Here is a 57671-nt window from a genome sequence, read left to right as displayed (position 1 = left end):
GAGCAGCATGTAACCCATCAATATTGACAAGGGTTTGATACAAACCCACCACTATGGCTCCAAAACCTTCTTGATTCGCGTACTCAACCGCGTGTTTCCACTCTTGTTCGCTCTTAATAGAACGGATGTCCGCCTCTATCCCCAAATTCTCCTTAATCAGCTTGTGTTGATCTTGCATATAATCCAAGGCAATTTTTGAGGTATTCCCTGAGTCAAACAACACCAAAACACGCCGTTTTTCTTTCGGTAACAAGCGGCCAATTTCAGCCATATTTTTTACAAACAAGGGTTGCTCTAAGATGCCCGTTACCTGCGCAATCCCCGAATACTCATCCAGCAACTCTCTGGGATTTGAGTTGATGCCGAGAAAAACAATCGAGATGGGTTCGTTATACAGTTTGGGTAACAAATAATAGAGTGCGTTGTCATCGCCCAATACCACCAAATCAGGTTTCAATTGCTGATAAGCTTGAAATGCACGATCGGCAGCCGCGCTGTATTCTCGAGCGGGAATCCGTTTCGTATCCATTTCAAAAAAGTGTAATTGATGTTGGGCGTTAATCCCCTCTTTCAATCCTTTTGTGTAGGCTGCATCCCACGCGTAACCCGAGTGATAACTTTGAATCACCAACACATTGGCAGCCCATGCTTGGCCACTCAATAACCACACTATAACTATCCACCAGCGCATATGGCTTCCTCCACGCTTTAATACCCAAACCACTTAGGGTGGCAGATGCCACTGTGAGCTCATTCCCTTGAGCATAGAGAAACTATGCCACTGAGATCAAAAACGTAGCCAACATCGCCGTTACTTCAAGCAGAAAGGGTATAGGCAAGTGTAGCTGATGTTTCTGCCTATAACTTGGCCAAGTGGGAAGGAAGGTACGGCATAGACCATCTATACTGAAATGAATTACTTCTAAAACAATAGATAATAATGAAAAACCGTGACGCAGAAGAAATGGACAGTAACCCGATGTTCAGCCGTATTGGCCGACGCATCATTCTCATCATGGTGATACTCAGTGGTGCCGTGACTTTAGCCATGACGATTACCCAAACCTTCATCGACTACAACCGTGAGTTCAATAATGTCCAAGCTAGGCATGATGAAATCCAAACCATTCACGCCGAGCTTCTCGCCAGCTCACTGTGGAATTATGACTTAGTCGTGCTTACCCAAAGGCTGGAAGGCTTGGTCAACTTACCCAATGTCGATTATATGAAGATCACCTCTGGCGACTACCATTTCTCAGCCGGAGAACCCGTAACCAGCATGGCATTAAATAGCGAAATAGCCCTGGAATACACCAACCCAGATACTCAGGTGACTGAGAATATCGGTACCTTATATGTCGAATCGGATGCCCAAGGTATTTATAACTATCTGATTCGCCAGTTTCTGCTCACCTTAGCCGTCAATGCGCTGAAAACCGCTATTGTGTGCTATTTAATCTTGCTGATTTTCCACGCCAGTGTGAATCAGCGGATTTTTGCGATTGCGCAATTTCTACGTCGCTACAATCCCCGCCACCCTAAAAAACCACTACAACTGCCTTATAACCCTTGGATTATGGAGAAAAATGATGAGTTACAATGGCTGGGAGATGAAACTAATCGGATTGCTAACAACGTAACAACCCTTTACCGCACCATCAAATCGGAGCAAGAACGGTTGGAAGATTTTGCACAAGCCGCCTCCGATTGGTTATGGGAAACCAACTGCCATGGCGAGCTGATTTATAGCTCAGAAGCCATGTCTACTGCGTTAGCGATTGAGGAAGATTCCAAACCACTCATGGTAAGTATTGCTCCGCTTCAATCCTCAACCGCGCTCATGAACTGCTTACTCAAACAGCAAGATTTCTCAAATTGTGAAGTGGAATTGACACTCAGTGATGGCACTCAAGCCTATTTACTGTTTCAAGGCATTGCTCGCTATGCCGATGAGCAATTTCTCGGATTTCGTGGTACTGCAATCAACATTACCTCGCTCAAACTGGCTCAATTGAGTTTAGAAATCATGAACCAAGATCTGGAGCAGCAAGTCGCGAATCGAACGCAAGATTTAGCACTCAGTTTAACTCGTTTGCAAGAAACCCAAACCCAACTGATTGAATCTGAAAAGCTCGCCGCTCTCGGTGGCTTAGTGGCAGGCGTCGCACATGAAGTGAATACGCCGTTAGGTATTGCGGTGACAGCCACTTCTGTGATTCAGGAAACACGAGAAAGCTTGCTCAACGCCTTTAACCAGCAAACCCTCACCAGCCAACAGTTTGCAGAATTGATGGAGAGGATGACTCAAAGCACCCTGATGCTAGAAACCAATCTTAACCGTGCCGCACGACTGGTTCGAGATTTTAAGCAGACCGCCGTCGACCAAGTTTCGGAAAGCCGTAGCCAATTTCACGTAAAACAAGTCCTCGACGCGCTGATGGCCAGCTTACACAGTGAAACCCGAAAAATTCCGGTGACTCCGCAACTGCATGGGGAGGATTCTGTGATGATGAACAGCTTACCTGGTGTACTGACACAGATTATGACTAACTTGGTCATGAACAGTGTGAATCACGCTTTCGCAGAGACTGCTCAGCCAGAGATTGATATCCACTTCTATCAAAAAGATCAGCAGATCATGATTGAATATCGAGACAATGGATGCGGCGTAGCAAAAGAACTGCATCAAAAGATCTTTGAACCATTTTTTACCACTAAGCGAGGTCAAGGTGGCTCAGGATTAGGATTAAATCTGGTGTTTAATTTGGTTAAGCAAAAGCTGCATGGCCAACTGGCGTTTTCTTCCGAACCGGGGCACGGCGTGCATTACGTGATCACATTACCCCAAGCGCTATCGATGCCTCAAGTAGCCGACTGTGCGACCTAGCCACGCCTAGCGCTCCATCGGTATTCATTTCTGCCGGTATTCACTTTTGGCGCTGTCCTAGTCAGGCAGCGAAGCACGGATAGCAATAAACTCATCCCAGTGTTCGAGTAATAGCTCAACCAGTTTCGGCTCAAAATGACGCCCTTTTTGTGCGATCAGCTCTTCTCGGATCTGTTCATCTGACCATGGATCTTTATAGGAACGTTTCGCGCCTAAAGCATCAAAAACATCGGCTAAAGCAGTAATACGGCCTGAAATGGGAATATCATCGCCTTGTAAGCGGTTCGGATAACCACTGCCATCCCATTTTTCATGATGAGTGGCAGCAATTTCTTTCGCTACATGAATCAAACGCCGCTTAGAACGGCTGAGAATATCGACACCGTACTCAACATGCTTTTGCATAATCGCCCACTCTTGAGCATCCAATTTACCGGGTTTATGCAAAATACTATCTGGAATGGCGACTTTACCGACATCATGCAGCGGTGCAGCACTTTTAATCATATCCGCATCAGCTTCTGGTAAACCGTATAGCAGCGCTAATCGCTCACAAAACAACGAGACACGTTGAACATGTGCACCTGTTTCTCGGCTACGTGCTTCCACGGCATTGGCTAAGTTATAGACCAACTCTTTCGAAGTTTCGCGCAGATCGACCATTAAGTTAATGTTTTCGAACGTCAACCCAATGTTGTACATATAGATTTCCAGTAGTTTTCTATCCAATTCGGAAAGCTCTTGATCGAGATCGACATACAATACGCTGTCAACACCACGATCATCTCGTTTAAAAAACACATAGGCATCACCGTAATCGCAGGTACGCCCATTGCTCAACACCTCTTTACAACGGATTTCAACTTCTTCTGGAAGCCCTTTAAAGGGGGACTCTACATACAAATCCACACATTCTGCCGTTGTCGCAACGGTTAAGGCACTGCACTGCTCGCCACCAGGACGCGGATTTACAACGCAATAAAACGCAGAAGCACGCAACTTAAGCAGTGACGTTAATTGGCTCAGTACTGCGGTCGCGTAAGTTTGTAGGTTTCTGGTGTTCTGAACATTAGCCGAGGCTTCAATCACATGGCTTAAGCCGCGTTTTTGATCCTCAATCAAACATAAATCACGATAAGCGCGCAGCATGGAATAGAGTAAGGTACGCAGCTTTTGAGTCGTCAACTCTGTTTTTTCTTTGTAATCATCAATCTCATACTCTTTGATGACCTTATCTTCAGGTGCCTGCCCGGCTTGTCCGGTGCGCAACACCAAACGAACTTGACGGTTTTGCAGCTCCTCACGAATATAACGCACCAAATCTAAGCCGGCGTGTTCGGTTTCCATCACCACATCAATCAGCGCCAAAGCAATATCGGATCTTTCGGCCATGACCACCTTAGCTTCTTGCCCAGAAAGAACCGAAATTAACTCCAAGGTACGATTTTGGAATTGGAATCCCGTCAACGCCAAACGCGTGATTTGATGCATCTGCTCATCATCATCGACCAGTAAAACGCGCCAAGGCTCATGGCTGTGCATGACTACACGTTCTTTTTCCCCTGCGGCGTCTTGCCGCATATCTGCAAACAGATCCATGTCGTCTCCACATCTCCACTACTTTGACCTTATTTAGTTTTAGCACAATAGCGGCGGATAGGAGGGAGATAGTCCCTATTTTTCAATGATTATTTGCTGCAACAGACAGAGAGACTGAAGCTATCAGTCAGATATTTCGCAAGAACATTCGCTACGATGGGGTATCCACTGGCTGAATCCTCAGCCAGTGAAAAATTAGAAGCTTGGGCTAATGTAAAGCTGCTGCTGATGCAAAAGGCGCTCAACCCCTGAAGTGGTCATGCCTGTAATCGGCTGTCCATTTTGCAGAGCATCGCGAATCGCGGTACTGCGGATAGGCAACCTTTCAGGGCATGCCATGACTGTCCAACGCTGCAGTATTTCATCTGCTTTGTAGAATTTTCCAAAGTGAAGCAAATTGTCCGGCCCGATCACAAAGGTCAATTCATCCTGCGGATACAGAGCTTGCAAGCGCGTCAACACCGCATAAGTAGTAACGGCCTCTGGCGGAGCATATAAGGCTTGCTCGACATCAGAGCGCTGCACTTTATTTGAGCCAATATCTTGGATGAATTGATCCACCAGTTGACTGCGTAACTCGTAATCAAGCATGGTTTTACCCCAAGCATGGGCAATGCTCGGTACTAGCAAAATCAAATCAAAATGACCAAGCGAATCAATAATACTTTTGTGGCCTAAGGTCGGCGGATTAAAGGCGCTGCCAAACACCGCAATCTTTTTCATTGTGCACCTTGCCGATCAGGAAATGCCCTTTCTCGGTTTTCTAATTCAACGATTGCGGTATCATACACCGAAAAATTGACATTGCTTGCAGGAAAGGAACCTATGGAACACAAGATCCGTGAAGAAATGCGCGTACTGCCTTCGATCGATCCACAGTTTGAAATCGAACGCCGCGTAGCTTTTATTAAGCGTAAGCTCACTGAAGCGCGCTGCAAATCCCTCGTATTGGGCATCAGTGGTGGCGTCGATTCCACAACCTGTGGCCGCTTGGCTCAACTTGCGGTTGAAGAACTCAACCAGCAACACAATACGACGGAGTACCAATTTATCGCGGTGCGTTTACCTTACGGCGAGCAAAAAGATGAAGATGAAGCGCAACTCGCACTCTCCTTTATTCGCCCAACTCACTCGGTTTCCGTCAACATCAAAGCCGGAGTCGATGGTTTGCATGCCGCCTCTCACCACGCACTGGCGAATACCGGACTTATCCCAAACGATCCGGCTAAGGTTGATTTCATCAAAGGCAACGTGAAAGCGCGTGCGCGTATGGTCGCGCAGTATGAAATTGCCGGCTATGTCGGCGGTCTAGTGCTAGGTACCGATCATTCTGCAGAAAACATCACCGGTTTTTATACCAAGTTTGGGGATGGCGCGTGTGACCTCGCCCCACTATTTGGCCTCAACAAACGCCAAGTACGCTTGCTCGCCAAAACGTTAGGCGCACCTGAGCAGTTGGTTTACAAAACCCCTACCGCTGACCTTGAAGAGTTAGCACCGCAAAAAGCCGATGAAGCCGCCTTAAACCTGACCTATGAACAGATTGATGATTTCTTGGAAGGTAAAGCCGTACCTGCCGAAGTTAGCCAGCGTTTAGTGGCGATTTATCACGCAACTCAGCACAAGCGCCAGCCTATTCCGACCATTTACGACTAGACGCCTTATTGACCTACATCAAGCCAAGCCTTTCGCTTGGCTTGATAGTCAAAATAACGCTTTGTGTGGCGCAACAAGCTCGTTACACAAAAGCACTAAAAATCTTTACTTTTCAGCCCGATAGTGTGACTCCCACCTGAATAACGAAATCTCGTTTCTTCCAGCTAGAATTCTGTGAACTCTGCTTCATAATTTTTGCAAATGAAATCCGACAATACATATAACTTCATTTCAATATAGGGAACATGGGATGCTATATGTAGAATTTCTCTTTCTACTGCTGATGTTGTATATCGGCTCACGATACGGCGGTATCGGGCTTGGGGTCGTTTCGGGGATTGGTTTGGTTATCGAAGTTTTCGTCTTCAAGATGCCACCGACCTCACCACCAATCACAGTAATGTTAATTATCCTCGCGGTTGTCACTTGTGCCTCGATTCTTGAAGCTGCTGGCGGTTTAAAATACATGCTGCAAGTGGCGGAGCGCATGCTGCGCAAAAACCCCAAACGCGTCACTTTAATTGCCCCTTTTGTCACTTACACCATGACGTTTATGCTGGGTACAGGCCATGCGGTATACTCGATCATGCCAATCATTGGTGACGTTGCCCTGAAAAATGGCATTCGTCCTGAGCGCCCTATGGCAGCAGCATCCGTTGCGTCACAAATCGCCATTACCGCCTCGCCGATTTCGGCCGCCGTGGTTTACTACTTGGCGCAGCTTTCCAACATTAACCATGAAATCACCCTACTATCGATTTTGATGGTCACGGTACCAGCGACTCTATTCGGTACGCTTTTAATGTCGCTGTACAGTTTGAGACGCGGTAAAGAGCTGGAGAACGATCCTGAATATCAAGCAAGACTGCAAGACCCCGTCTGGCGCGAGAAAATTCTCAATACCACCGCAACATCACTCGATGAAACCTTGCCAGCGTCAGCACGTAACTCCGTGCTGCTGTTTATCTCCTCGATTTTAGTGATCGTGGTGATTGCAATGTGGCCGGAGATCCGCACCATTCAAGAAGGCACCAAGCCAATTGGCATGGACATGGTGATTCAAATGATCATGCTCTGTTTCGGCGGTATCATTTTGCTCGCCACCAAAACAGACCCACGCTCTGTACCTAACGGTGTGGTGTTCAAATCTGGCATGGTTGCTGCGATTGCCATCTTCGGTATCGCGTGGATGTCTGACACCTACTTCCAATACGCGATGCCACAATTTAAATCTGGCATAGTGGAGATGGTGACCAACTACCCTTGGACGTTTGCTCTGGCGCTGTTCATTGTGTCTGTGGTGGTGAACTCACAAGCCGCTGTCGCGCGGATGATGCTCCCTGTTGGTTTAGGGCTAGGTTTAGAACCGGCATTGCTGATTGGCCTGATGCCAGCGCTGTACGGTTACTTCTTTATTCCGAACTACCCATCGGATATCGCCACCGTCAACTTCGATAACACAGGGACCACCAAGATCGGTAAGTGGTATTTCAACCACTCCTTTATGTCGATCGGCCTCATTGCGGTTATCTCTGCCTGCTGTGTAGGATTTGTGCTCAGCAAAATCATCATCGGCTAAACCGAGCTTGTCACCAATAGCCAAAGAGCCACTGAATGTGGCTCTTTTTATTTACGACCAATCTTCATGCTCTCTCTACCCAAATGACTTGGCATTGTAGATAGCGGTTGCTACTAATCAATAAAGGCCTCAGAATGGCGGGCTTTGCGCGGACTTCCCGCGTTATTTGATTACTGTTGAGAATGATATATGGGTTTTACCTCGCTCGGTCTGTCTGCGCCAATCCTTAAAGCTATTGAAGAGAAAGGATACAACACGCCTTCACCGATTCAGTTACAGGCTATTCCTGCGGTTTTAGCAGGCAAAGACGTGATGGCCGCAGCTCAAACTGGCACAGGAAAAACGGCTGGCTTTACGCTACCCATTTTAGAATTGCTGGCAAAAGGGCCAAAAGTTCGCGCCAATCAAGTTCGTGCTTTAATCCTTACCCCAACGCGTGAACTGGCCGCACAAATCCAAGACAATGTCATGCTCTATGGCCGCCATCTACCGCTCAAGAGCGCGGTTGTGTTTGGTGGTGTGAAAATTAACCCACAAATGCAGCGAATGTGTAAAGGTGCGGATATCTTAGTGGCAACCCCAGGCCGACTAATGGATCTGTATAACCAAAATGCGGTCAAATTTGATCAGTTGGAAATTTTGGTACTTGACGAAGCAGATCGCATGCTCGACATGGGCTTTATTCGTGATATTCGTAAGATACTGAAATTATTGCCAGAAAAGCGCCAAAACCTATTGTTTTCAGCCACCTTTTCGACCGAAATCCGTGAGCTTGCCAAAGGCTTAGTCAATAATCCCGTCGAAATTTCAGTCAGCCCAGCCAACTCAACGGCAAGAACCGTTGAGCAGTGCATTTATCCTGCTGATGTGAAAAAGAAACCGGACATGCTGGTAAAATTAGTCAAAGAGGGGAATTGGCAACAAGTGCTGGTATTTATGCGTACCAAGCATGGTGCCAACCGTTTAGCGACCTATCTCAACGAGCAAGGTTTAACCGCGGCCGCGATTCACGGCAATAAGAGCCAAGGCGCACGCACCCGAGCACTGGCGGATTTTAAAGCGGGAGAGGTGCGTATTCTGGTCGCAACAGATATTGCAGCGCGTGGCATTGATATCCCGCAACTGCCTCAAGTGGTGAATTTTGAATTGCCGAAAATTGCTGAAGATTACGTACACCGAATTGGCCGAACAGGCCGTGCAGGTGAAGTCGGTAAAGCAATATCCTTGGTAAGTGCCATTGAAGCACCGGAATTATTTGCCATTGAACGTTTAACGCAAGCCTTACTGCCCCGTGTAAATTTAGCGGGATTTGAGCCGACCAACCTGCTCCCTGAGTCAAAATTAGACACTCGACCTTTGAAACCGAAAAAGCCCAAAAAGCCTAAAAAGGTAGAGGGAGCTGGAGAAAACAAAGGCAGCGCAGCTGAAAACAAACCTAAAGCTGGCCACCGAGGTCAACCTACAGGGCAAGCTCGCACAGCGAAAAAAGGCGGCACTCATTCAGCGCCGAAAAAACCCGCAAACCGCCCTCGTCGCAGTTCTTCAAAACCAGTGACAAAGTCATCATCGGCTAAACCGATTTAGGTGTGAAACCAATAGCAAAAGAGCCACATAATGTGGCTCTTTTTGTTGGCTTCTATCGCAACAACAGTGATTACTCACGCCCGTAGACGTTGTTCTCTTGCTCTTGAACACGGATAAACGTTGTACGCTTAGTTAGCTCACGAAGCTCCGCCGCGCCTACATAGGTACAGGTTGAGCGCACGCCGCCGAGGATGTCTTGAATGGTGCCGTGTACGCTGCCACGGTATGGCAATAGTACGGTTTTTCCTTCGGCTGCACGGTAACCTGCTACACCGCCAGAATGCTTGTCCATCGCGCTCTTCGATGACATGCCGTAAAATTTCATGAAGGTTTCGCCATCTTTTACGATGAGTTCACCGCCTGCTTCTTCATGGCCTGCCAGCATACCGCCAAGCATCACGAAATCCGCGCCGCCGCCGAAGGCTTTCGCGACATCTCCCGGACACGTACAGCCGCCGTCACCGATGATACGACCACCAAGGCCGTGCGCAGCATCCGCACATTCGATAATCGCGGACAGTTGTGGGTAGCCGACACCGGTTTTTACGCGTGTCGTACACACAGAGCCCGGGCCAATGCCTACTTTAACAATGTCGGCACCCGCGAGGATAAGCTCTTCTACCATATCGCCGGTTACGACGTTACCCGCAGAGATGACTTTATCAGGAAATGCAGCGCGCACTCTTTGCACGTACTCAACAAGGTGCTCAGAATAGCCGTTCGCGATATCGATACAGATGAAAATCAGCTCATCAGACAGTGCCATCACATCTTTGGTTTTTTGGAAATCTGCTTCCGATGTGCCGGTTGAAACCATAACATTGTTCAGCGTCGCTTTGTCGGCACTTTTCACAAACTCAGCCCAATCCGACACAGTGTAATGTTTGTGTACTGCGGTCATCACACCATGCTCAGCCAAGGCTTTAGCCATGGCAAAGCTGCCTACCGAGTCCATATTGGCGGCAATCACAGGTACGCCTGACCATTGACGACCACTATGTTTGAAAGTAAACTCGCGGGTTAAATTTACTTGAGAACGGCTTTTCAGAGTTGAACGTTTCGGGCGAAACAGGACATCTTTAAAACCTAACTTAAGTTCTTGTTCGATACGCATTGTGTAATTCCTTGATTAATTGACGATTTGTGTCTCTTAGCAGAGTGCGTAGTACCTTCGTTGGCAGACGTCAGTACATTTCGGACACAAAAAAACCGGAGCGTTGGCAGACGCTCCGGTTTTCAGCATTATAGGCCGCGTTTTTTTTCTCTCAAGACTGATATTTGACTTTTTTTTGTGTTACCCTGCCGAAGTTTTCATACCTAGACAATCCCCTCTGTAACACTCAACTCTTAAATTGCTTACCAAACAGTACGTTAGTTCTATTTTGTCAAATTACCGACATATCGCTTTTTGCTGAACAATCGATTGCCCTCGCTTTAAATTGCCATAAATTAGACTTTGATCACCTTTTTGCAGAGCAAAATTCCAGCAACTCACAAGCTCCGTTTTCGAAGTCGATCACGCTCACATCACGTATAAATAATTCACCACGCTTATCCTTTCGGCGCATTTATTGCTTAACTTTAAATCTATTCTTGCATTCGGCATCCAAACTACTTGGATTTGTAGATACGCAGTCAGTGAGTGAATCTTCATGACAATCTTCATGACATAGACAGGCTATGTGATTGGGGTAAACGAAGATAACAGACACCGCTGCAGCTTCAAGTAGGAGGAATATTAATCCTTTCAGGGAATGAAACAGGTGGGCTATGGTACGTTTTTGCGGCTGGTTAATGGTTTTTTGTTGCTTTGCACTTCCTGCTTATGCGGGAAATAGCCCTTATTCCTTTTCGTTAAGCACAGGCTTTAGCCGTATCGATAACCCTTCCAGTAGTGATGAAGCTTGGGTTACTCAGTTTGGGTATAACTACCAGTTTTCGCCATTTATCGGCTTAGATCTCGGCTATTCAGGCATGATCGGCAACGGAGCCGAAATGTTAAACACGCAAAAACAGAAGATTGATGTCAAAGTTGAAGGTTTTTATTTTGGCGCTTTTTTCGAACAGCCTATCAATAACCTGACGATTCTTTACGCTCGCGGCGGGCTATCACAATTCAAAGTGAAAGAGCGCTATGAATTGGGTGCGATTGGCGATAACCGTCAATTTTCAGGAACCAATCCGTATATCGGCATCGGTACGAAAGTGCAATCGAGCATCGACAAAAGTTTGGCGCTGACCATGGAGCTCAGTTACTACCCTTTAGAGCAAGATTATTCGAGTCTTTCCTTCACCGTGGGCGGACAATATCGTTTTTAAGCGACACTTAGACAGCATTTTTTGATAGGCTAAGGCCACGATTTGCTATTTATCACTTTCGTTTTATGAAACTCACCCTTCGCAAAAAGCTGTTAGAAAAAGTAGAAAACACGACAGAAACTCCCATGCTGATCCTTTCTGTCGTTTATGTTGTCGTCGCGTTGCTGCCTGACATTGCCGTTTTATCTCCCGATGATCTTGAGTTTCTTGATGGCTTACTCTGGATTGTGTGGGGCATTTTTGCGACAGAGCTGTTAGTCAAAATCTTCGTCAGCCCTAAACCACTGCAATATATGATGCAGAATTGGCCGGACGTACTTATCGTGGCGATGCCGTTTCTGCGTCCCCTGCGTTTCCTACGTATTTTGTTGGTACTGCCCAAAGCGTGGAGACAAACCAAATCGGTTCTGCGCCAAAAAACTTTCAGCTTTATCGGTCTGACAAGTCTTTCTACTGTGCTGCTCTCTGCGGCGTTTGTGTATCTGGTTGAGAAAGGAACCCCTAGCCCCATCAATAGCTATGCCGATGCGCTGTGGTGGGCGATGTCGACCATTACTACGGTAGGTTATGGGGATATGTACCCGGTCACAGGGTTTGGGCGTGGAGTCGCGGTATTTTTGATGCTGACAGGGATCACCCTGTTTGGTCTATTAACCGCGAGTGTGGCTTCTTTTTTTGTTGAGGATGATACGGCCAAACAAGATCATCTCTCCCTCAATCTCTTGCTTGAAAAAAACCAGCAGTTGGAAACACAGTTGAATCAATTGGTTGAAACTCAGCAACCGAGAAAGCGTTTTCATCTAGCGAGCTACCGTCGGCAGCTCGCAGAACGTGAAACAGAACGGAAAAATCAGAAACCAAAGCGTCGTCGAATAAAACTTCCGTCGCAAGACAATCGCAACGCCTAATTCAGGCGTTGCGCATGGTGTGGCGGCGAAATACCGCCACTAATGCGGCAACCGCCAAAAAGAAGCAGTAATAAGAGTAACTCACCACACTCAATGGCGACATTTGAAAAATAGAGCCAAGCAATAACGCTTGTGCACCATAAGGCAACACACCTTGCATGATGCACGAGAAGATATCCAGCAAGCTGGCAGAGCGTTTTGCTGTCACGCCATTGTGTTCAGCCAGCTCTTTAGCCACCCCGCCACTCACAATGATGGCAACCGTGTTGTTTGCCGTGCACACATTGGTCAGTGCCACCAAGCCTGCAATCCCCAATTCACTGGCTCGCATTTTTTGTACATCACTGTGTGCACGAGCAAATTTATCGATCATTCGGCTAATGTGATGAGTGAGAAACGCCAATCCGCCTTGCTGTTTCATCAGTTCACCCATACCACCAATCAGCATCGATAATAGGAAAATCTCCTGCATGTTGCCAAAACCCGCGTAAACATCTTTGGTTAATGCCGACAAGGAGTAACCGTCACTCAAACCACCGACACCCGCGGCCATTAAAATGCCCACCAGCAGTACAAGAAACACATTCAACCCCATCACGGCCAGCACGAGAATGGTGAGGTAAGGCAGCACTTTTAGCCATTCAATGTCACTGGTTTGCGGTGATTGTGCCGTTTGGCTGCTGAAGGTGAACACCACAAGCGCCAACAGCGCCGCTGGCAAAGCAATGCGGATATTCTCTTTAAATTTGTCACGCATATGGCAGCCTTGTGAACGGGTTGCCGCAATGGTGGTATCCGAAATGATCGAAAGATTATCACCAAACATGGCACCGCTCAGCACGACCCCAGCCGTTAAACCAAGATTCAAATCCGCCGCTTGGGCAATACCTAACGCCACGGGAGCAATCGCCGCAATCGTCCCCATTGAGGTACCCATTGCTGTGGCAACAAAGGCTGAAATAACAAACAGCCCCGGCAGAATGAGACTCGCTGGCAGCAGTGCTAAACCAAGATTCACTGTGGCATCCACGCCACCAGTAGCTTTGGCAACGGCGGCAAAGGCTCCGGCAAGCAGATAAATGATACACATCGCCATAATATCGCTGTGACCCACACCACGTAAAAACTGCTCGATGGCTCGATTGAGCGACTCTTTGCTCAAGGCAATCGCCAAAACGACCGCTGGCAGAACAGCAACAGGGGCCGGCAGTTGATAGAACGCAAACTCAACCCCTTGCCAAGTGAGATAGCTCCCTACGCCCATAAAAAGCAGTAAGAAAACCATAAGTGGTAATAGGGCAAAGGCATTCGGTTGTTGAGGCTTTGAAGACGAAGTGTAGTGCATGCAAATATCAAATCATGGTGACGAAATTGGGCGCAAAGCCTAAAGGTAAGCCGGATGCATGTCAACAGTCTAGACGTCCAAACATCCATTTGTTGCACATTTATACCTAGTGATTTTGTGGTTTATTTTTCCCACTAATGGGTATATCTATAGGCCAGATACTTTAAGAGACAGGAATTACTATGCTCAACGTCATTTTTTTTAGTGCAAAACACTACGATATCGCCTCTTTCAGCAAATTGGTTGACCCCACCCAGCTGTCTTTGCACTTTCATGATTTCCGATTGACCGATAAAACGGCCCAGATGGCAAAAGGCTGCGAAGTGGTCTGCGCTTTTGTCAATGATGAGCTTCACGCCAGCGTATTAGAACAGCTTTACCAAGGGGGAACTCGTCTTATTGCCATGCGTTGTGCTGGCTTTGATAAAGTCGACCTTGAAGCGGCGAAGCGACTTGGAATGCAAGTCGTCAGAGTGCCAGCCTATTCGCCAGAAGCGGTGGCCGAACATACGGTGGGGATGATGCTGTGCTTAAATCGCCGCTTCCATAAAGCGTATCAGCGTACCCGTGATGCCAACTTCTCTCTTGATGGCTTGGTCGGTTTTAACTTCCACGGCAAAACGGTCGGGGTGATCGGCTCAGGCAAAATCGGGGTGGCAACCATGCGTGTTTTGAAAGGGCTCGGTATGCAGATCCTCTGCTTTGACCCTTATCCCAATCCCGATGCGATTGCACTGGGTGCGCGCTATGTAGAGTTGTCCGAACTTTTCGCGCAAAGTGATGTGATCACCCTGCACTGCCCGATGAGCAAAGAGAACTATCATTTGCTCAATGAGTCAGCGTTCGATCAGATGAAAGATGGAGTGATGATCATTAATACCAGCCGTGGGGAATTGCTTGATTCTGTGGCAGCAATTGAAGCATTGAAACGAGGCAGAATCGGCGCGCTCGGCTTGGATGTGTATGACAATGAGAAAGATCTGTTCTTCCAAGACAAGTCCAACGATGTGATCGTTGATGACGTATTCCGCCGCCTTTCTGCTTGTCATAACGTGCTGTTCACTGGTCACCAAGCCTTTTTGACCGAAGATGCACTGAACAATATTGCGCAAACTACGCTCAATAACATCCAGCTCTTTTTTGACAATCAAGCATCGGGTAATGAATTAATTCAATAGCTCACGCAGGTGAGGCAATAAATCGCTGGCCAGAAGTCCTCTCTGGCCATGCGATTTGGTATTGAGATCCGCAGCGCTACTGTGTAGCCAAACCCCGAGTTTTGCCGCATCCGCTAAGGGAATTTTTTGCGCTAATAGCGCCACAATAATGCCGGTAAGTACATCGCCCATCCCCCCACTGGCCATTCCAGGATTCCCCTGTAAGCAGACCGCGATCTCTTTCCCATCATCCACTAAAGTCCCAGCACCTTTGAGCACGACAACACCTCCATAGCGTTGCTGAAGCTGGCGAATCGCCGCAAAACGATCTTGCTCCACCTCTTCCACTTCACAGCCCAATAAACGCGCCGCTTCGACGGGATGCGGTGTAATGATCCGCTGCGCATCATAGCTGGGGTTATGTGCTAGAAAATAGAGTGCATCCGCATCCCACACTTTCGGAACCTTCAAGCTACTTAAGCGCTGCATAATCTGCTGCGCTTGCGCATCTCGTCCTAATCCGGGCCCCAAAGCAAGGGCATCACACCATTCAATACGCTCTTCAAATAAATGCTGTTTGTTCCAGCTCGTGCTCATCACTTCCGGTGTAATCGTCAGCATAGCGGTAACGTTATCGGGATGGGTCATTGCCGCGCTCAGCCCAGCTCCCGAACGAGCACAAGCGGAAGCACACAAAATCAAGGCTCCGCCCATACCTTCATTGCCCCCAACGATCAAAGCTTTGCCATTTTGGCCTTTGTGAGTACAAGCTTGACGTGGCGGCAATAAACTGTGCCTTAGCTTGCCATCGATGGAGACTAAGGATGGCGTATTGTGCTGGGCAAACACTTCTTCAACCCCAAGCCCGGCATAGTGTAACGTTCCAACATAACAGCGGGCTTGGCCAGTCACTAAGCCTTGTTTTAACCCAATCAAACTCACCGTATGCTGCGCTTTAATGCATGTCCCCATCACTTGACCGGTATCGGCACACAGCCCTGAAGGCACATCGACCGCCACAATCGGCTTGCCACTTTGGTTGAGTAACTCGACGAGCGGTACCACCTGCGGGCGTAACGCCTCTTTTAAACCAATGCCAAACAGCGCATCAATAATCACATCCGTCGATTCGGGCACTTCAGACTGTGGAGCGTAGACCGCACCTCCCAACTCTTTCCATTGCTGATAAGCACGATGGGCATCGGCTGGCAGTTTTTCAGGATCGCCTAACTGCCATACGGTAACATCAATCCCCATATGTCTGGCTAATACCGCGACAATATAACCGTCCCCACCATTATTTCCGCCACCGCAACAAATTAACCAGTGATGGCTAGTGGGATACTGAGCAAAAGCGATGGTGAATACCGCTTGTCCTGCGCGCTCCATTAAATGAAAGAGCTCAAGACCTCGCTCACTCGCGGCATCTTGTTCGCCTTGTTTGAGCTGCTGCGTAGTATAAAAATGAGTGGGTAACGGCATAATGGTGTCCAACAGCTGACAAAACGGCCATCAGATGGCCGTTTCATATTTATTGAGAAGAAGCTTGTTGAGAAACAAGGGCTTCACTTGTTGCATCTTGAATGGATAAGAAGAGTGAATTTATCGCGCCTGTCGGCGTACGCATTGGGTTAAGCGTGACGTTTTGATACATAAATTTGGCTTGCTGAGTCACTGGACGCACATTACGGCAATGGAACAAATAAGGGCGTTGCTGCCAAGTAATAAAACTGCGGCAACCCAGATCGTACACCGGTTTGGTTTTTAACTTAAACCACTCCACAGGGATCTCTGGAAAAATCTCGAACAGAGATTTACCAATAACATCATGAGCTTGCTTACCGCTATGATGGGTCATAAACCCATTCCATACTTGCACGTTGTAGTCTCGGTTAATCACAATCAATCCCATATCGACATTCTGAACCATATCGACCATCCAATGGAATTGCTCAAACTCCGCAGGTAACGCTAGCATCAGAAGTCCTCCATTAAATAGGAAAGTTTGTTGTCCAGCAGCGGTAACGATTCATCGACAAACATAAACAGTAAATCACAACGAATCGAGGTGCCTTCAATGTTATAACTCACCTCAAAGGTCATGGTTTTCTTAAATGCCCCTTCGGTCGACTGAATCACAGAATCAATAGAGATATGCTGCCCCAATAAAACGGGCGAACTTTGGAAAAAACGCACTTCCGCTTGGTGGCCTAAACCATTTAGAAATGAGCCCACCAGAATATTAGAGACATCCATCAGCAGCTCTAACTCTTGCAAGTCTTCACTATCGACCGGCACCTTCATTAATTTTTTGAGATCCGCCACGCTAGAGTCACTCAATAACACCAGTGCTTCACCGGCAATTCCTTCGCCGCTAAAACCCTGACACACCCCCGAGACTTGACTGTTTTCAGCCAAATCACGCAGTGCCATGTGTAACTCACTCACCTCAAAGATGTTCACATTAGGCAAAGGCAACTCAACAAACACATCAAAATGGCGCGCCAAGGCATCAGCGGCTCGACCAATCGACACGTTCGCGACTTCCATGTAAATATCGCGCCGTTTTAAAATCGGCAACTCAACCGAAACCGGCGTGACAATGCGTGGCTGAGTGGGTGGCTCCACCAACATTTTCAGCACATCATTGAGCACATTCTTATCGATGGGCTTTTGAATGAAGGCTTTGGCTCCGAGCGCTAACACCCGCTCTTTGGCTTTCGGTTGAATATCCCCCGATACCACCACTACAGGCGTCGTGTAGCCTTTTTTCCCCATTGCTTCTAATGTCTCGAAGCCGTCTAACTCCGGCATCGTGAGATCCAAAAACATGAGCTTAAAACTTTGCTTCTCTAAAATGCCCATCGCATCCAAACCATGTACCGCAAAGGTAATGTCTGCGTTAAGCGATGCGGGAAGCGAACGCGCCATCTGTTTGCGCGCGAGTGGAGAGTCATCACAGATGAGAACAGGGAAAGACATGCCACCACCTTATTTGTTTTATCAGTCACTAAAGTGTATACCCAAAATTCACACTACAGCTAGGTAAAAGGTGGTGGGATCGTAAATCAAATGGCGGGCCAGAAAGTCAACAGGGCAATTCGTAAGATAATCGCAAACACAATACAACTCACTCCGAGCCGATACCACTTATACTCTTCAATCGTCATTGGGATGCGTTTATAAAACATAGTCACCACCCCTTTCCAATCTTGACTGCGACGGCCGTAACGCATCACACCAGTCAAAACGAGCAAAATTCCACTAACCAGAATCAGTTTCTCAACCCAAAACAGCACAATCTCCATGATCATTCCCTCTGATTCACTTTTCCTCAGTGTAATCATTGTGCTGAGATTTGGCTGTTGTACAAAAGTCTAAGGCTCACGCTACCTTGACCTGATGGTGAGATGAACAAAGTGAGGTGATTAAGATGAGCCAAGCCAGTAAGCGTGGCGACAGTTTCAAGTCAGCGTCGAAAGAGAATAGACAATCCATCGAATCGCTACGTAAAGCAAAAAGCAGAGCTCAGTGGCTCTGCTTAATTGTTTGGTAAGTGCTGTTAATTAAAAAGCTAACGTGATTAATGAGAGTGCGATTGGTGCTGTGTTGCGATAATTTTGTCTTTGAGTTTTGTTGCCAACTCACGATAGCGAAACCAGAAATAAGTCGCGACAATCGAGAAGAAGAGATAAGACAACGCAAAGACAAACGGCGAGGTCATCAGTTCATTTGAAATTCCCCACATCACGCCCACGACGGTCACAGCAACCTTAGCAAAGAAACCGCACAGGAGCAGAAAAACGGCGAGTTGTGGAAAACGCGTACTACGAAACGCAAGCCAGTAACAGCTGCCAACGGCTAAGGAAGCCACACCGAAACCGAGAATAAATGATTGGATGTGATCCGCTGATGCGATGCCACCCGATACAGAAAGCATGAGAATTAAAAACAGTTTCATGATGCACCTACCTTAAATTACCACTAAAAGCATCCATTCATTTTTGAAAACTCATTTTTAGTTAATTTTGAACCTTCAAAAAATTATTTCAAGCTCAAAAAACATGCAGAATTTGTATCCAAATTTTAATGAAACCTATTGTTACACAATGGTTAAATGCACATGGCCTGAAAATACTAGGCAAAAGAGAACGCAAAGCGTCAAAAGCAACAAAAGGAAACATTTGAAACAAAAAAGTTACATTTCAAGATTGCCAGATTTTCTCTATTCTGAGATGTAAAACCTGTTTCACAGCATCTTTACTGGTGTGCTTTATCAGCGAAAACTGACTAAAAAGGGATGGGGAAGCGGTAGACGAATACAGGGCGGGATATAGGCTCAAAAGCCTTACGCAAACGCAACGAAATCCGTAAGGTTTGCGTAAGGCTCTTTGCCTTTGTACTTCATTTTACGTGAATAGCTACCTTTACCTTTTTTCGCTTTTTCCACTCGGCAGCGAAATAAGGTACTGGTGACAACGGCTTTCAAAGCATTGTCTTTCACTACACCACGTCCACACTCCGTATTCCCTACGGATGAAGTCGATACTGGTATTCCTTCTGGTTTGTTTTTCATTGATAGAGCTCCATATAATTTACTGCCGTATTTGGTCAGTCGCGACATTTTGTACGCAATTTAAGCAGTGTCAACTCATAAATAAGCGGAACAAAGAGAAAACTTAGTTACATAGAAATGGCATTCAGTGCAAAATTTTGGACTATTTTTGTTAACGGGTTTCGACTCTGTTCAAGATTCGATTGACAAGCCAATGGTTTACTCTAGACTCGATCGCGGCTAGAAAGAGTTCTTTGTATACACATCGCTTGGTTGGATTATTCGTAACCGTCCGTGTCGTACGCAATAGCAAGCTACTTTTCCACGCTATCCGCGCCGTAATCGGCCTACGTTAAAAAATGTTTTTAGGATATTTATTATGTCTACTCCAGTTACTGGTACCGTGAAATGGTTCAACGAAACTAAAGGCTTTGGTTTCATCAAGCAAGAAAACGGTCCTGACGTTTTTGCTCACTTCAGCGCAATCCAAGGTGACGGTTTCCGCACTCTGGCTGAAGGTCAAAAAGTGGAATTCGTGATCACTCAAGGCCAGAAAGGTCCACAAGCTGAAAGCATCAAAGTTCTGTAATAGACTTGCCAAAGATTTTAATAGCCAGCCTCACTAGGCTGGCTATTTTTATGCTTCTTTTATATCGATTTTACAAAAGCTCCGATAAGAAAAGTAATATCGGCCGTTACTTATGGCTTAGATGCCCCAAAAGACAGAGACTCTTACGCCGCAAGCTGTGCATGTGGACCAAACACTTCATAATGAATTCGCGCCTTATCCACACCAAGCGCCAGTAACTGCTTGACCACATACTGCATAAAACCGATCGGACCACACAAATAGAAATCTCCATCCTCAATCGGCAGAATAAGCTCGGCTAACTGCATTTCACCTTGTAAGACATCATCTGCACTTTCATCACGGTACCACACTTGCTGCATCCATCCCTGTTGCGCAATGAGCTGCGCGGTTTCCTGAGCAAAAGTATGTTCCTTAGCAGAATTACACGCATAAAGATAAGTCACTCCAGACTTATTTTGCTTGGCTAAGGTGTGCAGGATAGCCTGCATGGGCGTCGCGCCAACACCAGCCGAAATCAGAACCACAGGCCGCTCACGCTCAACATAGAAAAAATCTCCGGCGGGAGCATAGAGTTTAACGCTATCCCCAACTTTGACGTTGTTGTGCAGATAGTGAGAAACCAGCCCTGGATTATCACTGCCCACCCCTTCGCGCTTAACCGAAATGCGATAATCACGACCATTCGATGCATGCGACAAGGAGTATTGACGAATTTCTCGATAATCACTTCCCTCTGGCGTCACTTCAATCCCAATGTATTGTCCCGGTTGATAATCCAGTACCGCACCACCATCAGCGGGTACAAGCACAAAACTGGTCACGTAAGCAGACTCTACCTGTTTCTCGCGTACAACAAAGGTTCGGCCATCACGCCATCCACCTAAAGCTTGTTTGCGCTCTAAATAGAGTGCGCCTTCGAGGTCGATAAAAACTTGAGCCAAAAAGAAATACGCGGCGGTCCAAGCCTCTTCAACCGGTTGGGTAAAAGCATCTGGGGCTAATTCACGCAAAGTCTCCAGCAGATGATGCCCGACAATCTGATAATGCTCTGGCTGAATATTAAAACTGGTGTGTTTATGGGCGATACGCTCAACGGCACTGGTTAATGCGGCTAAATTATCGATATGCTTGGCATAAGCCGCAATCGCTTCAAACAGCGCAACACTTTGACGTCCTGTTTTCTGGTGGGTCATATTAAAAATATGCTTCAGCTCTGGATTATGGCTGAACATACGTTGGTAAAAATGTTGCGTCAGCGCAGGACCTGCAGACTCTAGCAAAGGAATGGTGCTTTTAATGATATTGATGTGTTCTTGGGTGAGCATAACTTCTCCTCGATAGGCAAAAACGGTGGCTTGAGCCACTCTACACAAGCCTTCTTAATGAGCAGATTGCATGCCAAAACCTAATTTATTGAAAAATAACAATAAGTCATTTTCTAACAGGTCAATTTAACTCTTCTCACCGTGTCGATTTGACACTAAACTATCAAAAAATCCGAACCTAAGAAGCCAATATGCAAGAATTCTCCTTGAGTACTTTGTTAGAAATGACCGTCGGGCTCGCCAGCGGAGCCAACAACGAAGAGCGTTTTCATCGCCTATTGGATGCAGTACGCAAAGCGGTAATCTGTGACTGCGTCGTTCTGATGTCTCTGCACAACGACACCTTAACTCCTTTGGCGATGCAGGGATTAACTCGCGACACCCTAGGCCGCCGTTTCGTAGTCAGTGAACATCCTAGATTAGCTCAAATTTGCAGCGCGGATTTACCCGTCCGTTTTGCGGCGGATTGCCCACTCCCCGACCCTTTTGATGGGCTGCTACTCGACAGCGAAGACGATCTGCCTATGCACTCATGTATGGGCTTACCCCTCCATTTTGGCGAGCAGTTACTGGGTATATTGACGCTCGATAGCTTAAAGCCCGATGCGTTTGATCATCTCTCACCTCGCAGTTTAGAAATACTTGCGGCCATTGCGGCAGCAACGTTGAAAATGGCGCTCACCTTTTCTGAGCTGGAAAACCAAGCCAAACAGACACAATTACGCCTGGAAGAGCTAAACCAAGAAGCATGGAGCCGTGACAGTGTCGAAATTATTGGTAATAGCGGCCCCATGCTCGCTATGAAAGCGGATATTGATGTGGTTGCGCCCTCGCAATTCAATATTCTGATCCACGGTGAAACCGGTGTAGGTAAGGAGCTGGTTGCTCGTACCATACACCAGCGCTCAAATCGCAAACGGCAGCCTCTGGTCTATGTCAACTGCGCCGCTATCCCTGAAAACCTGCTGGAAAGCGAACTGTTTGGCCATGTTAAAGGGGCGTTTACCGGAGCTGACCGCGCGCGAATGGGTAAGTTTGCTCTGGCGGATGGCGGCACACTGTTTCTCGATGAGATAGGTGAATTACCCCTTAGTGCGCAAAGCAAAATTCTGCGCGCACTGCAAAACCATGAAATTCAACCTGTTGGCCAAGATCGAGTACAAACCGTCGATGTGCGGATTCTAGCAGCCACCAACCGTGATTTGAAAAAAGAGGTCGAAGCTGGCCGTTTTCGAGCCGATCTCTATCACAGATTGAGCGTGTATCCGATCTACGTGCCGCCACTGCGTGAACGCAAAGGCGATCTCTCCCTACTCGCGGGATACTTCGTAGAACAAGCGCGACGTAAACTCGGTATCACTCAACTAAAGCTGCATGGCGATGTGTTAAGTCAGCTTATCCAATACCCTTGGCCGGGGAATGTGCGAGAGCTAGAGCATGTAATTAACCGCGCGGCACTCAAAGCCAAAGCACGCCAGCGGGGGCGCCCAGTCACGACATTAAAAGTTGAAGACTTAGGGGAATTACAAGGGCCAAGAGCGGCGATGGTTGAACCGACAGCGCAAGATGAACCTATGCTGGGCGAATGGATTGCTGAGTTGGGTTTACGTGACGCGACGGATGAATTTCAACGCCATTTGATCAGCGAAACCCTCACCCAAGCTGACTTTAATTGGGCAGAGGCGGCACGCCGCCTCCAGACCGATAGAGCCAACCTGACACGGCTGGCCAAACGGCTCGGCATTACTGTATCCCGCAGCCACTCAATAGAAAGGTCTCGTTAACTGGCGCTAGGCACAGGAACTATCGGCGTGGGAGTTGAGCGTGGAAACGCCCGCTCATACTCCTGCATAAAATCACGCCGGATCAGTTGTTCAAGTTGGTTCGCGCGTTCGGTAGGGCAGAAGATCATCACGTGCACCACTTGCTCTCCCGTTGATGAACTGCTGATTTCAATGTGCGGCTCAGCACTGGGCAAATCCACCCCAGCATGGCGCTCAATCACCGTATTGTAGCGGCGTGCCACTTCCATAAAGTGGGCAAAATGCCCTTCAATCCTTTCGTGCAGTATCGGCACCAGTGGGAAAAGATTCACAAATTCGGGCACCACAATTTTGAAGTTATGGAACACATAGCGCTTCATAAAATTGAGGTTTTTCACCGGATAAGAGAAAAACATACTGTTCGGTAACGTCGCGGTTTTTCCAGTGTAGTTATACTGGCCGTGGTGTAAATCGATCTCTTGGATCACAGTCGCCATGAGGTTGTGCTCAATCACCTCGCCACACACACTCCCTACTTCAATCCAGTCCCCGATCCTGAATGAACGAGAACTCGCGCGCTGAATCGATCCGGTGAAACACAAAATGATCTCTTTTGAGGCCACCACAATCGCTACTGCAATCGCCATCACCGATAGTGCAAATTCGCTAATTTCCGATTGCCAAAGCATGAACAGAGCAAGCAAAGTGACGGTAAATACGCCGTTTTTGGTACGTGACATCCATTTGCGTTGCTTTTCGGTGATGAGCGCCGCATCACCACGAATATGTTCTAAAACAAGGCGGCGCACTGAAATCACGCCCAATAAAATCAACGCTGTCAGCAGCAACTTATGGGTGAGCAAAAAATCGACCGCTATGCTCAGATGTTCCATCTCTTTCTCCTACTACGGCTTAACCCGCCGCTTTATCTCGTGGTGTTGCGTGTCGCGCAATTTCAACATTGAATCCCCTTGCCTGACAAGCGCTATCCCCAAACTCTTGGCTGCTCGGCAAATTTCATCATAAAAAAAGCCGCTTAATGCGGCTTTTCAAAGGAAAAACGTTTATTACCGATAATGCAGTGCCGTTTTCTCTGCAAGTTTCACAATCACTTGTACCGCGGCTTCCATCCCTTCAATGGTGATGAACTCATGAATGCCGTGGAAATTATAGCTACCAGTGAAAATGTTTGGACAAGGCAATCCCATAAATGACAGCCGCGCCCCATCCGTCCCACCACGGATAGGTTTAATTTTCGGCTCAACATCGCAAGCCACCATCGCCTGTTTGGCCAGCTCAATAATATGTGGATGCGGCTCAACCTTCTCCTTCATATTGGAGTAGCTCTGCTCGAAACTCACCTCGACACGACCTTTTTTAAGCTGCTGATTGAGCTCGGCTACTTTAGCTTGCATTAATGCTTGGCGAGCTTGTAAACCACTCGCCTCAAAGTCACGCAAAATGTATTTGAGCTCTGATTTCGCAACACTCATGGTCGCGCCAGAAAGATGGTAGAAACCTTGGTAGCCTTCGGTATGCTGAGGCGTTTCGTTTTCTGGCATCATCAGAATAAACTGCGCTGCAATGTGCATAGCGTTGACCATTTTGTCTTTGGCTGTCCCCGGATGCACATTCACTCCATGGCAAACAACCGTCGCTGTGGCGGCGTTGAAGTTCTCATACTCCAGCTCTCCAATCGGGCCGCCATCGATGGTGTATGCCCACTGCGCCGCAAATTTCGCCACATCAAAATGATTGGCACCGCGGCCAATCTCTTCATCTGGCGTGAATGCAATAGAGATATCGCCATGAGGAATCGAAGGATCAGCAAGCAAGATTTCCATCGCGGTGATGATTTCAGCAATCCCCGCTTTGTTATCTGCACCCAATAAGGTTGTGCCATCGGTCGTGATGAGGTTATAGCCATGCAGCAGATGCAAGTCAGGGTATTGAATGGGCGACAACACTTCGTCCCCTTTACCAAGGGCAATATCACCACCTTGATAATCTTCAACGATTTGCGGTTTAACATGCTTACCGCAAGCATCTGGAGATGTGTCCATGTGGGCAATAAAGCCAATCGCGGGCACTGGGTAGTTCACATTCGATGGGAGTTTGGCCATCACATAGCCATGATCATCCAGCGAAACATCACTTAAGCCTAATTCAAGTAGCTCTTCATACAGCGCTTGGGCGAAGACTTTCTGACCCGTAGAGCTTGGACAGTGATGGTTTTTCGGTTTCGATTGAGTATCAAAAGTGACATAGCGCATAAAGCGCCCAACAAGATTTTTCATAAACAAGCACTCATCATTCAAATACGCAGCGTTGATTTAACCTCGCTGAAAGGGAGCATAAGCAGTGAATTGCACCCCATACTACGTATTCTCAGCGCCGATGAGTTGTTACAAATCAGTTTTTCACCGATTAATCAAAATCAGCGATACCCAAACGGCTTAACAACCAAACGACTCAGCAACCAGACGGCTTAGCAAATAAAAAAGCCTATCCGATGGGATAGGCTCAATAGGTTGCTTGTTGAAGCGATTATAGCGAGATGAAAATCCCCGCTAAGCAAGCGCTCATTAGGTTGGCTAAAGTGCCAGCAATGACCGCTTTTATGCCTAGGTTCGCCACTTCCGAGCGGCGCTCAGGGGCTATCACGCCAATGGAGCCTAATTGGATCGCGATAGAGCCAATGTTGGCAAAGCCACACAATGCAAACGTGATGATGACTTGGCTATGTTCAGAAAGCAGCGCTTTATGCTCAACAAAGTCAATGAAAGCCACAAATTCGTTCATCACCACTTTCTGACCGATGTAGGAACCTGCCGCCAGCACTTCGTGACTTGGAATACCAATCACCCATGCTAGAGGAGCAAACAGATAACCGAACATGGCTTGTAAGGTAATGCCGCTAAACCCAACCAGATCGCCCAGATTTTCAAGGCCAGTGTTGACCATAGCGATCACGCTGACGAACGCAATCAACATAGTCCCCACTGCAACGGCGACTTTCATACCATTCATCGCACCGCTAGCGAGAGCATCAATCAAGTTGCTGTCTTGCGCTTTATCCAACTCGACTTGGCTTTGATCGATTGGCACACCACGCTCAGGAACAATGATTTTCGCCATCATTAAACTGCCCGGCGCCGCCATGAAACTCGCTGCAATCAGGTATTTCAGCTCAACCCCTAAACCTGCGTAACCACCCAGCACAGAGCCTGCTACCGATGCCATACCGCCCGCCATGACCGCAAACAGTTCAGAGCGAGTCATATTGGCAAGGAAGGGGCGCACCAAAAGTGGCGATTCGCCTTGTGATAGGAAAATATTGCCTGTCGCGACCAGTGATTCCGCCTTACTGGTGCCTAAGAAGCGTTGAATGCCACCGCCGATCAGGGCGATCACTTTTTGCATCACACCAAGGTAATAAAGGGCAGAAATCAGCGCACTGAAGAAGATGATGATAGGTAATACACGAACAGCAAAAATAAAGCCCGTATCGGCAAGATCACCAAACAGAAAGCGAATGCCGACATCGGCAAAACCAAGCAAACCAGAAACCCCATTACTCAAGCTGCTTAGCGCGGTTTGCCCCAATGGGAAATAAAGCACGAGAGCCGCAAAACCAATTTGCAACAACAAGGCTCGGGAAATGGTTTTCCAATTAATCGCACTGCGGCTTTCAGAGAGCAGATACGCGCATAAGATCAGTACCGTAACACCGATGATTCCAAACAAAATCGCCATAATTTACCTAGAAAAATGTGAGTAAAAACAGGGAAACCCATGGCTTGATCAGTGTGTAGGCAGAGGCAACCTCAAAAGGAGGGAATAAAGTTTTATTGCTCACAGGCCATCAACATCAACAGACACAAGCTTGGGAAATAGCTGGTCCTGTCCTTGGGGTCATTCACATTTCCTTGTGACGGCTTGTACTGGCAGAGCAACCGGCTCTTAGCCGGGCGCAAAGTATAACGATAAAAAAATGAGTTTCATCACATTTTTTCGCGCAAACGTTTATTTCGGGTATTTTTTATCTCATCGCTCACTAGGCATGCAGCGCTTTACAAAAATGGCTCTTTATCATGACAGTTCAAGAACTTGTTACTTATTGAATGGAACACATATCACAAAGTTGCATTCTTTTATCGATTGGTCGAAAAACAAGCTGGCATAAAAGTGCGAAGCAGCCTAGCTTTAATGCAATTTGATTATTCTGAATAACCATTACTAACAACGTCAGTGTCAACGCCTCACGTGTTTCAAAGAAGCCGTGAGGCGTTTTTTCAGCGCTATCCCCATGACTCGGAGTTGCAAGTCACTCACACCGTCACTCGCTGTACATTTAATCAGAAAGCCTATACTTTTCATCAGCACTGATTAAGGAGGAAACGATGCACAAGCTAACGATAGATCTTGTCTCAGACATCGTCTGCCCTTGGTGCGTGATTGGCTATTTTAGATTGCGCCATGCCCTCGCCCGGCTGCCAGAGGTCGATGTCACACTCAGGTGGCATCCTTATGAACTGAACCCACGGTTAGCCATGGGCGGAGAGAACCTGCGCGAGCACCTGAATAAAAAATATGGCACCAGCCTTGAGGCGAGCCAGCAAGCACGTAAAACGCTGACTGAGCTTGGAAACGACGTGGGATTTGCGTTTCACTTTTTTGATGAAATGCGCATCTACAACACGCGCAAAGCCCACCAGTTACTGCTATGGGCTCATCAGCAAGACAAGCAGTTGCCTCTCACCTTAGCCCTCTGGTCAGCCTACTTTCAGCAAGGCAAAGCGATAGATGAGGATGAGGTACTGCTGGAAATCGCGCAGACGGTGGGTTTAGACCGTACCGCCTGCCAGCAGATCCTCGCCGATGAATCATGGGCGAACGCAGTAGCCAATACTGAGCAACAGTGGCTACAAGCAGGCATTCATGCCGTGCCGACCTTGATCATTGAGCAGAAATATTTAATCTCAGGTGCACAAACCAGCGATATTTTGCTGGATGTATTGCAGCGCCTGACCACAAAAACGGATCGCGAGCGCTAAGCGCCTCTCACTTTCACTTCAACGGCTTGAGCGGAACCCTCAGGTTGAGAAGCATGGCGCAGAACACAAATATTATGAATATACCCCTCCTACTTGAAGCTGCAGCGGTGTTGGCTACGCTCGTTCATCCCAATACATAGTCTATCTATGCTCATGGGGACTTACTCACTTGCCGCCTACCTGCAACTCCAAGTGGTTTGAGTATAGGACAAGCCGATAAACATCGAGCCGCAAAGCGGCTCGATGATGACATCTGGACTAACTCAGCATCCACGTTAGTGAATAGGCGTTTCCGTTTTCGCGTAATACTGACCAAAATAGGCTTCAAGCACTTCTGGGGTCAATTTGCCTTCGGCTTCCAACTGTTTGAGTTTTTCTGCAATCGCTTTTTGCTCATCCAGACTGGGCAGTTGCGTTTCTGGCTCTTCTGCAACTTGCTGAGACATCAACTCCAGCTCTTTTTCGAAATCGTTCATCACTCTTTACCTACTTGGTTTTTACTGGCCGGAAGTGTAACGAACTCCCGGCAAGGTTTCTAGAGTTTAAAGTTGCCCACCAACTTATCTAAACGGCCAGAGAGTTCACGCAATGATTTGCTCGCATCAGCCAGCTCTTCTGCCGTTGAGGTGGTCACTTCATTAATCGCGTTGATCTCTTCGATATTTTGGTTAATGGTGTGTACAACGGTCGATTGCTCTTCGGTTGCTGTAGCGACTTGTGTGTTGCGATCTGAAATATCGTGGATTCGATCCGAAATACTCATCAGCACCTGTACTGCCTCATCAGAAGCGGCAACCCCTTGATGAGTCACCGTTTTACCCGCATCCATTGCCGATACAGCATTCTTAGCATCATTTTGCAGTTGGTTAATCATCTTCTGAATTTCTTCCGTCGAGGATGCCGTACGACTCGCTAAGTTACGCACTTCATCGGCCACCACCGCAAAACCGCGGCCTTGATCGCCAGCACGAGCGGCTTCAATCGCCGCGTTCAGTGCCAGCAAGTTGGTTTGCTCTGAAATACCGCGGATCGCATCCAAAATCGACCCAATCTCTTGAGTGGTCGACGCCAATTGTTCCACCACTTTGCCCGTGTTTTCAATATCGTGAGCTAAGCGGCTGATCGCCTCTTTGGCTTTATTGACGACATTGCGCCCTTGATCCGCATTACCAGACGCTTGATTCGCCGTTTCGGCCGCAGTCGCCGCATTAGAGGCGATTTCACTGATCGTCGCCCCCATTTGGTTGATGGCGGTAACCACTTGGATCGTTTGGTCGCGCTGCTGCTGGCTATTATCGTGGGTGACTAACGCTTTGCGTGATACCCCTTCGGCGGCCACTTGCAACTCACGGCTGGTTTGGGCAACGTCTTTTATCGATTGATGGATCTTCTCAATAAAACCATTAAAGCCTTTGGAAAGCTGAGCGATTTCATCATTCCCTTTCACTTCAATACGCTGCGAGAGATCACCATCCCCTCTGCCCAAATCGGTAAAGCGTTTGGCAATCTGATTGATCGGCATAGCGATACTGTTAGCCAGGAAAATCCCCATAAAAATAAAGATGGCAGCTACCGCCAGCGTCGTGAGCATCATACGCTGTGCTACAGCATCCAATTCCGCAAACACCTCATGCACAGGCACGGTGCCGACCAAGAACCAATCCATGCTCTCGATGTAAATGCTCGCTACCATGACTTCTTCACCTTGATAGTCCGTCGAAATCAAGTTGAAGCCGGATTTGTTCAGCAGCGCACTCGCCCCTGAACCATAAATTTGCTGTAAGCTCGATTTCACTTGCTCTTTCTGCCGATGGATTTGTACCTCACCCTGTGCATTGGTCAAAAATACAAAACCGGTGTCTTCGATTTTAAAACTGTTGAGCAGACGCACCATGTCATCCATCGACTTAGACATACCAGACATGGTATTGCCATTCACCAACTGGTAGTTGGCAAACATTTTGACTTCGCCATTCGCCTCTTGGAACATGCTGACCATGGTCGGCTTTCCTGAGCCGATAAAGCCAAAAAACCATCCGTCTTGCTGCTGATTCAGCTCGCGCAGAAAGCCGTTTTGGTTCCAGTAATACGCTGTTTTTCGGTTGGCTACCGACGCATCATTCAGGCGGTATTGATCGCGTAAGTTGTTCAACTGCTTCACTAATAACGCTTCTGTTGCCGGATCTCTTTCTGTGGTAGCAATCGCTTGCTGCACAAACTCATTGCGTGCAATTTGCTGAGCAGAAGCAAGCAGTTGTAGCACTTCATGGTCAATATCGCTTTTAATCAACTTCAAAATATTGGGCAGCTCTAAATCGACTAGGCGATGCTCTAGCACCTCTCGCGCTTGGCGCTGTGCCATCACACCCACAATCAGGGTGGATGCCAGTACGGCGAGAGTGACCCCTAACACAACCTTTTGCTTAATACTCATCTGATGCAGTTTGAACATATTCTCCGCCTAATCATGGCTATCTACGAAACCTCTACATTATCGACTTAAGATCACGCCACTTAAGAAAATTCTCACAAAACCCAGCTTCAAAGTTGCCATACATCACACTTTCAACTGAAAATACCCAAGTGCCGTTTATAAATCGCCGCTTAGCATTCATTAAAATAGTCACTTTTTATGTTCAACTACATACAAATGCGCATTTTTTCAACACCCATGCTGGCTGTGGGATTTTTTGTGGAACTTTCTGGATGTTACGCAACACTAACCGCTGAGAAATCTAGGAGTAGAAGTTTTCATGTCGTTTCAATCCTTTCAAACTTTGCAGCACTACCTAAACCAACAAGTCATAGGTCAAACGGATTTAATCAACCAACTGCTGATTGCTCTGCTGGCTGATGGACATATTCTGGTGGAAGGCCCGCCGGGGCTGGCGAAAACACGTGCCGTCAAATCGCTGGCTGATTGTATTGAAGGTGATTTTCACCGCATTCAATTTACCCCTGACTTACTCCCAGCCGATCTAACCGGCAGCGATGTGTATCGTCCAGAAACGGGCGAATTTGTCTTTCAATCTGGCCCCATTTTTAACGCCTTGGTGCTGGCCGATGAGATAAACCGTGCCCCCGCCAAAGTGCAGGCGGCAATGCTCGAAGCGATGGCGGAGAAACAGATTTCTGCAGGCCGTAAAACCTATCGTTTACCTGAACTTTTTTTGGTGATGGCAACCCAAAACCCGATTGAGCAAGAGGGGACTTACCCGCTTCCAGAAGCTCAGCTCGACCGCTTTTTACTGCATTTAGAGGTGAACTACCCCAATGCGGAAGATGAGTTGGCGATTTTGCGCCTCAACCGAGGTGAGGCAAAAGGGCAACAAGCCATCAATAAACCTTTGCTAACCCAGCAGCAGGTGTTTAGTGCTCGCCAAGAGGTGCTCAATGTGCATATGGCTGAAGCGATTGAAAACTACCTCGTACGACTAGTGATGGCGACGCGCCATCCTGCCAACTACGATGCCAAACTGGCACAATGGCTGACGATGGGAGTCAGCCCACGCGCGACGATTGCGCTGGATCGCTGCGCCCGTGCTCACGCTTGGTTACAAGGACGCGATTTTGTCACGCCGGATGATGTACAAGTAATGGCATTCTCTGTGCTGCGCCATCGACTGTTGCTCAGCTATCAGGCGCAAGCGGAAGGAATTCACCCAAATCAAATCATCTCGCATCTGTTGTCACTGGTCGGTAGCGCATAAATCATGACGATGCCACACGCCCTCCCCTTACATGCCAATGGGGTGTCTTTGTGTTTGGAGGAGTTGCTCGCTTATGAGCAGCAGACCGTGCATTTTTTACCCCCAGCACGTCAAATTTGGTCACAGCGCGTCGGCCAGCATCAGAGTCGGCGTTTAGGACGTGGGATGGATTTCTCGGAAGTGCGCCAATATCAAGCGGGTGATGACATTCGTTCGATTGATTGGCGAGTCACCGCACGAACAGGTAAACCCCATACTAAGCTGTTCAGTGAAGAACGCGAAAGAACGGTGGTGCTCTATATCGATCTCAGTCCCTCGATGCAGTTTGGCTCCTGTTTGCTGCTGAAATCGGTGCAAGCGGCACATTTGGCAAGCTTGCTAAGCTGGCTTGCCGTGAAACAACAAGACCGAGTTGGCGCAGTGATTGATTTGGGGCATCGGCTGATCGAAATCAAACCCGGTAGCCGCCAGCGCGGCGTGCTTGCCATCTTAGCGGCATGCGTTGAAGCGCAGCATATTCCACCCACACAACCCACGACGCGCACACTGGCGCTGCATGAGGTGCTCAGTACCCTTAACCGTTTGTGCCCAAAAAGCAGCGAAGTGGTGCTGATCAGCGATTTTGTCGATTTGGATACCGAGCAACACGCACTATCGCTGCGTCAACTCTGTCGCCATAATCGCGTGCGGCTGGTACAGATTCATGATCCTTTAGAGCAAGGAGACACCTCATTTCGTGGTATTGAGCAAGTACAAAATAACCAAGAGACGCGCTGGCTCAACTTTTCGATAAATAGTACGCGGGCAGGTATCAAAAAAGCCTTTGAAACTCAAAAAGAAAAACTAAAATCACTCTGTCTATTATTGGAAATGGACTACCGCTCAGTTTCAAGCGGGATACCTTTGCTGCAACAATTATCGGACCATAAGAAATGAAGGAATCGTCAACCACATCACTGGATCTCAACGGCCTACATCTGCCTGAACTCCCTAGCTGGTTTCCATTGGCTTGGGGATGGTGGGCAAGTTTAGCCGGCATTCTTATCGTGATGCTTATTATCGGATTGGCAGTGCGTTGGCATCGCCGTCGGCTGGCCCCTAAAAAAACCGCATTACGCCTTTTGAGTTTGACAGTGACTCCGCAAACGCCCTCTTCTGCTATTGAATTGGTTCGTCAGGCGGCACTGTGCTACTACCCTCGCGAGGAGATTGCGCATTTAACCGGTAAAGATTGGTACGCCTTTTTAGATGCCCAAGTGGGCCATCCACTCTTCGTACCCAACGAAACCTTGTGGCAGCAAGCCTTATACCAGAAACAAAAAGTGAACAATGCTGATGAGCTGGTTCACCACTGTTATCACTGGGTAGAAAGCGCCTTGCCGCCGAAAAAGCGGAGAAAATCAGGCATTGGCAAGTTTTGAGTTTATTTGGTGGTGGATGCTGTTTTTTCTACCACTGCCTTGGGTTATCTATTTTTTTACTCCAGCCCTCAAACCTCGGGCGGCGATTAAGCTGCCCTACCTTCCCAGCACATCAGGTTCACGCCCCGCGACTTGGCTTCCTCGATTACTCGCGGTTGGTGTATGGTTTTTGCTGATCACCGCTGCGGCAAGACCCGTGTGGTACGGAGATCCTATCAGCACCAGTACGTCACATCGCGACCTAATGCTGGTGGTCGACCTCTCCTACTCGATGAGTCAAGAGGATATGCAGTCCGGTCAGCAGATGGTGGATAGGTTAACTGCAGTCAAACAGGTATTGTCTGAATTCATCGCCAAGCGCGAAGGCGATCGCATCGGACTGATCCTGTTTGCCGATCACGCCTATCTGCAAACGCCTTTGACGTTGGATAGACAAACCGTCGCCAACCAGCTTAATCAAGCGGTACTTAAACTTATCGGCACTCAAACTGCAATTGGTGAAGGGATTGGACTCGCGACCAAAACCTTTATCGACAGTAATGCGCCGCAACGCGTGATGATTTTGCTCAGTGATGGCAGCAATACCGCAGGAGTGCTTGACCCGCTTGAAGCCGCCAACATCGCCAAACAGTACCACACCACGATTTATACTGTCGGCGTCGGTGCAGGTGAAATGGTGGTCAAAGATTTTCTGTTCAGTCGTAAGGTGAATACCGCGCAAGATCTGGATGAAAAGACACTGCAAACCATCGCGACCACCACAGGTGGACACTATTTCCGCGCCCGTAATCAACAAGATTTGCAAAACATCTATGACACCATTAACCAACTGGAGCCAATTAGCCAATCCAATCAAACTTGGCGTCCACAAACCGAGTGGTTTTTCTATCCACTGGGTTTGGCACTGCTGCTCTCGGTCATTTTGGTTATCGTGAGGAGATAACATGTCATCGTTGATTTTTCTCTACCCACACTGGTTAGGATTGTTGGTGCCTCTGTTGTTGCTCGCCGCTTGGCGAGGGCTGCGCCAAAACCAACGGGGATTGATTGCCCCTCATCTCGCGCAAGCGTTGGGGATTGAAACTCGCACGCGGCGCTCTTTTGGGGGTGTATTGGTACTCAGTTGGATAGTCGCCACCCTTGCGATGGCGGGCCCAAGCTGGCAATCCGCTGAACGTCCGAGTGTGCAAAATAGCGCCGCACGTGTGTTAATTATGGATATGTCACGCTCGATGTACGCAACCGACCTAACGCCAAACCGTTTAACACAGGCGCGTTATAAGGCACTTGACCTCCTAAAAGGTTGGCAAGAAGGCAGCACGGGCTTAGTGGCTTACGCCGCCGATGCTTATGTGGTGAGCCCATTGACGAGTGACAGTGCAACGCTCGCCAATCTGCTGCCGAATCTCTCCCCAGACATCATGCCCTATCAAGGCTCAGATGCCGCTGCCGCAGTGAGTTTAGCGATCACCATGCTCCAGCAATCGGGTCATCAGCAAGGGGATCTGATTCTTATCACCGATGATATGAGTGTGACAGAACGAGAAAAATTGATCTCGTTGTTACAAGGTAGCCCATGGCGTTTGGTGACGCTTGCGGTCGGCACTCCTAGCGGCGCGCCCATCCCTTTAGGGGATGGTAGCCTGCTAAAAGATCGTCAAGGCCAGACCGTGATTGCCAAAACCGCATTTGACCAATTACAGCAGCTCTCACAACGCGTTCAAGGCGTGCTGACCGCGTATCGTGCGGATGGCGCAGATGTGGCGCACATTCTCAGCCTGACTCAGCAGCCGATTGATATTGCCGAATCGACTTCTCGTCAAGCCATCACGGAGCGCGTCAATAACGGTTACTGGTTAGTATTGCCCCTCCTGATCGCCGCTTTATGCCTATTTCGCCGTGGGGTGATTTTCAGCTTACTGCTGCTTTTCGGAGTGAGTTTGCCCAACCAGCAGGCTTGGGCCTCTGCATGGTTAAATCAAGATCAGCAAGCGATGCGCATGTTCAACAATGAGCAATATGCGCAAGCCGCTGAAGCCTTTCGCGATCCACGCTGGCAAGGCGCGGCTCGTTACTATGCCAAAGATTACCAAGGGGCCATTGACGCCTATTCGCAAATCGCTAACCCTGATACTGCCACGCAGTACAATCTCGCCAATGCTTATGCGCAAGCAGGAGAGTTACAGAAAGCGCAGGATTTGTACGAACAAGTTCTCAAGCAAGAGCCGAATCATCAAGATGCACGACACAATTTAGACGTGGTCAAAGCTGCACAGCAACAGCAACAGCAACAGCAACAGCAACAGCAACAGCAACAGCAACAGCAACAGCAACAGCAACAGCAACAGCAACAGCAACAGCAACAGCAACAGCAGGATTCGTCATCAGGCGCCTCCGGTCAAGAAGCGCAAGAAGACTCATCAGCAAATCCCTCAAATACAGCTCAGGAGCAAGAAGCGAGCTCTCAAACAAAAGGCGCATCGACGCCTGATCCACAGCAGGATCTACAAGAGAGTAACGAGCCCAAAGCGAATGCAAAACCACAGGAGCAACCAAACGCTGTGGATGATGCGCAAGCTGGGGAACCCAGCGCGCACCAGGAGCAATCAAAAGATCCGCAAAATGGGCAGCCAAGTAGAACCGAGCAAAACGGTGAGCAGAGTGACAAAGCCAATGCCGCTCAGACCTCCGAGTCGGTCACCACCTCTTCTGATCCCAATCTTGACCCTATGTTACGTAAGTTGGAGCAAGTCGAGAGTGCTCGCGATCCGAGTGCACTACTGCGCGCGCAATTTATTCTGCAAGCCCAACGTAAACCTCAACCCACGGAACCCGATCAGCCATGGTAAAGATACACGCACCGTTTCAATCCGTACTTTTTTGGCTAACGCTGCTGGTAAGTTTGCTGGCACTTCCCGCGCATTCCGCTGATTTAGTGGCCAGTGTCAGCAAAAATAAAGTGGTCAAAAATGAAGTATTTCAGCTGCGAATTGTCAGTCATGACAAAGTCTCTGCCGATGCCCTCGATTTTTCCCAACTGGAGCCTGACTTTTTTGTTGGTCAGCCGAGTTTTGCCTCCTCGACCAATATCATCAATGGCAACTACTCACAACGCAGTGAATGGACCGTTGCTCTTGCGGCGCAAAAAGTAGGCATAGTGACTATCCCAAGTTTCCAGTTAGGGAGTCACCAAACCTCCCCTATCGCGATCCAAGTGACTGAAGATCAAGACCAACCTGCCCAAGAAGAGTTGGCGGAGGTACGCAGCCGTTTAGAACGAACAGAGCTTTATCCTGGTGAAAGCACACTATTCCACGCGCAGTTGATCATTAAGGAAGACATTCGTCGCCTGCGCGACCCCAACATTACCCCACCGAAAGTCGAGGGCATGCGTTTAGAATCGGCGAGCGAGCCGAAACAGTATCCGAGTGTGCTCAATGGAGTAGAAGTGACGATTGTCGAACAATCCTTTCGCGTCACCGCTGAACAGGCAGGCCAGTTTACCTTAAGTGAGCCTGTGCTTAAGGCCGGCTTATTGTATGGTAACCAATACAGTGGCAATACTCGCTTAATCCCAATACTGACTAAGGCCAAAAACTACTCAATCCAAGTATTAGAAAAACCCAAACACTATCAGGGCACTTGGCTGCCCACCGCCAAGCTGAGCCTGACTCAAGAGTGGCAGGATGGGCAACAAAAGCTCGACTCAACCACTGCCTACTCGACTCAAGTTGGCCATGCCATTACTCGCGAGATTCGTCTGCAAGTCAGTGGGTTGACTCAACAACAATTGCCAAACATCCACATCCCATACCCAGAGAGCATCAGCGTCTATGCTGAGAAGCCGCAATTTAGTACGCTGGATAATGGCGATACCGTAATGACATTCAAGCAAGTGCTGATCCCTCGTCAGGCAGGAGAAATTCACTTACCCGAGTTCAGCCTCAACTGGTGGAACACCCAGACACAAGCGGAGCAGACCAGCCAAGTGGCAGGCATGACTTTGCAAGTCAAACCCAGCGAAGAAACGCCTGTATTACCCACGCCGAGCCAGCCGAGTACACCTGAGATCCAGCAGGTCGTCAACGCTGGCTATTGGCCATATATCACTCTGCTGTTTGCGCTGCTGTGGCTCAGTACGGCCCTCTTGGCTTGGATGTTGTGGCGTCACAAGCACACCGACTCTCAAGCGAACCATAAAACGAAAGCGGCCTCTAACGCAACGTCTTGTGCCTATCAAGCCGTGCTACAAGCTATCGAGCAACAAGACTTACTGGCTCTGAGCCCAGCGTTACGTACTTGGCAAAAGGAAGTGATGCTGAATCAAGAAGAGGAGCAAACCCTGACGGCTCTTGTCCATACATTACAGCAAGCTTGTTTCTCGGAGCGGACAGAGCAACCGGATTTCAATCCCTTGAAAAATTGGTTTGTGGCTAAACAGAAACAGCAAGGAAAAATGCAGCGTAGCCGTTCATCCACGTTACCACCGTTATAACCTTGGCTTTGACAGGAGGCTGACAATTTCATGTCCTCGAAGGATAGCTTGTTAAGCGTGGTAAGAGTAATTTAGAGCGCGATGAAAAATGGTGGAGAATGTGACTAGGTGTGGTACTTCTCTGTCGTCAGTTAAAAGGTCAATCAATGGGAGGACATCCATGACCAATATCAATACCAAAGCCGCCACTGTGCTCGGACTAAGCCTGATTATCGGGCTTTCCGCACTGGGCTTCTTGGTACAACAAATGGCGGTTAAGTTTAAAGAGTACGAGCGCGTTGTGGCGGTGAAAGGGCTGTCTGAACGTGAAGTGGTGGCCGATACCGTCATCTGGCCTATTCAGTTTACCGCTGCGGATAATCAACTCTCTTCTCTGTTTGCCACTGTCGATCAGCAAACTCAGCTTATTACCCAATTCTTAGTGGAAAAAGGCGTGGACCGCGCAGCGATTTCCCTTTCAGCACCTGCAGTGATCGATAAAAAAGCTCAACAATATGGTGAAGACCGCGCTGAGTTTCGCTATTTAGCGACTCAAACCTTGACCGTGTACAGCAAACAAGTCGATCAAGTACGCAAAATCATTAGCGAAATTGGTCAGTTGGGTAAGCAAGGCGTGGTTTTTAACCAAGATCCTTACAACAATCGCGTTGAATTTAGTTTCACCGGGCTCAATGCCATCAAACCAGACATGATTGAAGAGGCGACGAAGCAGGCAAGAGAAGTCGCGCAGAAGTTTGCAAAAGATTCGCAAAGCACGCTAGGTAAGATCAAAACGGCTTCACAAGGACAGTTTTCCATTACTGATCGTGATAACAATACGCCATACATCAAAAATGTACGCGTGGTCACCACCGTTGAGTATTACCTGTCCGATTGATACACCCTAACCATTTCTCGTAGCAACAGTGTGGGCAAGATGAGAATCACGTCTTGTCTATGCTGATAGGGATGAGGCTGATGGGGATGAGCTCACTGAACAGCAACACTAGGGTGTTTGGGATAAGAGCGCATTCATCGAAATGCAAAAAATGAATGGAAATCCATTTTTTAGAAAGCACTTTTTGTTAGAAAACAATCTATTAAAAGTAAAAAGGGGCGTGGTTTTCACCACGCCCCTTTTAGAATCAATCTGAGCTAATTACAGCGCAGTAACTTGAGCAGCTTGTGGGCCTTTTTTGCCTTGCTCAACGGTGAAGCTTACACGCTGGCCTTCAGCCAGAGTTTTGAAGCCTTCAGAAACGATAGACTTGAAGTGTACGAACACGTCTTGACCGCCGTTGTCTTGAGAGATGAAACCAAAACCTTTAGTTTCGTTGAACCATTTTACTGAACCAGTCATTTTCTGAGACATAGTAACCTCTGATATATATTTGCTATGAGTTTATTTGGCTGATAACGAAAGCTATTGAATGGTATATCAAGACAAAGTTGACGCAGGTTTAACGAGAAATCGATAACGATCTGAGATTGAACTTTCACTGAATTTAACATTAACAACTCTTACCTAAGAGCCGAGGTAAACTATACACGTATTTTTTCGAAACGCTACATTTATTTGTGTTATTTGCCAAAGCGTAAGAAATCTGCTGGATAATGCTACATTTCTACCTGTATGCAGTCGATATTTTCAACAATAACGCCAATAACCTGATTCCGTCCTTGGCTTTTCGCTCTGTACAAGGCTTTATCCGCTTCTGCATAGAGCTGATCAAATTGAATCTCTCGCGGTTTATAACGAGAAGCAGCATAACCGATCGATACGGTCAGTAGCTCACCACTAGGATTTTCACAGTGTTCAATACATTCTGCTTCAATACTTTTACGAATATTTTCAGCCAGTAAATGAATCTCTTCAGCGCTGCGATTCGCCACCAAGAGCAGAAACTCCTCCCCACCAATACGACAGAACAGTTCATGCTCAGATTGCGCATGTCGACTGAGGATATTACCAATCCGCATCAGAGCAATATCGCCTTCAAGATGCCCATAGCAGTTGTTGAAAAGCCCGAAATGGTCAATATCGAGCAAGATCACGCCATAATTGACCACCTCTTTGATGGTCTGTTCGCAAGTTTGCTCCAGTTGGTGCTCAAGCATACGGCGATTCCCTAAACGAGTCAGCGGATCTAATTTCGCCATTAAATCGAGTTTTTCGTTGGCTTTTTGCAAATCACGAGTGCGATTACGCACCTCAAGCTCCAGCGTTTCATTGAGTACCGAGATCGCTTCTTGGGCTTTAGCTCGCATCAAGACTTCGGTGAGGTTTGAAGCAAACATACGAATCACTTCACGCAGTTGTGAAGTCAAGGGGGAACGTCGGATCAAATTATCCGCCGCAATAAAGGCAATCGGGGTGCCTTTGTCGGTGAGCATGGTCATCGCCGTCCAACCATAACCGACAATTTTACAGTCGTGATAGATGGGAACACTCTCTTTAAACACCACTTCGTTTGGGTACACTTTGGCAAGGTCGACAATGTCATTTTCATGCGTTGAACCACGGAAATAGGATTCATCGACAATATTGCCTTGAATATCCGTCCCCCACGTCCCCTGAATATAAGAGCAAGCTTCATCTGTCAAAAACACCGCCATGCGATCAATCCCCATTCGATTGATCGCAAAGGTGACTGCCGATTTACACACTTCACTGACTGTCATACAGCGAGACAGTTCGACCATGCTGGCATGCAGCATACGTACGTTTTGTTCCTGCTTTTTACGAATATAAATTTGCGCGAGCAATGAGCCAAACGACTCAAGCATCTGCTTTTGATACTCGGTAATCGGCTGCCGATTGATATAGTTGTCGACGGCAATCCAGCCTATGGTGTCATTACCATCACGCAAAATCAGCATGGCATTCCAGCCTTGTCCCACTACCTGTCCGACGGTGTACAGAGGCACATCTTCCACCACCATCAAAGTGCACTCTTCATTGGATAAAGCTTCGAGATATTGAGGCTCTAATTGGTGCAGATCATACTGGGTGTGCTGTTCATCAATCGTATTACCGTGCTCATCGGTACCATAAGTACCACTGAAGCAACGCTTTTTCATATCAAGCAACAAGAGCGCGGATCGATCAAACCCGAGACGATGTCGCATAGCCTCGACCGATGCGCGGTGTAGCTCATCAAGATTGGCGGGGTTGGACAACTCGAGCGCGACTTGATGCACCAGCTTCATGTTGTCAATAAACTGCTCTCGCTGACGAATTTCACTAAGGTACTGCGCTTCACGTAAATCACGATTTTTAAACTCTTTCGATGCTTCAATTTCCGCTCGTAAGCATTGCCATTTCGCTGCAATTAACTGTAAAAAATCCAACTCACCGGATTGAGTGCTCAGGTGTACTTTATCGACGCATGCCGCTTGAATGATCAGATAAGTCCGATGCTGAGGATGATTATCCAGCATAAAAATAAACGACTCGCCGCCCATCACTGGCAAATAGTTCCAGCGACAGGTATTGATGGCAAAAGGGATCAAGCCATCGGAAGTATCAAACTGCGCAGCCCATGCCCAAAAGGCTTCAGGGTACGCTTCTAGCGGCGTAAATGTGTTGGAAGAGAGTAAGGTGTGACCTGCCACGTATTGAGATGGTGCTCGTACGATCCCTGCTGATTGCGATAATAAAAATGTCGTTAAGTACTCAAACGTGGTCTCGGCCAACATTCGATAATTACGACTTGAGGTAACTCTTTTGAGTAGGGTTCGAGGAAACATGCGCAGCCTGACTTAATCTTTGTTTTATGCGAAATCATGGCCGAAATTCTGATAAGCAATCAATTGGTTATCCTTCTGGCTGTTAACTACGCCGCACTTTTTTTAGATAACTGATCGCATCCTCGGCACAGCCAGCATTTTTGCGAGGTTGTTTCCATTTATTGCATCAATAGCATACTCTTTTTGAATACTTTCTCATTAATGAGTCAGTTTTTTGTGGTTACTGTCTCCTTGCAATAGCCCTGGTTTTTCAAATTCCTCCCCGACCGATTTGGACTTTGAGGTAGACACACTCTCTTAAGCGCTGTGCGGAGTGTGAAGTCAGCATGGCTAACCACACCGCAGCTTCAAGTAGAAAGAAGATATCTGCTAGAATTAGGCGCAGTTTGTTTCCATCTTGGGTCTCCTATGCGTCTTTTCTCTGCCGTACTGCTGTTATTGCTGATTTTCCCTAACCTGAGTTATGCGCAAGTCGATTTAGTCAAAGTGGATAAATCGAAACGGCGTATGTACTTACTCCAAGGCAATGAAATCATCCGTGAGTATCGTATTGCTCTAGGAAAATCGCCTAAAGGGCATAAGCAGCAAGAAGGCGATCAACGCACACCAGAGGGACACTATCTTTTAGACTTTATTATTGAAGATTCGAGCTTCTACCGTTCGATACACATTAGCTACCCCAACACTCGCGATCTGCAGCTCGCTCAATTGCGCGGCGTAAATCCCGGTGGTGATATTAAGATTCATGGCTTAAAAAACGGTGATGAGAGAGAGCCGGGGTTCGTACAAAGCTTTGATTGGACGAACGGCTGCATTGCCATTACCAATCAAGAAATGGATGAGTTTTTAAGCCTAGTTCAGCCCGGTGTGCCCATCCTTATTGAGTGGTAAATGGGTTGGTCTCGCGCTGAAAGCGCAGACCAAGAGATCGCCACAACATGGCGCAGCAATCCAGTTTGGTTACTGTTTTAAAGGTTTGACTAAGGATTCTAGCCCCTCAATTTTGATCGCTAGGCAAAGCTCTAGTAACACGCCTAGCTCCCCTTCTGGAAAACCTTGTTTTTGAAACCAAAGTAAATAAGGTTCTGGCAAATCTATCAAAGCTCGGCCTGCGTATTTACCAAACGGCATTTTCATTTGTGCCAATTTTATAAGATGCGTTTTCTCAAACATTGTGAATATTGAATATCGCCGATAACTCAGCGGGCAGACTAAAGCGAAGCGTGAGAAAAGTAAATATCTTCCTGCATCTGGATGCAGAGAAAAATAGCGGAATAAATGTGATTCACCACCCACTGTTTTATTTTTTGTTAGCGTATTCTCAATTTATTCATTTGTCAGATGACGAATGGCTATTTTCATCCATAATCAAAGTGGGTTTGAAATGAATCATTTCAAATAGGTGAAAATATGAGAACGCACAACAACTCTAGTATCTGGTTTACCCTCGATTATAAAATCGCTTTCTTCTTTCCTGCGTAATCCCTTCTCGGGTGGATGACTAGGCATGTTTTTGCAGTCAATCAACTGCAATCCGGTTTTGTTATTCCGCTGTCTTACTCGCTTGACGCATGGCTTTATATACCCATACCACTTGGAATTGAAGGTAGTAGGCAAGGGTGTTCATCCCCATGAGCATAGATAAACTCTGGGATTGGCGGTGAACGAACGTTGCCAACACCGCTGCAGCTTCAAGTAAGCAGGGGATATCGCTTACTGCCAGATATCGACAATTTTAAGTCTATCTAATGACTTATATTGGTGTTTATCTGTGTTTAGTTAAGCCATTGAAGAAAATATAAATATGCGTTTTAAGCTTTGCAAGCATTAAATATGCATTCGCTTCGACCTGGATATTATTTACGTCATAGCTGCATAGTGAATCAATCTCAGCACAAGGAATTTCATTTATTCCTTGCACGACTTTATATTTAAATTTTTAGGAATACCCAGCATGGAAAATTTTAAACACTTACCAGAACCTTTTCGTATTCGTGTTATTGAACCTGTTAAACGTACCACACGGGAATATCGTGAAAAGGCGATTTTAAATGCCGGAATGAACCCCTTTTTGCTCGATAGTGAAGATGTATTTATTGACCTGCTCACCGACAGCGGCACTGGCGCTATCACGCAGGAGATGCAAGCCGCCATGTTCCGTGGTGATGAAGCCTACAGCGGCAGCCGCAGCTACCACGCACTCGCGAGAGCGGTTAAAGATATTTTTGGTTATGAATACACGATTCCGACCCACCAAGGTCGTGGTGCAGAGCAGATTTATATTCCTGTTTTGATTAAAAAGCGTGAAAAAGAGAAAGGACTCGATCGCAGTAAAATGGTCGCCCTATCTAACTACTTTTTCGATACCACTCAAGGCCATACCCAAATCAACTGCTGTGTTGCTAAAAACGTGTACACCGAAGAGGCATTTGATACCGGTGTCAAAGCCGATTTTAAAGGTAACTTCGACTTAGAAAAGCTCGAACAAGCCATCCTTGAAGCGGGCCCAGCAAACGTCCCATATATTGTCAGCACCATCACTTGTAACTCTGCGGGTGGCCAGCCAGTTTCGATCGCCAACTTAAAAGCCGTGTATGAGATTGCCCAGCGTTACGACATTCCCGTGATCATGGACTCTGCTCGTTTTGCTGAAAATGCGTATTTTATTCAGCAACGTGAGCGCGATTATCGCAACTGGAGTATCGAAGAGATCACGCGTGAAGCTTACAAATACGCCGATGGACTCGCGATGTCGGCCAAAAAAGATGCCATGGTGCAAATGGGCGGTTTACTCTGCTTCAAAGACGAAAGCTTCTTTGACGTGTACACCGAATGCCGAACTCTGTGTGTGGTGCAAGAAGGCTTCCCTACATACGGTGGCTTAGAAGGCGGTGCGATGGAGCGTTTGGCGGTTGGCTTGTATGACGGTATGCGCCAAGATTGGCTCGCTTATCGCATTAACCAAGTGGAGTATCTGGTCAATGGTTTAGAAGCGATTGGGGTTATTTGCCAACAAGCTGGCGGCCATGCTGCATTTGTCGATGCGGGTAAACTGCTGCCTCACATCCCAGCAGATCAATTCCCTGCTCACGCTTTAGCTTGTGAACTCTATAAAGTCGCAGGCATTCGCGCAGTAGAAATTGGCTCATTACTACTAGGACGCGATCCTGCAACCGGAAAACAGCATCCTTGCCCAGCCGAATTGCTCCGTTTAACCATTCCACGCGCGACTTATACGCAAACGCACATGGATTTCATCATCGAAGCATTTGAGAAGGTGAAAGCCAATGCTCGTAACGTCAAAGGATTGGAGTTTACTTACGAGCCACCCGTGCTACGCCACTTTACGGCTCGCTTAAAAGAAAAAGCCTAATACGGTATTGAAAAAGTGCAGCCTGCATAGGCTGCCTTTTTTTGACCTGAAAAACATAACAACAAAATCAACAATAACGTGAAACCCAAGGATTTTATCATGTCGAAACAACCCTCACTGTTTGGGGGAGCCTGCATTATTGCCAGCGTCTGCGTAGGTGCTGGTATGCTTGGTCTCCCCAGCGCAGGTGCTGGCGCATGGACTCTCTGGTCTATGTTGGCGCTCGCTTTAACCATGGCGGTCATGACGCTTTCAGGCTGGATGCTACTTGAAGCCTTTAAACACTATGATCTTCGAGTCTCGTTTAATACCGTGACCAAAGATATGCTAGGCAGCCATATCAATCGCTTTAACAACCTGACCGTTTACTTTGTCGGCGGCATTTTGTTGTACGCCTACATCACCTCTTCTGGTTTGATTTTGCAGGATTTACTGCATATCAATAGCAAAATAGCCTCGATACTGTTCGTGGCGGTATTTTCCGCTTTCGTTTGGCATTCGACTCGCGCAGTGGATCGTATCTCGGTTATTTTGATCGTATTTATGGTTCTGAGCTTTATTTTTGGTGTTTCAGGATTAGCGATCAATGTGAAAACATCCATCCTATTTGACACCCTAAATCAAAGTGGTGAGTACGCTCCTTATGCGATGGCAATGCTGCCCGTTGCGCTGACCTCGTTTGGTTATCATCACTCCGTTTCATCCATGCGTGCCTATTACGGCGAAGAGCGCAAAGCCAAGTACGCGATTTTGGGAGGCACAGTGATTGCGCTAAGTCTTTATGCGCTTTGGCTATTTAGCATTTTTGGCAATTTACCTCGTGCCGATTTTGCGCCTGTCATACAGCAAGGTGGGAATGTGGATGTGCTTTTAAAAGCCTTAGGTTCGGTGGTGGAGTCGGAGAAAGTCTCACAAGCGATCAACGCCTTTTCGATGGCCGCGATCCTATCTTCCTTTATCGGCGTTGGCTTAGGCGTATTTGATTTTCTGGCCGATTTATTTCAGTTCAGCAACTGTAAACAAGGGCGTACCAAAACTTGGCTGGTCACCTTTTTGCCACCTCTCATTCTCTCTTTGCTGTTCCCATTCGGCTTTATCATTGCGATCGGTTACGCAGGCGCAGCCGCCACTATTTGGGCCTGTATTATCCCAGTACTGCTTGCGCGTAAATCGCGCACTTTAGCCAATGGAGCGCAGGGGTTTGTCGTACCGGGAGGCAATCTAGCTCTCGGACTTGTTCTGATCTTTGGTGTGCTTACCGCGGTTTTTCATATGATGGCGATGGCCAATTTGTTACCTGCGTTTAAGGGATAACGTCAAAAGCGACTCCATCAATACAAAGAAGCCGCAGCGAAACAATTTCTTACGTATCGCTGCGGCTTCCCTATTTTATCGCGCAGACAAGCATATCGATGAGATCTAATCTCAGCATTACATAAACCCTTACAATTACTCGCTATGATATAGGCCAGCAATATGACTAATCTTTAATCAACCAAGGAGCTGGCTATGAAAAAATTTAAGAATATCTTATTTGCAACTCAAGGCTTACCCGGACACAGTGACGCGTTGGAGCAAGCGATTCAACTTGCTTACAATAACCGCGGTCAACTTGCTGGTTTGATTGCATTTCCAGCATTTCCTGCCGATCTACAACGCTATCAAGAACCCTACGAGCAATCCTATCTGAACACTTTGATGGAAACCGTAGAGGCGTGCCGTTCACAGCACCACATCCATAAAGATGAGGTTCCTTTTCCTTTAATGGTTGAGCACAGCGAGCAACCCGCGGTCGCGATTATTAAGTCAGCACTCAACCATCATATCGATCTGTTGATCAAAGAAGCGGAACCTATGACTCATAGTCAGCAAGGTTTTAAAGCTTTGGATATGACACTGCTGAGAAAATGCCCTTGCCCGGTTTGGTTGCATCGCCCGTTAGCCAAGCCAAAAGCCAATCGGCGTGTTGCGGTGGCTATCGACCCTATCACCATGACCGAGCAGCAAAAGGCCCTGGCATTGCGTTTACTCGAATTATCACGCTCAATTGCCAACACGTGTGACAGTCGCCTGCATATTGTTTCCTGCTGGGAATACTATTTAGAAAACTATCTGCATGATCAGGTATGGATTCAAGTTGAGCAGCAGCAAATCGCCGAAGAAATCGCACAAGCAAAAATCAGGCATGAGCAAGCCTTACGTCAACTGATTGATGAATCAGGCATTACAGGCGAGTTGGTGATACACCATCTACACGGTAAACCCGATGAACTGATCCCCGAATGGGTCGTGGCAGAGAATATCGACATTCTAGTGATGGGGACTCTCGCTAGAACCGGTATTGCAGGCTTTGTGATTGGCAATACGGCAGAAAACATCGTTCAGTCGATTGAGTGCTCTTTAGTCGCTCTTAAACCAGAAGGATTCGTTTCGCCGATCAAAAACGAGTAAGCAATGCCACATTGGGTCAACCGACCTTCATCTGTTGGCTAGACCGTTGTGATCCTTAGTCTAAGGAGGATGTGATGAAAAAGTTCTGCCCACACTGCCACTGTGAAATGTTGGAGCGTGCCAACCTCTATATCTGCCCAAGAAATGCGATCGGTGATTGTGTTTACGACGCCATGCTCACGAATGAGCTACCGCTCGTCAGCCTGCCTTTTGACTCAGAACGCAGCCATTTTGATGAGCGACCTACACCCTTTGACTCACAATCAAAGTAGATCATGCGTCACGCTTCCACCAACGAACTCGACGCTATCAACAATTAGCCTATACTTTTCAAAGTAGTAGATACCTGTACCCGCTCAGGACGTCGCAACAAGGACGCACTGAGCGGCGTTAATATGACATCGAAGAGGCTGCCATCTTGAAGACAGGACTCGATAAGCATACATCCCTCACCCCAAATACAGTGTCGGCGAGATTACTTCCTTTCGCCGTTTTACCCATCCTTCTATTTGGGTGGGTGTTTTATTGGCATCAAACCGGTGGTAACGCTTGGCAAGTCACTTGGGTTCCAGGGCTGGATCTGAATCTCAGTTTCCGACTTGACGGGCTCTCTTTTCTTTTTGCCTCGTTGATCACAGGCATCGGTGCCTTGATTCAAATCTATGCCCTCGCTTACATGAAAGAGAAAGCGGCGCGCTTCTCATTTCATCTCTACCTCACTCTCTTCATGCTCGCCATGCTTGGCGTGGTGGTAAGCGACAATATTTTACTGCTGTTCATCTTCTGGGAACTGACCACCATCACTTCCTATCTGCTGATTGGTTTTAATCATGACAAACCGGTTTCACGCAAAAATGCCCTACAGTCACTTTTAGTCACGGGGGCCGGAGGACTCGCGCTGTTAGCCGGACTGATTTTACTTGGCTTGATGGCCAATAGTTATCAAATCAGCGTCATCATTGAGCACGCGGATCACATCGCGCAACATCCGTGGTTTATGCCTTCGCTGATTTTAGTTTTACTCGGTGCATTCACTAAATCTGCGCAATTTCCATTCCATTTCTGGTTACCCAATGCCATGGCCGCACCGACACCGGTGAGCGCTTACTTGCATTCAGCGACCATGGTTAAGGCGGGAATCTATCTTTTGTCCCGCTTATCACCGATTTATGCCAGTAGTGATTTTTGGTTCTACTGCTTAACCATTGTGGGCGCGGTAACGGCACTTTGGTGCGCGCTACTGGCGTTCAAGCAAACCGATCTAAAACTGATGTTGGCCTACAGCACCAATGTTGCATTAGGCAAATTAACCCTGCTGCTGGGATTAGGTACCGAGGTCGCGCTGACCGCTGCTGTGTTGTTTATTTTCGCCCACTCATTTTACAAAGCCGCACTCTTTATGGTGGTCGGCAATATTGATAAAGCGACGGGCACTCGAGAGCGAGAAAAGCTCGGCAACTTAAAATCCGTCTTGCTGCTGAGCCTTATTGCTGCGGTTATTGCCGCTTTATCCAAATCCGGTGTTGCGCCTATGCTCGGATTTTTGAGCAAGGAGTACATGTACAAATCCAGTGTGGAATCTGGCATTGCGTGGATTTCGCTGGTCTTATTACTGATTAATGCGCTGATGGTGGCGTTAGCCATCGCACTACTTTACAAACCCTTTTTTGGCCAAGCGACCAAGGAGAGTGAAAGCCACCCACCCAAAGCGATCGAACAGAAAAAATCCCTTTGGCTACCTGCGATGGGATTGGCTATCGCCAGTTTCCTACTGCCTGTTTTTGCCCTGGATTGGATTAACCAGCATTTAGTCATACCAACAGTCATGGCGATGGATCCAAACAGCGTTCCACAAGCCGCAAAATTATGGCAAGGCTTCAATATCCCGCTGGCTTTGAGTGGTATCACGCTTGTGTTAGGGGGCGTGCTGTATCTGAACTACGCAACCCTAGTCACATGGCTCACACGCCTAGTGAAGCCGCTGCCCAAAGCTGAGCAAATGTTTGATGCCGTGCTGGGTTATTTAGCGACATTAGCAAGCTGGCAAACGCAAATGCTGCAACAAAAACGCTCAAGCGGTTATATGCTGCTATTTTTTGCCGTTTTAACCTTAATACTGCTCTATCAGCCGCTACCTTTACCAGCCACTTTCAGCGCCTCGCTGTTTGATGTTCATTTTTATGAAGTCGCAATTGCGCTCGCACTCATCGCTTCTGCGCTGTTGTGTGTGCTGAGCACGTCTCGTTTGCTGTCGGTATTAGCGCTCGGCATGGCTGGATTTATGACAACGCTGGTCTTTATGATTTACAGCGCTCCTGATGTTGCCAAAACCCTTTTGCTGGTCGAAACGCTGATGGTGGTGTTTGTGGTGCTTTTGATGCGCCATATGCCCTACTTGTCGACGGTCGCTCGCCATTCTGTACCGCGTCGTACATTGAATGCGGTGATAGCCAGTGTGATTGGCGCATCCGTAACCTTAATCCTGCTCAATATCACGGCGCATCCTATCGATACCACTTTGTCTGACTATTTTGCGCAGCAGAGCGTTCCCGGCGGTCATGGCCGCAACATCGTCAATGTCATTTTGGTCGATTTTCGTGCCTTTGATACCTTGGGAGAGGTCATTGTGGTCGTCATGGCGAGCCTTGTCGCGATTAGCCTCTTACCCAAACGAACCGAGCAACCACAGAAGATTCATTCTCTAATCTTTGCCACTACCGCACATATTGTGACCGCCTTGATGCTGATGTTTTCCCTCTATCTACTGCTGAGAGGACACAATGCTCCCGGCGGGGGCTTTATCGGCGCATTGATCGCGGTGATTGGCTTTTCGCTGCTCCTCTTCGCCGAATCGCCCCAATACGTAAGAGATCGTCTCCACTTCTCGCCACTCAATATTGCTCTGTTTGGCATCCTGCTCAGTTTTATGGCAGGAGCCATGAGTGTCGCGGTCGGTTTACCTTTCCTAACTGGATTATGGTGGAAAGAAATTTTACCGCTTGGCACCCCACTGCTCTTTGATGTCGGCATCTATCTGGCGATCATCGGCGGTGTCATGAGCATGTTGCTGCGCGTTAAGGAGGAACTCGACTAATGGAAGGATTATGGAGCATTGTTGTCGGTGTTTTTGTCGCCGCGGGTATCTACTTAATGCTAGAGCGACACTTACTGCGCTTATTGTTTGGCCTGATCCTCCTCAGTAGTGCGGTGAACTTGGCCATTTTTACCGCAGGACGCTTAACCCCCGCCTCACCACCATTAATTGAGGTAGGAGCCTTGTTACCAGAGGAAGGTGCGGCGAACCCGCTGCCACAAGCGCTGATTTTAACCGCCATTGTGATCGGTTTTGGCTTACTGGTTTTTGCTTTGATGCTGTTTTACCGAGCTTATTTTGAGACTCGCAGCGCGGACGTCGATGAGATGCGTCGCTCAGAGGAGGAAGAATGACCGCGATTGGGTTGACCTTACCCGTTGTGATCTCACTGCTCACCGCAGTTGCGATCTTTTTAGCGGGGCGTAATCGTTGGCTGACTAACGGTTTGAGTGTGATCTGCAGTGTCATTAATCTCTTTACTGGCGCTCTACTCACGATCACCATTTACACCCATGGCCCAGCATCTATTGCCTTTGGGCAATGGCCTGCCCCCTTTGGCATCGTTTTTGTCGCTGATTTATTGAGCATCGCTATGGTCATGGTGACGGCCATTATTGGTTTGGTTAGCGTTATCTATGCGATTGCCGATTTAAGCGCCAAACCCTCATACGCACGCTACCACGCGCTGTTGCATGTTCTACTGGCTGGTGTGTATGGCGCTTTCTTAACGGGGGATATTTTCAACCTTTATGTCTGGTTTGAAGTCATGCTGATCGCTTCTTTCGGCTTGATGGTGTTGGATGCAAACCAGCAGCAAATCGATGGCGCCATCAAATATGTGCTGCTCAATCTTATCTCTACCTTGGTGTTTTTACTTTCGATAGGACTGCTTTACGGTGCCACAGGAACCTTAAACCTCGCAGATTTACATGACAAAGCTCAATCCCTCGCTCCTGAGATGAAAACCATGCTCGCTGGATTGCTATTGTTCGCGTTTTCTATCAAAGCAGCGCTGTTTCCTCTGTTTACTTGGCTACCGGCGTCTTATCACACCTTGCCGAGCGCCATTGTTGCCCTGTTTGCCGCTTTACTCACCAAAGTCGGTGTCTACGCTTTGCTGCGGGTCTTCACTCTGGTGTTTCCGCTCGATGACAGTGGTTGGCAACCGGTCCTACTGGGGATTGCGGCGCTGACCATGCTCACTGGCGTACTCGGTGCTGCAAGCCAGTATGACATTAAAAAGATTCTTTCTTTTCATATTATTAGCCAAATTGGCTACATGATCATGGGGCTGGCCATTTACACCCCTTTAGCTATCACAGGGGCGATTTTTTATGTCATTCACCATATCTTAGTAAAGGGGAACCTCTTTCTGATTGGTGGCCTGATTGGCAGAAAGTACGGCACTACACAATTGACGCAGCTCGGCGGAGTCTATCGCGCCATGCCTTGGCTTACCTTTGGCTTCTTGCTCGCCGCATTCTCTTTGGCGGGCTTCCCTCCTCTGTCGGGTTTCTGGGGTAAGTTTCTAGTCATCAAAGCGAGTTTGGCTGCTGAGCTGTATTGGCTTGCCGCAATTGCGCTATTGGTTGGCCTGCTAACGATTTTCTCGATGACCAAAATTTGGAATGAAGTGTTTTGGAAAGATGCTCCTGCTGCTCTACCACAGGAGACGTTAGCCCGCTCAACACTCGGTCTTTATGCACTGCCGATCCTCGTGCTCACTCTGTTTAGCCTAGTGATTGGTTTGGCTGCGCAGCCGTTTTACCAATTTGCAACCTTAGCGGCAGAACAATTATTAACGCCAACCGCTTATATCCATGCTGTTTTGGGAGGCTCAAAATGATTTATCTCTTCCTCAACCTCTTTCTTGCCACAGCGTGGATGCTGCTCAATGGTGACTACTCCAGCTTGCAATTCTTATTGGGATTCGTGGTGGGGTTTTGGGCATTGCGCCTCAGCCAGCCATTTGGCTTAAAAACCACTTACTTTCGCCGTTTTAGAGCCATCACCACTTTAATTCTCTATTTCATCTACGAGATGATCGTCTCTGTCGCACGAGTCGCATGGGATGTCGTGACGCCAAAGCATCTGAGCGATCCTGATATTGTCTACGTGCCATTAGATGCCCGCAGCGATCTTGAGATTACCCTTTTGGCCAACATGGTTTCGCTCACTCCCGGCACTTTAAGTCTCGATGTTAGCGAAGATAGACAATATTTGATCGTTCACGCAATGTTTGCACCAGAGCATCAAGCGGTGATCAACGACATCAAAAATGGTCTTGAAAAACGGATACTGGAGGTCACTCGTGGATAATTCATTACCGCTGGCGATTCACTTCGCCTATCTAGGACTTTTGCTTAGCTTGGCAATGGCGTTTATCCGCTTAGTGTTAGGCCCATCGCTCGCCGATCGCGTGGTGGCTCTCGATTTAATTTCCTTTATCACCATAGGCTTTATTGTCGTTTATAGCTTAGACAGTGGTCAGCAAACGCTATTGGATATTGCCTTAACCCTAGGCTTAGTGGCTTTCCTTGGCACCATAGCATTTGCACGATTTATCGCTAAACGAAAAGGAGAACTTTAATGTCGATGTTAGCGGCCCTCTTACTGGTTCTCGGCACCTTATTCACACTATTTGCGAGCCTAGGCATTTTGCGCATGCCCGATCTCTATACTCGCATGCACGCCGCCACCAAAGCCGGTACCGCAGGCTTGTCTTTATTGCTCCTTGCTGTCGCGCTCTGTATGCCTGAGATTGGCGTAATATCACGACTGGTTGGCATCATGCTGTTTATTTTTCTGACCGCTCCCGTTGCGGCTCATTTACTGGGTAAAGTCACACAACAAGCCGGCTATGCTTTCTGGCGTAATCAAGACTCGACCAAACAGAAAAAGGCGCAGAAGTAGTTTGCTGCCTATCCATCTCTTCCAGCCAGTGATGGCCTTGCCACTACTGCTCATCACTCATCTGTTCGAAAGCCCTAGCGCATCACGAATTGTTCTTCATGAAACTGGCGTGACAGATCCACTTGGTAAGGTTTAAGCGCTTTTTTCAGACTATTGGAAAATGCGATTGGCCCACAGAAATAGATTTCGAAACGGCTTAAATCTCCACATCGGCGCGCAATGTCATCTGCTGACAGACGAGGATCAACGCTAGAATCTATAATGGTTAATGAAACCCCAGCCAACTGCGCTTTGTGGCGAAGTTCTGCGCACAAATTCGGATCAATTTGATGGCAACAGAAAAACAGATGTACTGGGTGTGCTCTCTCCGTCATTAACCAGTCGAGTCCAGCCATAAATGGCGCAATCCCAACGCCACCACCGATCCAAATCTGAGGTTGCTGAGTCGAAAAATCAAACTTGCCATAAGGGCCTTCGACTTCCAAAGACTTTCCGTTTTGTAAGCGCTGATGCAGCCCCGTTGTAAAATCACCCAGCTCTTTAATCAAAAAGCGAAGTTGGGAGCCCTGATGAGCACAGGCGATAGTGAACGGATGTGGTTCTTCACCGGCAAACTTTAAGTACGCAAACTGCCCAGCCTTGTGACCTCGCCACGGCTTATCTAACTGAATCGTTAAATCCAAGGTTTTACTCTGCGAACAGTAATGAAACGCCTCAACATGAGCAGGATAGCGAGACTGCCGACCAACCAAACCCAGCAGACTATATAATGCAGCCCAGGAGCCTACGAGGATAAACAGCAGAGTCAGCCAGTAGATGGGCTCACCCCAATAGGCCTTTTTGAGCAAAACAATAGCGTGAAATGCAACGGCTAAATAAACAACGGCCATCATACGATGAGTGAAACGGAACGGTTTGTATTTAATGGCCGACCAAAGAGAAATAGCCAGCAGACCAATTAATGCATAAAAGCCCCATTCGCCGATTTCCATCGCCAACGGTTTGGCCTCTTTCAGCCATAAAGCCAGACCGGACAGGTTGCCATGTGGGCCAGAACCGTTAAGGCGTGCGGGTTTCGTCAGCAATTCAAGTGAGATGAGCCACTTAGGAAGATGGTCAGCAAGCCAATGGAAGATCCCAAGTAAGAGCGCAGAGATCCCGAGCCATTTATGAATGCGATAGCCTTTGTCTATTCCTTGTGTCCATTGTTCTATCAAGGGTAAACGTAACGCTAACAGCATCGATAGCGACATCAACATGAGTGCCAAAATACCGGAGAACTGCACTAAACCTGATCGCCACTGAAATAAGTTTGTTGACCCAAACAGTGTAGGTTCAGCCTGTACCCATAACAGAGTGACGATGCCAACCATTACCCAGAGAGTGTATTTAACCCTGCTCATAACCCAATTCCACTTTATCAATAAGGTTATTTTAAAGTAACAAACCTAATGTAAAGCGCTGTCGCAGAAGGGTAAAGTTGAGTAAAGACCCCAAACGATTTTGATAACAGGTTATTTGATGAGTGTGCTGGCGCGACGTTTTAACTGAAAGCCCAAGTTCGTCACAGCTTCAAATCGATCACCTTTGATGGCATGAAGTAATTTTTCTGCGGCTCGGTTTCCCATCTTTTCATAGTCATATTCAGCACAACTCAAACTTGGGAAAGCATGCTCAGCCATACTTGAACCTTCCAAGCTGATGATCGCTATATCACTAGGCACTTTGAGCACTCGGCGATGGCATTCAAATAATGCACCAATCGCAATCTCTTCATGGCTGCACACTAAAGCATCGAGTGACGAATCTCTTAGCAACAATTTCGCCAAGCCTTCAGCCCCAAGTTGCGCCGATGGCGCTTCATGCGTAGTAAGAAAATGGTCAGGAGTGAGATAACTTTCAATCATGGCACTTTGCCAACCATGCAGTTTTTTTTGCAGTGTAGAGTGATTGCCTCTTGCTCCAATAAAACCAATATTTTTAAAACCTTGCTCAATAAGGTGACGAGTACACAATTTGCCCACCTCAAAATAATCGACGCCAATATTCATGTATCGCGCGGCACTGTTTAACTCCGCAATTTCTAACACATGGGCATTGGTCGAACTGAGCAATTGATGCGTGCGTTCACTATGGTGACTACCAAAAAGAACCACACCGGCAGGACGATCTTCCAAAAAAGTACAGAGCAGTTTTTCTTCCTGCTCAACCGAATAACCACTGTAGCCAAGCAAAAGCTGATAGCCCGCTTTATTGAGCGTGTGCTGAAAGTTTGGCAAAAAATGGGCACACGATTTCTCTACCAATGATGGCAGTATTAAGGCTATAGAGTAACTTTCGGCGGAAGCCAAAGCACCAGCGGCTTTGTTTGGGATATAACCCAGTTCATCAACGACTTGCTGAATTTTTTCTCTGAGTTTTTCTGAAACCAGATCCGGCGTTCTTAACGCGCGTGAAACGGTCATCGTGCCCACCCCCGCCTGTTTGGCGACATCAGCTAGGGTGACATTTCCTGTGCTTCTTCTTTTGCGAGTTTCGCTCATTTCTACTTTGGCTATTTGACTGGATTTCAGGCTGCGGCATCTTACCACAACGTGGGAATGAGCATGAGTGTAACGCATCCAAGTTTAAAGCCATCATACGAAAACCCTTGGATATCCTGAAATGATAGCGCTATCACAAATAATGATAGCGCTATCAGTTAGCGCTACCATTTGTGATCAATATCGGCTTTTCCTGACAAGATCATCGTTAGAGTAGCGCCATCAAAAATGACAAGTTGGAAAACGTTAATGTTAAGTGAACTGATTACCTCAGACGTGATTCGCATCTACCCCAACGCAGCAGATTGGAAAGATGCGGTGCAGAAATCCTGTCAGGCACTGATCGATAACGGTGCCGTAGAGCCACGTTATGTGGATGCCATTTTTCGTTCTCACGAAGAGTTAGGTCCTTACTACGTTGTAGGGCCCAGCATGGCAATGCCCCACGCCAGACCAGAAGATGGTGTGAACCGCTTATCTCTGGCAATCACTGTGATCCAACAAGGTGTCCACTTCGATTCTGAAGGTAATGACCCGGTCAAAATGTTGGTAACGCTTGCAGCAACCGATAGCGAGAGCCATGTAGGCGCTATCGCTCAACTTGCTGAGCTGTTTATGAATGAAGAGCATGTAGAGCAAATCTGCAATGCTCAAACCATCGAAGATGTCCTTGCGGTCATCAAAAACTATTAACTCCTGTTTATCCCCCTACTGAAATACAAGAAAACAAAAGGTACAGAATGATGAAAATTATGGTTGTTTGCGGACATGGTTTGGGCACCAGCCTAATGATGGAAATGAGCATTAAGGCTATCGTAAAAGATCTCAATGTGGATGCGGTGGTCGATCATATTGACCTGGGCAGCGCGAAAGGCACGGATTGCGATATTTTTATCGGCACCAACGATATTACCGACCAACTCAAGTCCCTTGGAGTCACACCTAAGATTGTGAGCTTGGCGAACATGGTTGACAAAGTCGCGATGAAAGAGCGTTTGTCTACGGCACTTCAAGAGTTGGGCGCACTGTAAGGGGGCGTTATGGAATTTTTCAATTTCTTAATGAATGACGTTCTATCCGAACCTGCGGTTTTGGTGGGACTGATTGCGCTGATCGGTTTGATCGCGCAGAAAAAACCTGTCACCGAATGCATTAAAGGCACGGTCAAAACCATTCTGGGTTTTATCATTCTTGGAGCTGGTGCTGGCCTTGTGGTGAGTTCGCTCGGTGATTTCGCCACTATTTTCCAGCAAGCCTTCGGCATTACCGGTGTGGTACCAAACAACGAAGCGATTGTCTCGATTGCCCAAGAAGCGTTTGGTAAAGAGATGGCAATGATTATGTTCTTCGCCATGTTGGTAAATATTCTGATTGCTCGTTTAACCCCTTGGAAATTCATTTTCCTGACCGGTCATCACACGCTGTTTATGTCGATGATGGTTGCCGCGATCCTTTCTTCTAGCGGTATGAGTGGTGTACCTCTGATTGCTTTGGGTTCATTGGTCGTTGGCTCTGTGATGGTGTTCTTCCCTGCTATTGCTCATAAATACATGAAGCAGGTAACTGGCTCTGATGATGTCGCGATCGGCCACTTCTCAACCCTTTCTTATGTGCTG

Annotated in this window: 54 protein-coding genes (2 of these 54 running past the window's edge); 32 read left to right on the top strand and 22 right to left on the bottom strand. The window is 47.5% G+C overall.

Annotated elements, in window-relative coordinates; genetic code table 11:
* Positions 1-691 carry the 5' portion of an ABC transporter substrate-binding protein gene (locus tag F0316_RS17935; RefSeq protein WP_149560783.1) on the bottom strand. The gene continues 284 nt to the left of window position 1, outside the view, so only the first 691 of its 975 coding nucleotides appear in the window; the start codon lies at positions 689-691; its stop codon lies off the left edge, out of view.
* A gap of 249 nt (positions 692-940) precedes the next feature.
* On the opposite strand from F0316_RS17935, the gene F0316_RS17930 reads away from it, so the two are divergent.
* Positions 941-2887 (top strand): ATP-binding protein, encoded by a 1947-nt coding sequence (locus F0316_RS17930; protein ID WP_000796034.1) that lies wholly within the window; start codon positions 941-943, stop codon positions 2885-2887.
* A gap of 57 nt (positions 2888-2944) precedes the next feature.
* On the opposite strand, the gene F0316_RS17925 is transcribed toward F0316_RS17930, so the two are convergent.
* The gene (locus tag F0316_RS17925) at positions 2945-4486 is read right to left on the bottom strand and encodes a DUF3369 domain-containing protein (RefSeq protein ID WP_000362852.1); all 1542 of its coding nucleotides are present in this window, start codon (positions 4484-4486) and stop codon (positions 2945-2947) included.
* Between the two features lie 195 nt (positions 4487-4681).
* On the bottom strand, positions 4682-5209 hold the full coding sequence (locus F0316_RS17920; protein ID WP_119788561.1) for a nicotinate-nicotinamide nucleotide adenylyltransferase: 528 nt from the start codon (positions 5207-5209) through the stop codon (positions 4682-4684).
* A gap of 102 nt (positions 5210-5311) precedes the next feature.
* Between F0316_RS17920 and nadE the strand changes: the two genes are divergently transcribed.
* From nadE to F0316_RS17905, 3 genes are all read left to right on the top strand, one after another.
* Positions 5312-6142 carry an ammonia-dependent NAD(+) synthetase gene (gene nadE / locus F0316_RS17915; protein WP_142737636.1) on the top strand — a complete coding sequence of 277 codons (831 nt, stop codon included), beginning with the start codon at positions 5312-5314 and terminating at the stop codon, positions 6140-6142.
* A 250-nt stretch (positions 6143-6392) separates the two neighbouring features.
* Positions 6393-7721 carry an anaerobic C4-dicarboxylate transporter gene (locus F0316_RS17910; RefSeq protein ID WP_000967523.1) on the top strand — a complete coding sequence of 443 codons (1329 nt, stop codon included), beginning with the start codon at positions 6393-6395 and terminating at the stop codon, positions 7719-7721.
* Positions 7722-7910: 189 nt separating this feature from the next.
* Positions 7911-9305, top strand: coding sequence for a DEAD/DEAH box helicase (locus tag F0316_RS17905; protein WP_001910469.1), 1395 nt, complete (start codon positions 7911-7913; stop codon positions 9303-9305).
* A gap of 70 nt (positions 9306-9375) precedes the next feature.
* Here F0316_RS17905 and F0316_RS17900 read toward each other — a convergent pair whose 3' ends face one another.
* Positions 9376-10419 (bottom strand): GMP reductase, encoded by a 1044-nt coding sequence (locus F0316_RS17900; protein WP_001217715.1) that lies wholly within the window; start codon positions 10417-10419, stop codon positions 9376-9378.
* A gap of 656 nt (positions 10420-11075) precedes the next feature.
* Here F0316_RS17900 and F0316_RS17890 point away from each other — a divergent pair.
* Complete coding sequence (locus tag F0316_RS17890; RefSeq protein WP_000251265.1) at positions 11076-11624, top strand: outer membrane beta-barrel protein; 549 nt, start codon at positions 11076-11078, stop codon at positions 11622-11624.
* 65 nt (positions 11625-11689) lie between these two features.
* Entirely contained in the window at positions 11690-12532 is an 843-nt protein-coding gene (locus F0316_RS17885) for a potassium channel family protein (protein WP_000779165.1), read from the top strand.
* A gap of 1 nt (position 12533) precedes the next feature.
* Here the strand turns inward: F0316_RS17885 and F0316_RS17880 are convergent, their stop codons facing one another.
* Positions 12534-13817, bottom strand: a complete 1284-nt coding sequence (locus tag F0316_RS17880; RefSeq protein WP_170826474.1) for a Na+/H+ antiporter NhaC family protein — start codon at positions 13815-13817, stop codon at positions 12534-12536.
* Between the two features lie 242 nt (positions 13818-14059).
* Between F0316_RS17880 and F0316_RS17875 the strand changes: the two genes are divergently transcribed.
* On the top strand, positions 14060-15055 hold the full coding sequence (locus F0316_RS17875; RefSeq protein WP_000935710.1) for a 2-hydroxyacid dehydrogenase: 996 nt from the start codon (positions 14060-14062) through the stop codon (positions 15053-15055).
* Here F0316_RS17875 and F0316_RS17870 read toward each other — a convergent pair.
* The 6 genes from F0316_RS17870 to F0316_RS17845 all read right to left on the bottom strand — a co-directional run bounded on the left by F0316_RS17870 (position 15044) and on the right by F0316_RS17845 (position 19610).
* A complete protein-coding gene (locus tag F0316_RS17870) occupies positions 15044-16516 on the bottom strand; it encodes a bifunctional ADP-dependent NAD(P)H-hydrate dehydratase/NAD(P)H-hydrate epimerase (RefSeq protein ID WP_001130880.1) in 1473 nt (490 codons plus the stop codon). The two genes, F0316_RS17875 and F0316_RS17870, sit on opposite strands and share 12 nt — an antisense overlap.
* Before the next feature lie 49 nt (positions 16517-16565).
* Complete coding sequence (locus F0316_RS17865) at positions 16566-17012, bottom strand: PAS domain-containing protein (RefSeq protein ID WP_000880547.1); 447 nt, start codon at positions 17010-17012, stop codon at positions 16566-16568.
* Positions 17012-18016 (bottom strand): response regulator, encoded by a 1005-nt coding sequence (locus F0316_RS17860; RefSeq protein WP_000009678.1) that lies wholly within the window; start codon positions 18014-18016, stop codon positions 17012-17014. The genes F0316_RS17865 and F0316_RS17860 overlap by 1 nt, the downstream gene beginning before the upstream one ends.
* Before the next feature lie 86 nt (positions 18017-18102).
* A complete protein-coding gene (locus F0316_RS17855) occupies positions 18103-18342 on the bottom strand; it encodes a hypothetical protein (RefSeq protein WP_000407070.1) in 240 nt (79 codons plus the stop codon).
* A gap of 275 nt (positions 18343-18617) precedes the next feature.
* Positions 18618-18995 carry a hypothetical protein gene (locus F0316_RS17850; RefSeq protein WP_000765283.1) on the bottom strand — a complete coding sequence of 126 codons (378 nt, stop codon included), beginning with the start codon at positions 18993-18995 and terminating at the stop codon, positions 18618-18620.
* 387 nt (positions 18996-19382) lie between these two features.
* Positions 19383-19610, bottom strand: coding sequence for an alternative ribosome-rescue factor A (locus tag F0316_RS17845; RefSeq protein WP_149560781.1), 228 nt, complete (start codon positions 19608-19610; stop codon positions 19383-19385).
* Between the two features lie 358 nt (positions 19611-19968).
* Here F0316_RS17845 and F0316_RS17840 point away from each other — a divergent pair, with 358 nt between their 5' ends.
* Positions 19969-20178, top strand: a complete 210-nt coding sequence (locus F0316_RS17840; protein ID WP_000106983.1) for a cold-shock protein — start codon at positions 19969-19971, stop codon at positions 20176-20178.
* A gap of 143 nt (positions 20179-20321) precedes the next feature.
* Here the strand turns inward: F0316_RS17840 and hmpA are convergent, their stop codons facing one another.
* The gene (gene hmpA, locus F0316_RS17835) at positions 20322-21506 is read right to left on the bottom strand and encodes an NO-inducible flavohemoprotein (protein WP_149560780.1); all 1185 of its coding nucleotides are present in this window, start codon (positions 21504-21506) and stop codon (positions 20322-20324) included.
* Between the two features lie 191 nt (positions 21507-21697).
* On the opposite strand from hmpA, the gene norR reads away from it, so the two are divergent.
* Complete coding sequence (gene norR / locus F0316_RS17830) at positions 21698-23290, top strand: nitric oxide reductase transcriptional regulator NorR (protein WP_001155011.1); 1593 nt, start codon at positions 21698-21700, stop codon at positions 23288-23290.
* On the opposite strand, the gene F0316_RS17825 is transcribed toward norR, so the two are convergent.
* The 3 genes from F0316_RS17825 to F0316_RS17815 all read right to left on the bottom strand — a co-directional run bounded on the left by F0316_RS17825 (position 23287) and on the right by F0316_RS17815 (position 27025).
* On the bottom strand, positions 23287-24162 hold the full coding sequence (locus F0316_RS17825) for a mechanosensitive ion channel family protein (RefSeq protein WP_149560779.1): 876 nt from the start codon (positions 24160-24162) through the stop codon (positions 23287-23289). The two genes, norR and F0316_RS17825, sit on opposite strands and share 4 nt — an antisense overlap.
* Before the next feature lie 174 nt (positions 24163-24336).
* Positions 24337-25566 carry a peptidase T gene (pepT, locus tag F0316_RS17820; protein ID WP_149560778.1) on the bottom strand — a complete coding sequence of 410 codons (1230 nt, stop codon included), beginning with the start codon at positions 25564-25566 and terminating at the stop codon, positions 24337-24339.
* 250 nt (positions 25567-25816) lie between these two features.
* Complete coding sequence (locus tag F0316_RS17815) at positions 25817-27025, bottom strand: NupC/NupG family nucleoside CNT transporter (protein WP_000986003.1); 1209 nt, start codon at positions 27023-27025, stop codon at positions 25817-25819.
* 647 nt (positions 27026-27672) lie between these two features.
* On the opposite strand from F0316_RS17815, the gene F0316_RS17810 reads away from it, so the two are divergent.
* A complete protein-coding gene (locus tag F0316_RS17810) occupies positions 27673-28326 on the top strand; it encodes a DsbA family oxidoreductase (RefSeq protein WP_149560777.1) in 654 nt (217 codons plus the stop codon).
* A 275-nt stretch (positions 28327-28601) separates the two neighbouring features.
* On the opposite strand, the gene F0316_RS17805 is transcribed toward F0316_RS17810, so the two are convergent.
* Both F0316_RS17805 and F0316_RS17800 read right to left on the bottom strand, forming a co-directional pair.
* Positions 28602-28802 (bottom strand): chromosome segregation ATPase, encoded by a 201-nt coding sequence (locus F0316_RS17805; protein ID WP_000997601.1) that lies wholly within the window; start codon positions 28800-28802, stop codon positions 28602-28604.
* A 59-nt stretch (positions 28803-28861) separates the two neighbouring features.
* Entirely contained in the window at positions 28862-30778 is a 1917-nt protein-coding gene (locus tag F0316_RS17800) for a methyl-accepting chemotaxis protein (RefSeq protein ID WP_033929385.1), read from the bottom strand.
* Positions 30779-31079: 301 nt separating this feature from the next.
* On the opposite strand from F0316_RS17800, the gene F0316_RS17795 reads away from it, so the two are divergent.
* The 7 genes from F0316_RS17795 to F0316_RS17765 all read left to right on the top strand — a co-directional run bounded on the left by F0316_RS17795 (position 31080) and on the right by F0316_RS17765 (position 38829).
* Positions 31080-32036 (top strand): AAA family ATPase, encoded by a 957-nt coding sequence (locus F0316_RS17795; RefSeq protein ID WP_000009945.1) that lies wholly within the window; start codon positions 31080-31082, stop codon positions 32034-32036.
* A gap of 3 nt (positions 32037-32039) precedes the next feature.
* Positions 32040-32972 carry a DUF58 domain-containing protein gene (locus F0316_RS17790; protein ID WP_000178610.1) on the top strand — a complete coding sequence of 311 codons (933 nt, stop codon included), beginning with the start codon at positions 32040-32042 and terminating at the stop codon, positions 32970-32972.
* The gene (locus F0316_RS17785; RefSeq protein WP_000665196.1) at positions 32969-33457 is read left to right on the top strand and encodes a DUF4381 domain-containing protein; all 489 of its coding nucleotides are present in this window, start codon (positions 32969-32971) and stop codon (positions 33455-33457) included. Before F0316_RS17790 ends, F0316_RS17785 begins: the two co-directional genes overlap by 4 nt.
* Before the next feature lie 16 nt (positions 33458-33473).
* The gene (locus F0316_RS17780) at positions 33474-34400 is read left to right on the top strand and encodes a vWA domain-containing protein (RefSeq protein ID WP_407047561.1); all 927 of its coding nucleotides are present in this window, start codon (positions 33474-33476) and stop codon (positions 34398-34400) included.
* Between the two features lies 1 nt (position 34401).
* Positions 34402-36306, top strand: coding sequence for a VWA domain-containing protein (locus F0316_RS17775; protein ID WP_149560776.1), 1905 nt, complete (start codon positions 34402-34404; stop codon positions 36304-36306).
* Positions 36300-37952 (top strand): BatD family protein, encoded by a 1653-nt coding sequence (locus tag F0316_RS17770; protein ID WP_142567310.1) that lies wholly within the window; start codon positions 36300-36302, stop codon positions 37950-37952. Before F0316_RS17775 ends, F0316_RS17770 begins: the two co-directional genes overlap by 7 nt.
* 160 nt (positions 37953-38112) lie before the next feature.
* Entirely contained in the window at positions 38113-38829 is a 717-nt protein-coding gene (locus F0316_RS17765; protein WP_149560775.1) for an SIMPL domain-containing protein, read from the top strand.
* 261 nt (positions 38830-39090) lie between these two features.
* On the opposite strand, the gene cspE is transcribed toward F0316_RS17765, so the two are convergent.
* Entirely contained in the window at positions 39091-39303 is a 213-nt protein-coding gene (gene cspE / locus F0316_RS17760) for a transcription antiterminator/RNA stability regulator CspE (protein ID WP_000078819.1), read from the bottom strand.
* Between the two features lie 245 nt (positions 39304-39548).
* Positions 39549-41546, bottom strand: a complete 1998-nt coding sequence (locus F0316_RS17755; RefSeq protein WP_172626101.1) for a GGDEF domain-containing protein — start codon at positions 41544-41546, stop codon at positions 39549-39551.
* Between the two features lie 543 nt (positions 41547-42089).
* Here F0316_RS17755 and F0316_RS17750 point away from each other — a divergent pair.
* Positions 42090-42572 carry a L,D-transpeptidase family protein gene (locus F0316_RS17750; protein ID WP_001236185.1) on the top strand — a complete coding sequence of 161 codons (483 nt, stop codon included), beginning with the start codon at positions 42090-42092 and terminating at the stop codon, positions 42570-42572.
* 69 nt (positions 42573-42641) lie between these two features.
* On the opposite strand, the gene F0316_RS17745 is transcribed toward F0316_RS17750, so the two are convergent.
* Positions 42642-42854, bottom strand: coding sequence for a DUF3820 family protein (locus F0316_RS17745; RefSeq protein ID WP_000462094.1), 213 nt, complete (start codon positions 42852-42854; stop codon positions 42642-42644).
* A 237-nt stretch (positions 42855-43091) separates the two neighbouring features.
* Here F0316_RS17745 and tnaC point away from each other — a divergent pair, with 237 nt between their 5' ends.
* The 11 genes from tnaC (at position 43092) to mnhG (ending at position 53512) form a co-directional block, all read left to right on the top strand.
* The gene (tnaC, locus tag F0316_RS20395; protein WP_071908331.1) at positions 43092-43163 is read left to right on the top strand and encodes a tryptophanase leader peptide; all 72 of its coding nucleotides are present in this window, start codon (positions 43092-43094) and stop codon (positions 43161-43163) included.
* Between the two features lie 472 nt (positions 43164-43635).
* The gene (gene tnaA, locus F0316_RS17735) at positions 43636-45054 is read left to right on the top strand and encodes a tryptophanase (RefSeq protein WP_000427054.1); all 1419 of its coding nucleotides are present in this window, start codon (positions 43636-43638) and stop codon (positions 45052-45054) included.
* Positions 45055-45153: 99 nt separating this feature from the next.
* Positions 45154-46368 carry an aromatic amino acid transporter gene (locus tag F0316_RS17730; RefSeq protein WP_000043405.1) on the top strand — a complete coding sequence of 405 codons (1215 nt, stop codon included), beginning with the start codon at positions 45154-45156 and terminating at the stop codon, positions 46366-46368.
* Positions 46369-46563: 195 nt separating this feature from the next.
* Complete coding sequence (locus F0316_RS17725) at positions 46564-47505, top strand: universal stress protein (protein WP_084981323.1); 942 nt, start codon at positions 46564-46566, stop codon at positions 47503-47505.
* A 74-nt stretch (positions 47506-47579) separates the two neighbouring features.
* A complete protein-coding gene (locus F0316_RS17720; RefSeq protein WP_000712921.1) occupies positions 47580-47777 on the top strand; it encodes a hypothetical protein in 198 nt (65 codons plus the stop codon).
* A 245-nt stretch (positions 47778-48022) separates the two neighbouring features.
* Positions 48023-50599 carry a hydrogen gas-evolving membrane-bound hydrogenase subunit E gene (mbhE, locus tag F0316_RS17715; protein WP_172626081.1) on the top strand — a complete coding sequence of 859 codons (2577 nt, stop codon included), beginning with the start codon at positions 48023-48025 and terminating at the stop codon, positions 50597-50599.
* Positions 50599-50952 carry a Na+/H+ antiporter subunit C gene (locus F0316_RS17710; protein ID WP_002032138.1) on the top strand — a complete coding sequence of 118 codons (354 nt, stop codon included), beginning with the start codon at positions 50599-50601 and terminating at the stop codon, positions 50950-50952. Before mbhE ends, F0316_RS17710 begins: the two co-directional genes overlap by 1 nt.
* Positions 50949-52445, top strand: a complete 1497-nt coding sequence (locus F0316_RS17705) for a proton-conducting transporter transmembrane domain-containing protein (protein WP_149560772.1) — start codon at positions 50949-50951, stop codon at positions 52443-52445. The genes F0316_RS17710 and F0316_RS17705 overlap by 4 nt, the downstream gene beginning before the upstream one ends.
* Positions 52442-52918, top strand: a complete 477-nt coding sequence (locus F0316_RS17700) for a Na+/H+ antiporter subunit E (protein WP_000639705.1) — start codon at positions 52442-52444, stop codon at positions 52916-52918. The genes F0316_RS17705 and F0316_RS17700 overlap by 4 nt, the downstream gene beginning before the upstream one ends.
* On the top strand, positions 52911-53189 hold the full coding sequence (locus F0316_RS17695) for a cation:proton antiporter (RefSeq protein WP_000370509.1): 279 nt from the start codon (positions 52911-52913) through the stop codon (positions 53187-53189). The genes F0316_RS17700 and F0316_RS17695 overlap by 8 nt, the downstream gene beginning before the upstream one ends.
* A complete protein-coding gene (gene mnhG, locus F0316_RS17690) occupies positions 53189-53512 on the top strand; it encodes a monovalent cation/H(+) antiporter subunit G (RefSeq protein ID WP_000062164.1) in 324 nt (107 codons plus the stop codon). The genes F0316_RS17695 and mnhG overlap by 1 nt, the downstream gene beginning before the upstream one ends.
* Before the next feature lie 74 nt (positions 53513-53586).
* Here mnhG and F0316_RS17685 read toward each other — a convergent pair whose 3' ends face one another.
* Both F0316_RS17685 and F0316_RS17680 read right to left on the bottom strand, forming a co-directional pair.
* The gene (locus tag F0316_RS17685; RefSeq protein ID WP_172626080.1) at positions 53587-54915 is read right to left on the bottom strand and encodes a ferredoxin reductase family protein; all 1329 of its coding nucleotides are present in this window, start codon (positions 54913-54915) and stop codon (positions 53587-53589) included.
* A 111-nt stretch (positions 54916-55026) separates the two neighbouring features.
* A complete protein-coding gene (locus F0316_RS17680; RefSeq protein ID WP_002021247.1) occupies positions 55027-56055 on the bottom strand; it encodes a LacI family DNA-binding transcriptional regulator in 1029 nt (342 codons plus the stop codon).
* 249 nt (positions 56056-56304) lie between these two features.
* On the opposite strand from F0316_RS17680, the gene F0316_RS17675 reads away from it, so the two are divergent.
* The 3 genes in view from F0316_RS17675 to F0316_RS17665 are tightly spaced (at most 50 nt apart) and all read left to right on the top strand, a layout consistent with a single transcriptional unit that may run on beyond the window.
* Positions 56305-56748 carry a PTS sugar transporter subunit IIA gene (locus F0316_RS17675; RefSeq protein WP_000947727.1) on the top strand — a complete coding sequence of 148 codons (444 nt, stop codon included), beginning with the start codon at positions 56305-56307 and terminating at the stop codon, positions 56746-56748.
* A gap of 50 nt (positions 56749-56798) precedes the next feature.
* Entirely contained in the window at positions 56799-57086 is a 288-nt protein-coding gene (locus F0316_RS17670) for a PTS sugar transporter subunit IIB (RefSeq protein ID WP_000700030.1), read from the top strand.
* Positions 57087-57095: 9 nt separating this feature from the next.
* Positions 57096-57671: the beginning of a PTS ascorbate transporter subunit IIC gene (locus F0316_RS17665; protein WP_000394153.1), read on the top strand. 681 nt of this gene lie beyond the right edge of the window; 576 of the gene's 1257 nt are visible here — the first part of the coding sequence; it begins with the start codon at positions 57096-57098; the stop codon falls past the right edge of the window.

Source organism: Vibrio cholerae, assembly GCF_008369605.1.
Lineage (GTDB): Bacteria > Pseudomonadota > Gammaproteobacteria > Enterobacterales > Vibrionaceae > Vibrio > Vibrio cholerae.
The sequence above is the reverse complement of the archived record's forward strand: the minus strand, read 5'-3'. Positions and strand labels throughout refer to the sequence as shown.

Coding starts and splice junctions, on each gene's coding strand:
- F0316_RS17930 (WP_000796034.1), top strand. CDS start 941: ATGAAAAACCGTGACGCAGAAGAAATGGACAGTAACCCGATGTTCAGC.
- F0316_RS17925 (WP_000362852.1), bottom strand. CDS start 4,486: ATGGATCTGTTTGCAGATATGCGGCAAGACGCCGCAGGGGAAAAAGAA.
- F0316_RS17920 (WP_119788561.1), bottom strand. CDS start 5,209: ATGAAAAAGATTGCGGTGTTTGGCAGCGCCTTTAATCCGCCGACCTTA.
- nadE (WP_142737636.1), top strand. CDS start 5,312: ATGGAACACAAGATCCGTGAAGAAATGCGCGTACTGCCTTCGATCGAT.
- F0316_RS17910 (WP_000967523.1), top strand. CDS start 6,393: ATGCTATATGTAGAATTTCTCTTTCTACTGCTGATGTTGTATATCGGC.
- F0316_RS17905 (WP_001910469.1), top strand. CDS start 7,911: ATGGGTTTTACCTCGCTCGGTCTGTCTGCGCCAATCCTTAAAGCTATT.
- F0316_RS17900 (WP_001217715.1), bottom strand. CDS start 10,419: ATGCGTATCGAACAAGAACTTAAGTTAGGTTTTAAAGATGTCCTGTTT.
- F0316_RS17890 (WP_000251265.1), top strand. CDS start 11,076: ATGGTACGTTTTTGCGGCTGGTTAATGGTTTTTTGTTGCTTTGCACTT.
- F0316_RS17885 (WP_000779165.1), top strand. CDS start 11,690: ATGAAACTCACCCTTCGCAAAAAGCTGTTAGAAAAAGTAGAAAACACG.
- F0316_RS17880 (WP_170826474.1), bottom strand. CDS start 13,817: ATGGTTTTCTTACTGCTTTTTATGGGCGTAGGGAGCTATCTCACTTGG.
- F0316_RS17875 (WP_000935710.1), top strand. CDS start 14,060: ATGCTCAACGTCATTTTTTTTAGTGCAAAACACTACGATATCGCCTCT.
- F0316_RS17870 (WP_001130880.1), bottom strand. CDS start 16,516: ATGCCGTTACCCACTCATTTTTATACTACGCAGCAGCTCAAACAAGGC.
- F0316_RS17865 (WP_000880547.1), bottom strand. CDS start 17,012: ATGCTAGCGTTACCTGCGGAGTTTGAGCAATTCCATTGGATGGTCGAT.
- F0316_RS17860 (WP_000009678.1), bottom strand. CDS start 18,016: ATGTCTTTCCCTGTTCTCATCTGTGATGACTCTCCACTCGCGCGCAAA.
- F0316_RS17855 (WP_000407070.1), bottom strand. CDS start 18,342: ATGGAGATTGTGCTGTTTTGGGTTGAGAAACTGATTCTGGTTAGTGGA.
- F0316_RS17850 (WP_000765283.1), bottom strand. CDS start 18,995: ATGAAACTGTTTTTAATTCTCATGCTTTCTGTATCGGGTGGCATCGCA.
- F0316_RS17845 (WP_149560781.1), bottom strand. CDS start 19,610: ATGAAAAACAAACCAGAAGGAATACCAGTATCGACTTCATCCGTAGGG.
- F0316_RS17840 (WP_000106983.1), top strand. CDS start 19,969: ATGTCTACTCCAGTTACTGGTACCGTGAAATGGTTCAACGAAACTAAA.
- hmpA (WP_149560780.1), bottom strand. CDS start 21,506: ATGCTCACCCAAGAACACATCAATATCATTAAAAGCACCATTCCTTTG.
- norR (WP_001155011.1), top strand. CDS start 21,698: ATGCAAGAATTCTCCTTGAGTACTTTGTTAGAAATGACCGTCGGGCTC.
- F0316_RS17825 (WP_149560779.1), bottom strand. CDS start 24,162: ATGGAACATCTGAGCATAGCGGTCGATTTTTTGCTCACCCATAAGTTG.
- pepT (WP_149560778.1), bottom strand. CDS start 25,566: ATGAAAAATCTTGTTGGGCGCTTTATGCGCTATGTCACTTTTGATACT.
- F0316_RS17815 (WP_000986003.1), bottom strand. CDS start 27,025: ATGGCGATTTTGTTTGGAATCATCGGTGTTACGGTACTGATCTTATGC.
- F0316_RS17810 (WP_149560777.1), top strand. CDS start 27,673: ATGCACAAGCTAACGATAGATCTTGTCTCAGACATCGTCTGCCCTTGG.
- F0316_RS17805 (WP_000997601.1), bottom strand. CDS start 28,802: ATGAACGATTTCGAAAAAGAGCTGGAGTTGATGTCTCAGCAAGTTGCA.
- F0316_RS17800 (WP_033929385.1), bottom strand. CDS start 30,778: ATGTTCAAACTGCATCAGATGAGTATTAAGCAAAAGGTTGTGTTAGGG.
- F0316_RS17795 (WP_000009945.1), top strand. CDS start 31,080: ATGTCGTTTCAATCCTTTCAAACTTTGCAGCACTACCTAAACCAACAA.
- F0316_RS17790 (WP_000178610.1), top strand. CDS start 32,040: ATGACGATGCCACACGCCCTCCCCTTACATGCCAATGGGGTGTCTTTG.
- F0316_RS17785 (WP_000665196.1), top strand. CDS start 32,969: ATGAAGGAATCGTCAACCACATCACTGGATCTCAACGGCCTACATCTG.
- F0316_RS17780 (WP_407047561.1), top strand. CDS start 33,474: ATGCTGTTTTTTCTACCACTGCCTTGGGTTATCTATTTTTTTACTCCA.
- F0316_RS17775 (WP_149560776.1), top strand. CDS start 34,402: ATGTCATCGTTGATTTTTCTCTACCCACACTGGTTAGGATTGTTGGTG.
- F0316_RS17770 (WP_142567310.1), top strand. CDS start 36,300: ATGGTAAAGATACACGCACCGTTTCAATCCGTACTTTTTTGGCTAACG.
- F0316_RS17765 (WP_149560775.1), top strand. CDS start 38,113: ATGACCAATATCAATACCAAAGCCGCCACTGTGCTCGGACTAAGCCTG.
- cspE (WP_000078819.1), bottom strand. CDS start 39,303: ATGTCTCAGAAAATGACTGGTTCAGTAAAATGGTTCAACGAAACTAAA.
- F0316_RS17750 (WP_001236185.1), top strand. CDS start 42,090: ATGCGTCTTTTCTCTGCCGTACTGCTGTTATTGCTGATTTTCCCTAAC.
- F0316_RS17745 (WP_000462094.1), bottom strand. CDS start 42,854: ATGTTTGAGAAAACGCATCTTATAAAATTGGCACAAATGAAAATGCCG.
- tnaA (WP_000427054.1), top strand. CDS start 43,636: ATGGAAAATTTTAAACACTTACCAGAACCTTTTCGTATTCGTGTTATT.
- F0316_RS17730 (WP_000043405.1), top strand. CDS start 45,154: ATGTCGAAACAACCCTCACTGTTTGGGGGAGCCTGCATTATTGCCAGC.
- F0316_RS17725 (WP_084981323.1), top strand. CDS start 46,564: ATGAAAAAATTTAAGAATATCTTATTTGCAACTCAAGGCTTACCCGGA.
- F0316_RS17720 (WP_000712921.1), top strand. CDS start 47,580: ATGAAAAAGTTCTGCCCACACTGCCACTGTGAAATGTTGGAGCGTGCC.
- F0316_RS17710 (WP_002032138.1), top strand. CDS start 50,599: ATGGAAGGATTATGGAGCATTGTTGTCGGTGTTTTTGTCGCCGCGGGT.
- F0316_RS17705 (WP_149560772.1), top strand. CDS start 50,949: ATGACCGCGATTGGGTTGACCTTACCCGTTGTGATCTCACTGCTCACC.
- F0316_RS17700 (WP_000639705.1), top strand. CDS start 52,442: ATGATTTATCTCTTCCTCAACCTCTTTCTTGCCACAGCGTGGATGCTG.
- mnhG (WP_000062164.1), top strand. CDS start 53,189: ATGTCGATGTTAGCGGCCCTCTTACTGGTTCTCGGCACCTTATTCACA.
- F0316_RS17685 (WP_172626080.1), bottom strand. CDS start 54,915: ATGAGCAGGGTTAAATACACTCTCTGGGTAATGGTTGGCATCGTCACT.
- F0316_RS17680 (WP_002021247.1), bottom strand. CDS start 56,055: ATGAGCGAAACTCGCAAAAGAAGAAGCACAGGAAATGTCACCCTAGCT.
- F0316_RS17675 (WP_000947727.1), top strand. CDS start 56,305: ATGTTAAGTGAACTGATTACCTCAGACGTGATTCGCATCTACCCCAAC.
- F0316_RS17670 (WP_000700030.1), top strand. CDS start 56,799: ATGAAAATTATGGTTGTTTGCGGACATGGTTTGGGCACCAGCCTAATG.